51 protein-coding genes and 3 pseudogenes are annotated in these 57,671 nt (G+C 31.5%); 14 read left to right on the top strand and 40 right to left on the bottom strand.

Annotated features, from left to right (window positions below; translation table 11 throughout):
- Positions 1-273 precede the first annotated feature (273 nt).
- Entirely contained in the window at positions 274-1,308 is a 1,035-nt protein-coding gene (locus HMPREF3154_RS03920) for a M42 family metallopeptidase (RefSeq protein ID WP_023350313.1), read from the bottom strand.
- A 154-nt stretch (positions 1,309-1,462) separates the two neighbouring features.
- Here HMPREF3154_RS03920 and HMPREF3154_RS03915 point away from each other — a divergent pair, with 154 nt between their 5' ends.
- Positions 1,463-2,554 carry a prephenate dehydrogenase gene (locus HMPREF3154_RS03915; protein WP_049326460.1) on the top strand — a complete coding sequence of 364 codons (1,092 nt, stop codon included), beginning with the start codon at positions 1,463-1,465 and terminating at the stop codon, positions 2,552-2,554.
- A gap of 80 nt (positions 2,555-2,634) precedes the next feature.
- Here the strand turns inward: HMPREF3154_RS03915 and HMPREF3154_RS03910 are convergent, their stop codons facing one another.
- Positions 2,635-3,897, bottom strand: a complete 1,263-nt coding sequence (locus tag HMPREF3154_RS03910) for a Y-family DNA polymerase (protein ID WP_023350315.1) — start codon at positions 3,895-3,897, stop codon at positions 2,635-2,637.
- Between the two features lie 153 nt (positions 3,898-4,050).
- On the opposite strand from HMPREF3154_RS03910, the gene HMPREF3154_RS03905 reads away from it, so the two are divergent.
- Positions 4,051-4,236 (top strand): 2-hydroxymuconate tautomerase, encoded by a 186-nt coding sequence (locus HMPREF3154_RS03905; protein ID WP_023350316.1) that lies wholly within the window; start codon positions 4,051-4,053, stop codon positions 4,234-4,236.
- A 96-nt stretch (positions 4,237-4,332) separates the two neighbouring features.
- Here HMPREF3154_RS03905 and HMPREF3154_RS03900 read toward each other — a convergent pair whose 3' ends face one another.
- A complete protein-coding gene (locus HMPREF3154_RS03900) occupies positions 4,333-5,319 on the bottom strand; it encodes an LCP family protein (RefSeq protein WP_023350317.1) in 987 nt (328 codons plus the stop codon).
- Between the two features lie 136 nt (positions 5,320-5,455).
- Between HMPREF3154_RS03900 and msrA the strand changes: the two genes are divergently transcribed.
- Complete coding sequence (gene msrA, locus HMPREF3154_RS03895; protein WP_023350318.1) at positions 5,456-5,959, top strand: peptide-methionine (S)-S-oxide reductase MsrA; 504 nt, start codon at positions 5,456-5,458, stop codon at positions 5,957-5,959.
- A gap of 57 nt (positions 5,960-6,016) precedes the next feature.
- Here msrA and mprF read toward each other — a convergent pair whose 3' ends face one another.
- The 6 genes from mprF to parE all read right to left on the bottom strand — a co-directional run bounded on the left by mprF (position 6,017) and on the right by parE (position 17,261).
- Entirely contained in the window at positions 6,017-8,539 is a 2,523-nt protein-coding gene (gene mprF, locus HMPREF3154_RS03890) for a bifunctional lysylphosphatidylglycerol flippase/synthetase MprF (RefSeq protein ID WP_023350319.1), read from the bottom strand.
- 254 nt (positions 8,540-8,793) lie between these two features.
- Complete coding sequence (locus HMPREF3154_RS03885; RefSeq protein ID WP_002433701.1) at positions 8,794-10,008, bottom strand: AI-2E family transporter; 1,215 nt, start codon at positions 10,006-10,008, stop codon at positions 8,794-8,796.
- 161 nt (positions 10,009-10,169) lie between these two features.
- Positions 10,170-11,018, bottom strand: a complete 849-nt coding sequence (gene glcT / locus HMPREF3154_RS03880) for a glucose PTS transporter transcription antiterminator GlcT (protein WP_002433564.1) — start codon at positions 11,016-11,018, stop codon at positions 10,170-10,172.
- 171 nt (positions 11,019-11,189) lie between these two features.
- Positions 11,190-12,653 carry a glutamine transporter AlsT gene (locus HMPREF3154_RS03875; protein ID WP_023350321.1) on the bottom strand — a complete coding sequence of 488 codons (1,464 nt, stop codon included), beginning with the start codon at positions 12,651-12,653 and terminating at the stop codon, positions 11,190-11,192.
- A gap of 214 nt (positions 12,654-12,867) precedes the next feature.
- Positions 12,868-15,270, bottom strand: coding sequence for a DNA topoisomerase IV subunit A (gene parC / locus HMPREF3154_RS03870; protein WP_023350322.1), 2,403 nt, complete (start codon positions 15,268-15,270; stop codon positions 12,868-12,870).
- Positions 15,267-17,261 carry a DNA topoisomerase IV subunit B gene (gene parE, locus HMPREF3154_RS03865; RefSeq protein ID WP_161799207.1) on the bottom strand — a complete coding sequence of 665 codons (1,995 nt, stop codon included), beginning with the start codon at positions 17,259-17,261 and terminating at the stop codon, positions 15,267-15,269. Before parE ends, parC begins: the two co-directional genes overlap by 4 nt.
- A gap of 209 nt (positions 17,262-17,470) precedes the next feature.
- On the opposite strand from parE, the gene plsY reads away from it, so the two are divergent.
- A complete protein-coding gene (plsY, locus tag HMPREF3154_RS03860; RefSeq protein ID WP_002433567.1) occupies positions 17,471-18,079 on the top strand; it encodes a glycerol-3-phosphate 1-O-acyltransferase PlsY in 609 nt (202 codons plus the stop codon).
- 179 nt (positions 18,080-18,258) lie between these two features.
- Positions 18,259-18,555, top strand: coding sequence for a HesB/YadR/YfhF family protein (locus tag HMPREF3154_RS03855; protein WP_002433639.1), 297 nt, complete (start codon positions 18,259-18,261; stop codon positions 18,553-18,555).
- 46 nt (positions 18,556-18,601) lie between these two features.
- Here the strand turns inward: HMPREF3154_RS03855 and menI are convergent, their stop codons facing one another.
- The 3 genes from menI to HMPREF3154_RS03840 all read right to left on the bottom strand — a co-directional run bounded on the left by menI (position 18,602) and on the right by HMPREF3154_RS03840 (position 23,828).
- Positions 18,602-19,069, bottom strand: coding sequence for a 1,4-dihydroxy-2-naphthoyl-CoA hydrolase MenI (gene menI / locus HMPREF3154_RS03850; protein ID WP_023350324.1), 468 nt, complete (start codon positions 19,067-19,069; stop codon positions 18,602-18,604).
- A 135-nt stretch (positions 19,070-19,204) separates the two neighbouring features.
- A complete protein-coding gene (acnA, locus tag HMPREF3154_RS03845; protein ID WP_023350325.1) occupies positions 19,205-21,910 on the bottom strand; it encodes an aconitate hydratase AcnA in 2,706 nt (901 codons plus the stop codon).
- Positions 21,911-22,187: 277 nt separating this feature from the next.
- The gene (locus HMPREF3154_RS03840) at positions 22,188-23,828 is read right to left on the bottom strand and encodes a BCCT family transporter (RefSeq protein ID WP_002433960.1); all 1,641 of its coding nucleotides are present in this window, start codon (positions 23,826-23,828) and stop codon (positions 22,188-22,190) included.
- Between the two features lie 213 nt (positions 23,829-24,041).
- On the opposite strand from HMPREF3154_RS03840, the gene mscL reads away from it, so the two are divergent.
- Positions 24,042-24,398: a large conductance mechanosensitive channel protein MscL gene (gene mscL / locus HMPREF3154_RS03835; RefSeq protein ID WP_002433596.1), complete on the top strand. Its 357-nt coding sequence runs from the start codon at positions 24,042-24,044 to the stop codon at positions 24,396-24,398.
- A 55-nt stretch (positions 24,399-24,453) separates the two neighbouring features.
- On the opposite strand, the gene sbcC is transcribed toward mscL, so the two are convergent.
- The 7 genes from sbcC to sosA form a co-directional block, all read right to left on the bottom strand.
- Positions 24,454-27,483: an exonuclease subunit SbcC gene (gene sbcC / locus HMPREF3154_RS03830; RefSeq protein WP_037548949.1), complete on the bottom strand. Its 3,030-nt coding sequence runs from the start codon at positions 27,481-27,483 to the stop codon at positions 24,454-24,456.
- Positions 27,484-27,486: 3 nt separating this feature from the next.
- Entirely contained in the window at positions 27,487-28,611 is a 1,125-nt protein-coding gene (gene sbcD, locus HMPREF3154_RS03825; protein ID WP_023350327.1) for an exonuclease subunit SbcD, read from the bottom strand.
- Positions 28,612-28,722: 111 nt separating this feature from the next.
- Positions 28,723-29,190, bottom strand: coding sequence for a CcdC family protein (locus tag HMPREF3154_RS03820; RefSeq protein ID WP_002433613.1), 468 nt, complete (start codon positions 29,188-29,190; stop codon positions 28,723-28,725).
- Between the two features lie 570 nt (positions 29,191-29,760).
- On the bottom strand, positions 29,761-29,997 hold the full coding sequence (locus HMPREF3154_RS03815; protein WP_016898133.1) for a YneF family protein: 237 nt from the start codon (positions 29,995-29,997) through the stop codon (positions 29,761-29,763).
- Between the two features lie 210 nt (positions 29,998-30,207).
- Positions 30,208-32,196: a transketolase gene (gene tkt, locus HMPREF3154_RS03810; protein ID WP_023350328.1), complete on the bottom strand. Its 1,989-nt coding sequence runs from the start codon at positions 32,194-32,196 to the stop codon at positions 30,208-30,210.
- A gap of 131 nt (positions 32,197-32,327) precedes the next feature.
- Complete coding sequence (locus tag HMPREF3154_RS03805) at positions 32,328-32,564, bottom strand: DUF896 domain-containing protein (protein WP_002433819.1); 237 nt, start codon at positions 32,562-32,564, stop codon at positions 32,328-32,330.
- Between the two features lie 163 nt (positions 32,565-32,727).
- Complete coding sequence (gene sosA / locus HMPREF3154_RS03800; RefSeq protein ID WP_023350330.1) at positions 32,728-32,961, bottom strand: DNA damage-induced cell division inhibitor SosA; 234 nt, start codon at positions 32,959-32,961, stop codon at positions 32,728-32,730.
- 142 nt (positions 32,962-33,103) lie between these two features.
- On the opposite strand from sosA, the gene lexA reads away from it, so the two are divergent.
- Positions 33,104-33,724, top strand: a complete 621-nt coding sequence (lexA, locus tag HMPREF3154_RS03795; RefSeq protein ID WP_002433936.1) for a transcriptional repressor LexA — start codon at positions 33,104-33,106, stop codon at positions 33,722-33,724.
- A 232-nt stretch (positions 33,725-33,956) separates the two neighbouring features.
- Here the strand turns inward: lexA and HMPREF3154_RS03790 are convergent, their stop codons facing one another.
- From HMPREF3154_RS03790 to HMPREF3154_RS03770, 5 genes are all read right to left on the bottom strand, one after another.
- Positions 33,957-34,973: a CAP domain-containing protein gene (locus HMPREF3154_RS03790; RefSeq protein ID WP_171817091.1), complete on the bottom strand. Its 1,017-nt coding sequence runs from the start codon at positions 34,971-34,973 to the stop codon at positions 33,957-33,959.
- A gap of 22 nt (positions 34,974-34,995) precedes the next feature.
- Positions 34,996-35,973 (bottom strand): GMP reductase, encoded by a 978-nt coding sequence (gene guaC, locus HMPREF3154_RS03785; RefSeq protein ID WP_023350332.1) that lies wholly within the window; start codon positions 35,971-35,973, stop codon positions 34,996-34,998.
- 161 nt (positions 35,974-36,134) lie between these two features.
- Positions 36,135-36,404, bottom strand: coding sequence for a 30S ribosomal protein S14 (rpsN, locus tag HMPREF3154_RS03780; RefSeq protein ID WP_002433763.1), 270 nt, complete (start codon positions 36,402-36,404; stop codon positions 36,135-36,137).
- 187 nt (positions 36,405-36,591) lie between these two features.
- Positions 36,592-36,741, bottom strand: a complete 150-nt coding sequence (gene rpmG, locus HMPREF3154_RS03775; protein ID WP_001831295.1) for a 50S ribosomal protein L33 — start codon at positions 36,739-36,741, stop codon at positions 36,592-36,594.
- Between the two features lie 97 nt (positions 36,742-36,838).
- Positions 36,839-38,350 carry a catalase gene (locus HMPREF3154_RS03770; protein ID WP_023350334.1) on the bottom strand — a complete coding sequence of 504 codons (1,512 nt, stop codon included), beginning with the start codon at positions 38,348-38,350 and terminating at the stop codon, positions 36,839-36,841.
- A gap of 218 nt (positions 38,351-38,568) precedes the next feature.
- On the opposite strand from HMPREF3154_RS03770, the gene HMPREF3154_RS03765 reads away from it, so the two are divergent.
- Entirely contained in the window at positions 38,569-40,017 is a 1,449-nt protein-coding gene (locus HMPREF3154_RS03765) for an amino acid permease (RefSeq protein ID WP_023350335.1), read from the top strand.
- A 173-nt stretch (positions 40,018-40,190) separates the two neighbouring features.
- The gene (locus tag HMPREF3154_RS03760) at positions 40,191-40,505 is read left to right on the top strand and encodes a hypothetical protein (protein WP_002433981.1); all 315 of its coding nucleotides are present in this window, start codon (positions 40,191-40,193) and stop codon (positions 40,503-40,505) included.
- Positions 40,506-40,625: 120 nt separating this feature from the next.
- Here the strand turns inward: HMPREF3154_RS03760 and HMPREF3154_RS03755 are convergent, their stop codons facing one another.
- The 4 genes from HMPREF3154_RS03755 to HMPREF3154_RS03740 form a co-directional block, all read right to left on the bottom strand.
- Complete coding sequence (locus tag HMPREF3154_RS03755) at positions 40,626-41,429, bottom strand: Cof-type HAD-IIB family hydrolase (protein ID WP_023350336.1); 804 nt, start codon at positions 41,427-41,429, stop codon at positions 40,626-40,628.
- Positions 41,430-41,493: 64 nt separating this feature from the next.
- Positions 41,494-42,414 carry a homoserine kinase gene (thrB, locus tag HMPREF3154_RS03750; protein ID WP_049307157.1) on the bottom strand — a complete coding sequence of 307 codons (921 nt, stop codon included), beginning with the start codon at positions 42,412-42,414 and terminating at the stop codon, positions 41,494-41,496.
- A gap of 1 nt (position 42,415) precedes the next feature.
- Entirely contained in the window at positions 42,416-43,477 is a 1,062-nt protein-coding gene (gene thrC / locus HMPREF3154_RS03745) for a threonine synthase (protein ID WP_023350338.1), read from the bottom strand.
- A 5-nt stretch (positions 43,478-43,482) separates the two neighbouring features.
- Entirely contained in the window at positions 43,483-44,763 is a 1,281-nt protein-coding gene (locus HMPREF3154_RS03740; protein ID WP_049307158.1) for a homoserine dehydrogenase, read from the bottom strand.
- Positions 44,764-44,951: 188 nt separating this feature from the next.
- Here HMPREF3154_RS03740 and HMPREF3154_RS03735 point away from each other — a divergent pair, with 188 nt between their 5' ends.
- Positions 44,952-46,328 carry an aspartate kinase gene (locus tag HMPREF3154_RS03735; RefSeq protein WP_070474370.1) on the top strand — a complete coding sequence of 459 codons (1,377 nt, stop codon included), beginning with the start codon at positions 44,952-44,954 and terminating at the stop codon, positions 46,326-46,328.
- A 69-nt stretch (positions 46,329-46,397) separates the two neighbouring features.
- Here HMPREF3154_RS03735 and HMPREF3154_RS03730 read toward each other — a convergent pair whose 3' ends face one another.
- Positions 46,398-46,991, bottom strand: a complete 594-nt coding sequence (locus HMPREF3154_RS03730; RefSeq protein WP_002433636.1) for a hypothetical protein — start codon at positions 46,989-46,991, stop codon at positions 46,398-46,400.
- A gap of 334 nt (positions 46,992-47,325) precedes the next feature.
- Here HMPREF3154_RS03730 and HMPREF3154_RS03725 point away from each other — a divergent pair, with 334 nt between their 5' ends.
- A complete protein-coding gene (locus HMPREF3154_RS03725; protein WP_023350341.1) occupies positions 47,326-48,183 on the top strand; it encodes an NERD domain-containing protein in 858 nt (285 codons plus the stop codon).
- 61 nt (positions 48,184-48,244) lie between these two features.
- Here HMPREF3154_RS03725 and HMPREF3154_RS03720 read toward each other — a convergent pair whose 3' ends face one another.
- Entirely contained in the window at positions 48,245-48,781 is a 537-nt protein-coding gene (locus tag HMPREF3154_RS03720; protein WP_002433760.1) for a thermonuclease NucI, read from the bottom strand.
- 160 nt (positions 48,782-48,941) lie between these two features.
- Here HMPREF3154_RS03720 and HMPREF3154_RS03715 point away from each other — a divergent pair, with 160 nt between their 5' ends.
- Positions 48,942-49,130, top strand: coding sequence for a hypothetical protein (locus HMPREF3154_RS03715; RefSeq protein ID WP_023350343.1), 189 nt, complete (start codon positions 48,942-48,944; stop codon positions 49,128-49,130).
- A 430-nt stretch (positions 49,131-49,560) separates the two neighbouring features.
- Positions 49,561-49,746, top strand: coding sequence for a hypothetical protein (locus HMPREF3154_RS03710; RefSeq protein ID WP_023350344.1), 186 nt, complete (start codon positions 49,561-49,563; stop codon positions 49,744-49,746).
- Positions 49,747-49,762: 16 nt separating this feature from the next.
- On the opposite strand, the gene HMPREF3154_RS03705 is transcribed toward HMPREF3154_RS03710, so the two are convergent.
- The 6 genes from HMPREF3154_RS03705 to HMPREF3154_RS03680 form a co-directional block, all read right to left on the bottom strand.
- A complete protein-coding gene (locus tag HMPREF3154_RS03705) occupies positions 49,763-50,365 on the bottom strand; it encodes a response regulator transcription factor (protein ID WP_023350345.1) in 603 nt (200 codons plus the stop codon).
- On the bottom strand, positions 50,362-51,462 hold the full coding sequence (locus HMPREF3154_RS03700) for a sensor histidine kinase (protein WP_023350346.1): 1,101 nt from the start codon (positions 51,460-51,462) through the stop codon (positions 50,362-50,364). Before HMPREF3154_RS03700 ends, HMPREF3154_RS03705 begins: the two co-directional genes overlap by 4 nt.
- On the bottom strand, positions 51,463-52,194 hold the full coding sequence (locus HMPREF3154_RS03695; RefSeq protein ID WP_070474367.1) for an ABC transporter permease: 732 nt from the start codon (positions 52,192-52,194) through the stop codon (positions 51,463-51,465). It abuts the gene before it with no gap.
- The gene (locus HMPREF3154_RS03690; protein ID WP_023350347.1) at positions 52,194-53,069 is read right to left on the bottom strand and encodes an ABC transporter ATP-binding protein; all 876 of its coding nucleotides are present in this window, start codon (positions 53,067-53,069) and stop codon (positions 52,194-52,196) included. Before HMPREF3154_RS03690 ends, HMPREF3154_RS03695 begins: the two co-directional genes overlap by 1 nt.
- Positions 53,070-53,248: 179 nt before the next feature.
- A complete protein-coding gene (gene cls, locus HMPREF3154_RS03685; RefSeq protein WP_023350348.1) occupies positions 53,249-54,721 on the bottom strand; it encodes a cardiolipin synthase in 1,473 nt (490 codons plus the stop codon).
- 60 nt (positions 54,722-54,781) lie between these two features.
- Positions 54,782-54,979 carry a hypothetical protein gene (locus HMPREF3154_RS03680; RefSeq protein WP_023350349.1) on the bottom strand — a complete coding sequence of 66 codons (198 nt, stop codon included), beginning with the start codon at positions 54,977-54,979 and terminating at the stop codon, positions 54,782-54,784.
- 318 nt (positions 54,980-55,297) lie between these two features.
- Here HMPREF3154_RS03680 and HMPREF3154_RS03675 point away from each other — a divergent pair, with 318 nt between their 5' ends.
- Entirely contained in the window at positions 55,298-56,323 is a 1,026-nt protein-coding gene (locus HMPREF3154_RS03675; protein WP_023350350.1) for a threonine aldolase family protein, read from the top strand.
- A gap of 186 nt (positions 56,324-56,509) precedes the next feature.
- On the opposite strand, the pseudogene HMPREF3154_RS03670 reads toward HMPREF3154_RS03675, so the two are convergent.
- The 4 genes and pseudogenes from HMPREF3154_RS03670 to HMPREF3154_RS11785 all read right to left on the bottom strand — a co-directional run.
- Positions 56,510-56,689 (bottom strand): annotated as a pseudogene (locus HMPREF3154_RS03670) (hypothetical protein); the annotation flags it as partial.
- Positions 56,677-56,773, bottom strand: a pseudogene (locus HMPREF3154_RS11615) (hypothetical protein); the annotation flags it as partial. The pseudogenes HMPREF3154_RS03670 and HMPREF3154_RS11615, both read right to left, overlap by 13 nt.
- Before the next feature lie 69 nt (positions 56,774-56,842).
- Positions 56,843-57,091 (bottom strand): hypothetical protein, encoded by a 249-nt coding sequence (locus HMPREF3154_RS03665; RefSeq protein WP_023350352.1) that lies wholly within the window; start codon positions 57,089-57,091, stop codon positions 56,843-56,845.
- Positions 57,092-57,524: 433 nt separating this feature from the next.
- Positions 57,525-57,671, bottom strand: a pseudogene (locus HMPREF3154_RS11785) (minor capsid protein); the annotation flags it as partial.

The raw sequence follows: 57,671 nt of genomic DNA, 5'->3' as shown, positions 1-57,671 counted from the left end.
CTTAAAAAACACCACAATAACGCTTATCTCGCAATAAGGACGCGTTACCGTGGTGCCACCTTAGTTAACAATTTTATTTGTTCACTTTTAAATTATTTAATTGTAATTTGAAAGCCCAATTCGTTTATTGCATTGTGCTAATTTACATCAACCATTAGCTTTCTTAGTGCTACAACATGCAGTAACTACTTATTCATTCAAATTGTCTGATTTTTCTAATTATTCAGTATCATACATATTAATGTTAACTTTGTCAATATAAACTTGTTTTTTTTATTCATTGATTGGCGACAAACAATAAGCATAAAGTAATTCTTGAGTGGCATTAATCGAATCTAAGTGTGTTCTCTCCATTGCATGTGAGGATTCAATACCTGCTCCGAATAAACCATGACGAATATCAGATCCTGCTTTTAGAGCTGCTGAAGCATCTGAACTATAATATGGATAAATATCTACTTTGTATGGTATGTCATTAATTTTACAAAGGTTAATTAGATGATTTTTTAGTGCTTTATGGTATGGACCAGATCCATCTTTTGCGCAAATTGAAACAGTATATTCATTTGAAGATTGACCATCTCCTAGCGCTCCCATATCTAAAGCTATAAATTCGACAATATCTTCTGAAATGCTTGAATTTGCACCATACCCTATTTCTTCATTGTTAGAAATATAAAATTGTGTTGTATGTGGTAATTTTGTACCTTCGTTTTTGAGCTTTTTCAAAAGTTCTAGAATCATTCCGACACTCGCTTTATCATCTAGATGTCTAGACTTAATAAATCCTGATTGAGTGATAACTGTTCTAGGATCAAATGATATGAAATCACCTACTTCTATGCCTAAATCTTTTGTTTCTTGAGCATTATGAGTTATTTCATCAATTCTTACTTCCATATGCTCTTTATCTCTTGGAATATTGTGGTTATCTTTGTAAACATGTACGCTCGTTTCATGTAGACAAATTGTTCCTGAAAATGTTTGACCGTTTTGGGTTTGAATTTCACAATACTCACCTTCTATAGCATTAAAGTGAAATCCACCTATTAAGTCTAAAGCTAATCTGCCATTTTCTTTAATCTCTTTAACCATTGCCCCTAATGTATCAACATGTGCTGTTATACACCGCTGTTTATTTTCATTTGTACCATCAACAGTAATAAGGAGTCCGCCTTTATTAGTAACTTTTGTATGATAACCTAGATCTTCAACATAGTTTTTGACATAATTAATCGCTTCGTCAGCATTACCAGATGGGCTATTGATTTCAGTTAATGTTTTTATAGTTTCTAAAATTCCGCTCATATTATCCCCCTTTTTTCTTAAATCACTTTTTATTTTAAACTAAACCACCTTTATACTCTAACAATTATAGATTACTATTTTAGAGTATTGCTTACTTTTCTTCTCTCATTTACAATAATACTATTCTGAAAATTTCGAAATAAGGTGATTGTTTATGCAACACATATTATTTGTTGGCCTTGGTCTTATTGGTGGTAGTTTAGCTAGTAATTTAAAATATTATAATTCCGACGTACAAATTATGGCTTTTGACGCTAATGAAACACAGTTAGATAAAGCATTGTCCATTGGTATTATTGATAAAAAAATAACTGATTACAAAACCGCAGTTGAAAAAGCTGATGTCATTGTTTATGCAACGCCTGTAGAACAAACAATTAAGTATTTATCAGAACTTCCCAATTATAAAACCAAGCCTCATTTGATAGTGACCGATACCGGAAGCACTAAATCTACTATTCAAACTTTTGAACAACAACTACTAGATAACAATATTCATTTAGTCGGTGGTCATCCTATGGCAGGAAGTCATAAATCTGGAGTATTAAACTCTAAAAAGCATTTATTTGAAAACGCCTATTACATTCTTGTATTTAATGAAAAAGAAAATCAAGAAGCAGCTAAATATTTACAAAATTTATTCAAGCATACTTTAGCTAAGTTTATTACAACGAATGCTGATGAACATGATTTTGTAACTGGTGTAGTTAGTCATGTCCCTCATATTATCGCATCTAGCTTAGTACACTTGAGTGCCAATCATATAAATCACCATGAATTAGTAGAAAAATTAGCTGCTGGAGGTTTTAGAGATATTACGCGAATTGCCAGTAGTAATGCTCAAATGTGGAAAGATATCACTTTAAATAACCAAACGCATATTTTGTCTTTGTTAAATGAACTAAAAAATCAAATTACAGCATTTGAAAAGATGATAAATTCTAACAATGATGAAAACATTTACGAGTTCTTTGCTAAAGCTAAAAATTATCGTGATCGCCTACCCGCTAAACAACGAGGTGCCCTATCTGTGGCGTATGATCTATATGTAGACATTCCGGATAAACCGGGTATGATAAGCAAAGTTACACATATCTTAAGTTTACATAACATTTCTATAAGCAACCTTAAAATTTTAGAAGTCCGTGAAGATATCTATGGCGCATTGCAAATAAGCTTTAAAAATCCTGAAGATCGAGAACGTGGTATCAAAGCTTTAAAAAATTTCGATACCTATATTGAATAATATAAGTCCCCTAAAGTGTGATGAATAACATATCAATCATCGCTTTAGGGGATTATTTCTAAATTTTTAACGTTAATCACCTACATTTTGTGGCCAGCCATAAGTCCTAATCGACCATGCTTAGTCCCTGCTTCAGTATAAGATGTCGCTTTAGAAACGATACCTCTACCATATTTTAGGTGTAAATGGTCAATTGTTTTAGCTAGTTTTTCATCTCGTTTACGCTCATACTCATCAATAAATAAATTTAACTGTCGATCTTGTTCATCTACAAACTGTGTTAAAGATACACTTAGCGTCCTATACAAAGCATTTTTATCACATAATCGATTCGCAAAATAATTAATCACTTTAAAAATATCTCTTTCTAAATTTGTAGGATCTTCTAAAGTATACTGCTTGTGTACACCTCCATCATCGGCATAACCAAATGAAAAATGTATCGTACGCGCTAATTTTTTCTGTGCTCTTAATCTACTTGCTACATCTTCAATGAGTTCTTGCATGACTACTTTTGATTCCTCAAATCGATAATCTCTCATCAAAATTTGACTTTTACATATTGAAGGATTTGTTACTTTGTATTTTTCTCTTACTTTACTTTGATCAATACCGTTAGCATGTAAATGCATATCTACGCCTAAAATACCAAAATCTCTCTTTAAATAGCGATAAGGATATTGTGCTAAATCGCCAATTGTAAATATCCCTCTCTTATTTAATTTCGCTTCAGTACGTTTATTAATACCCCAGAAATCTCTTAACGGTTGAATAGGCCATAACTTATCAGGTATATCTTGATAACGCCATTCTGCAATTCCATCTTCTGTATGCTTTGCTTCTATATCCATTGCTATTTTGCTTAATAACATATTAGAACCTATACCAACAGTGCAATGGATACCTGTCTCTTCCAGTATCTCTTTTTTTAATCGTTCGCAAAACGCATAAACTGTAGAACTAAACCTATGATAACTATCTGTGACATCCATAAAAAATTCATCAATACTATATTGATGTAAGTCTTCAGGTGGTACATAACGTAGTGCAATTTTTGAAATAGCAACAGAAACATTTAAATACTTTCTCATACTTGGGTTAATGATATAAATATCATTTCGATGTGGTATTTCAAACAATCTAGATCCCGTTTTTATACCTATTTCTTTCAATTTCGGTGTAGCAGCCAACACTACTGACCCCTGCCTTTTCGTATCAGCTACTACTGCTAACTTGGTTTCTAAAGGATCCAAGCCCTTCTCCATACATGACACACTCGCAAAAAAGCTCTTCTGATCAATGCATAATACATCTCTATCCTCTAATAGATTATAGTCATACATAACTATGCCTCCCTTACGAAATCTATTATATACGAACACGTGTTCTTATTCAATGCAAACAAGAACGAATGTTCTATTTAATTTAAATCTCTATCGTTAATTTCGTGATATACTAAAGAAGACATTTCTAATTAATTAAGGAGGATGCATGATATGCCAATCGTAAATGTAAAGTTATTAGAAGGACGTACAGATGATCAATTAAAAGATTTAGTGAATGAGGTTACAGATGCAGTAGAAAAAACTACTGGAGCAAACAAAGAGGCCATCCACGTCGTAATCGAAGAAATGAAAAAGAGCCATTACGCCGTTGGTGGAGTAAGAAAATCAGATCAATAAAACGCAAAATCCCTGAAATGAAAGCTATTTACCATAGAAGCTATCATCTCAGGGATTCAATTATTTTATCACTTATTTTTTCTAATCATCTTAGTTTTAATCATCGAAAAAGTCTTGAATTGTTTTTTTATTTTTTTCTTTATCAATTTGAAGCGCACTACCATCATTATTAGTATTAATATCTTGATACGTGTTTTTAACAGGTACAGTTAGTGATTTAACATCTTTATCACCACGAATACCAAAGCTTAATCCAGTTTGGAAAATAGCTGAATTAGGCATATCAGTATTAACGTATCCTCTTAAAATACCTGCAACTTTCGGAAGTTTTGCAACGGTATTAAAATTTACTAACTCTTGTTTTAAAGTTTGCATAACTTGTTGTTGACGGCGAACACGCCCGAAATCTCCTTCAGCATCGTGACGGAATCTCGCATAACCTAATAGCTCTTTACCATTTAATCTATGATGACCTTTTTTCAATGAAACACCTATATTTTCAGACATGTCCTTCTCTACGTCTATAGGTACACCATTAGGTTCAAGTTCATCAACCATTTTCTCAAATCCAGTGAAATCTACTACCGCATAATATTCAGGATTGATACCTAAATTTTTATTAAGTGTCTTTCTTAGTAACTCAGGTCCACCAAGTGAATAAGCTGCATTAATTTTGTATTTATCATAACCAGGGATATCTGCGTAAATATCTCTCATTACAGACATCATTTTCATTTTTTTATTAATATAGTCGTATTGTACAACCATAATTGAGTCTGTACGAGATTTACCGCTTTGAGCTTTATCTGCTCCAAGTACTAATACAGATATTTTGCCATCATTTTTAACGGCTCCATTAAATTGATGCATCTTTACATCTTTAGCATGCTCTTTCGCATACTTCATACCACTATTATATTGATGAGTGATATAGACAATTATTGAAATAAGAATGATGAGAATGATTAAAATGATAAAAGGTAATTTGCGTAGTCTTTTTTTATTTCGTCGCCTAGAAGGTGTCGATGTTGTGCCAGTGTGACGTCGATACTCTGTTTCTCTATGTTCCTTCTGTTCTGTCATATTTACCTACCTTATATCTTCAAAATTACATATCTATATACTATAATTAATATGTATTAACGTTATATAAAAAGTATTCAAATTGCAAGAGTTTTTTTAATAAATGGTACTAAGGTCCAATGAAAGGATGTCATGAATGAATATTAATACGGCATACTTTGCCGGTGGTTGTTTTTGGTGTATGACCAAACCTTTTGATACATTTGACGGTATCGAAAAAGTAACTTCTGGTTACATGGGTGGACATACAGAGAATCCAACGTATGAAGATGTTAAAAGTGGTAACACTGGTCATTATGAAACAGTAAAAATTGAATATGATGTAGCACTTTTTTCATATCATAAACTATTGGAAATATTTTTTTCAGTAATCGACCCACTAGATGAAGATGGACAGTTTCAAGATAGAGGTTCCCAATATCAAACAGCCATTTTTTACTCTAATGAAGATCAAAAGAAATCTGCCGAATCATATATCGAAGCACTTCAAGATACTTTAAATGCAGACAAAGCAATAGCTACAAAAGTCTTACCCGCTTCAACTTTCTTTGAAGCTGAAGAATACCATCAAGATTTCTATAAAAAGAATCCCGAACGTTACGCTAAAGAACAACAAGATAGAGCGAATTATTATAAATAATGGACAAAAAATAGCGATAGTGCTGAATGTTACAATTCAGTACTATCGCTATTATTTTTATTTATGTCGAATGACTCTCATCACTTTCAACATACTTTCCCATAGAGAGCTATCTTTACGATAAACTAAAAATCTTGGTTCCCAGTTAGGACTATACTTTTCTTTATAACGTCTTAAACCTTGGAAACGATATAATCCATTAAAATGTTCAAAGACTCGCCCTGCTAAACGTTCTCTTAAATAAGAGTAATGTAAAGTACCAACATTAGAGAGGGTGGCCATTCCCATGTTAAAGGCTTTATATTCTTTTTCCTGACCCCATAACAACATGTGTAAATACAGTCCATCCATTAAAGGTAGATCGAGCTCTGGTAACCATCGAATTAAATCGACAGAAATTGCATCATTAAAGTGCGTAGGCATTAAACTACAGAATGCAATCATCTTACCATGTTCATCTCTCATTACACCTATAGGCGCTTTAGAAAGATATGGTTGTGTAAATTGACCTACAGAGAAGTGCATTTCATTTCTACCATCTAACCATCTATCACTAACATATTTGAGTTCGTTAAAGAAATCTTGTGAAAATGGTGGTTCAATAATTTCAAAAGAAATATTTAAATCATTAAATTTATTGAGTGTAGCTCTAAAGCCACGACGCTTTTTACCTGAGGTAGTGAATGATGTTAAATCAATAATAGCTTCCTCACCTAGTTTGAAAAATTGATTCCCGAAATGATGATATAAAGGCATATAATTATCACTAACTTGATAGAAAATAATGTCGTAACCTCTATATTCTGCATATTGATAAAATGATTCTAACAATGATTCAAACGTATTTGCATCGCCTATAGGATCTCCTAATACAACTAAGGCATTAGATTTATAACGATACATGAGGAATGATTTTTCATTTTCATGGATAAAACAATCTTTATCACCACTATAAACAAGATGGCTCAAGTAATTACCACCATATTCATGAATAATAGCTTCACATATTGATAAATCTGTAATTTGATGAGGACGGTCAAATTTGTAATCAAATAACCATGCAATGAGACCAACCAGAATAATCACAATTAAAATAGTAACCCAGAAGTAATATCTTAATAATGATGTATCTACTTCAATGTGATAAATATCTAATGCGTATAATGTTTCCGCAATTAAAATATGATTTAGATATAAAACAATCACGCTGAGTATAAGCATGAGAACTAATTTTCTAAAACGGAACGGACGCTTAAGCACTTGAGCACGACGATAAGCTAAAACTAATAAAATAAACATGACTACAAGCCAAGTTAATAATAAGAAAGATGCGTAAGTATAAATTGTAGCTCCCGCAATTAAAATAATAGAAATCATCGCATAAATAATCGCACGACGACTCTGTTTAAAAATACCTCTCACATTCAAAATTAATAATAAACAAGCACTAGTATGGATAGATAAAGTTAAATAATAAGCAAAGTGATTTCCATCATATAGTCCATCATAAACAATCGTTAAATTATTAATGAAGAAAATGATGCTAGTTAAAAATATTAATATTGCGAGTGAAAATGAAGGTATTTTAGCTAAAATGTCTTTTTGATAGGACATCAAGAATGACGTAAAGTCCTTAGCAGGAACATAATATTTCGAACCTTCAAGATATTTTTTAGCAGTTGTTCCAAACTCAAATGTAGATAGTATGAGTGCAATAATGACTGGAACAAAGTAATATGCAAATCGATATAGAAGTAATGCTAATAATATTTTTTCTTCTGAAACATCTAAAGATTTGAGTCCTAGTAAAACAACTAAATCGAAGGCACCAAAACCACCAGGAATAAAACTAACTAATCCTGATAACGCCGCGATCACGAAGATGCCGATAAATGTCATAAATGATACATGAATACCTACGATAAGTGCTGCAAAGTAAAGAACAGTAGCTGCTGCCATCCACTCGATACAAGATACAAGTGTACAATACACACCCATATAACGATTAGATTTATCCGCTGGTTTAGCGATAGTATAAATGATAAATACAGGTAAAAATAGTGCTACAACATATAAAATCCAGCGTACCCATGTAATTTTATCCATCATATGAGAAGCGTTAAAAACGTGTAGAACAACTAATATGGACAAGAGACTAAGTCCAGTGAGCATTGAAATCAAGATAATCGAAATATAATGTACGAGTTTCTTAATATCATCTGTATAGTTTTTATAAACGAAGGCTCTGACTCCTGCACCGATAAAGCCACCAAAACCTACGATAGCATTGAGAGCATTGATAATATAACTAACTCTTAATACTTTAGTCACTGACATGTTAAGCTTTAACGATTTCACTAAAATAATGTCATATAGTGACAAAAGAATGAGCGATGCTCCCCCACCTGCAAATAATAAAACAAGCCACAATCTATTTATTTTGCCAAATTGCATCAAAGTGTCTTTAAAATTAATATGAGCTAATTCACGATACAATGTGAAAATGACAAAAATAAATAACGCTGTGGCAAAGATAAATTTCAAAATAGATAATAATTTACTTTTCACTTCTTGCGTCATTTTTTCACTTCAATTCTAATTTAAATCTATTACATGACAAAAATATATCATAAAGAAAGGTTTTATAGAATATATATTGATAGATAAGTACCTAACATTATTGTAATGCTAAAATTATTTCTCTGACTTAGACACATAATTTTAGCTCTCATTTATGGGAAATGTAAGCATAAATGAGAGCTATTTATTGAATATTAACTTAAAATAAAAAATATTCATAAAAAAATCCCCTATTTAAGGGGATTCTATAAATATTAATCTGTAATTTCTTCTTCTTGTTTAATACTATAATCTCCAGCATCTTCACCATAGTAACGATTATATCTTCGTTTAAATAGTAAGAATATATGAGATACTAGTACTTTAAGTACCGCATATAATGGAATACCAATAATTACACCCACGACATTCATTAAATTACCAGCACATAGCAAAATGAAGATAATTGTTAATGGATGTATTTTGAGTGTTTTACCCATAACGTTTGGAGAAATAAAGTGCCCTTCAAAGAACTGAACAAGTGTCCAAACGATAACTAATTTAAGTAACATCCAAGGTGATGTGATAATCGCAATTACAATAGCTGGTGAAATTGCAATCGTTGGTCCTAAGTATGGAACAACACTTGTGACTGCTGCAATACTCGCTAATACTAAAGGATATTTAAGACCGATAATTGAATATCCAATTAATAGTAATACACCTATACAGAAAGAAACGATGATTTGACCTTGAATGTAAGAACCTACTTGAACACTCATTTTTTCAAGTAAATCATGAAAATCCTTTCTAAATTTAGGTGGCATAATTTTTGTTGTATAATCTTTAAAACGATGACCATCTTTTAGCATAAAGAATAATATGAATGGCGTCGTTACTATGACAACACCAACATTTGAAACGGCTTCAGCGAAAGATGCAAGCTTAGGCCCAAATCCATCAAAGTACTCTGATAACATTGAAGGAATTTTTTTCTGAGCTGATTCTAACCAGTCATTAACTTGACTCATATAACTAGATAGGAAAGAGTTAGTAGTTATCTTCTCAATTGATTGAGTAATTTTATTTAAATAATGCGGAGAGTTTTTAATTAATCCTTCAATTTGTGAACCAATGATAGGAATAAGTAAATTAACAATTAATGTAATGATTCCCACAACTGCTACATAAATAATTGTAATACCTAACAGTCTAGGAATTCGATAACGCTCCATTAAGTTAACTAATGGATTAAATAGATAGAATAAGATTAATGAAACAATAATAGGTGCAGCAATTGTATTAAATATAATAATAAATGGTTCAAATACATAGGAAACTTTATCGAAAATAAAGATTACAATACCTAATAAAACAAGTGCAACTAAACCATATATAAGATCATTGCCACCTAAAAATCTCATAAATCTTGTTTCAGAAAAACTAAATATATGTTTTTTCTTTTCACTAGATTTATTTTCGTTTGACATCAAGATCACCATACCTCACATTTATAAATCAAATAAAATTATGATTTAAAATAATTTAGACTCATAAACAAAATATTTAAAAATACAATATTTATGATAACACAAAATGAATAAAGTTAATCATTTTTACCCAAACACAATCGAATAATAAACGTTACATATTATTCGATTTTAATTTGAGCTTCAAAATGGTGTATATGTATCGCAAGATATACAATTTCGGACTCATTGATAATCACATCAAACTGACGTTGTATCATTTTTAAAATTTTATAAGCCGTATTAAAACATTGTGGATAAAGATTTTTAACCATTAAAATAAAATTGTCTTGCGCATCCACATTTTCCCCTTTAGTTAACCTATAAATTAAAAACTGTATATGTCTAATAAAACGTTGGTATTGCGTTGTCGTTTTATCAATTTCATGATCAAGATCTGTTTCAATAATCGTCATACTTTTATTAATTAATTTATTGATAACTGATATATCATGTATTGATAAATCTTCAGAATTAGAAGCAATATGTAAAGCTATAAAACCAATTTCATCTTCAGGGAATCGAACATCTAACGTCTGATTCAATTTATCAATGACACGCTTAGCAATTTGATATGCATCACTGTATAGATGTTGCGTCTCTATTGCAAATGGGTTAGAAATAACTTGATTCTGCTTAAGTCTTTTATATGCAAAGATAATATGATCTGTAAGAGCAACAACTAAGCTTTTATCATCAGTTCGAATCGAGGTCTCAGAAATCATATTGACCGATTCGATAACAGCTTGGACAACATGGTCTTCCCCCATCTCGACCAACGTTTTATAATGTTCTTTCTGCTGTTGCTGTTCTAATTTATATACTTTCTCAATTGAAGCATTCTCATCAAGCATCATTCCCACTTTTTTATTAAAACCAATACCCTTGCCAATTAACACAACTTCATGATTATTACTTTTACATATGAGGACGTTGTTATTTAGTGTTTTCGTTATTTCGTAATTCCCCATTATAATCACCTTTCTCTTATCATTAGTAAGATTATAATTCTATTTTTTTAAAATGAAAAGCGAGTTACTAAAGTGTTGATATTTACATTCATACTAACGAATATAAATCATGTAATTTAAAAAAAGACGACTTGAGAGGCATTCTTGCGTCAAGTCGTTACTCTAACTATATTATTTATCATTACGTGGTATTTTAGCTTGAGATCCCCAAGATTCAATACCAAATAAATTAATTTCTAGATTTTCAGGTTTAAATACAGGTTTCTTACCTTCTTTACGTTGCTGTTGATAATCTTTCATTACAGCGAAAGCGATATTGGACAATCCTATAATAGATATAATATTAACTATGGCCATTAGACCCATAAATAAGTCTGCAGTACTCCAAACTGTTTCAGTTTTTGCAACTGCTCCAATGAATACTAACACAACTACTAAACATCTAAATACAAACAAAATGGCTTTGTTTTTAGATAAGAACTCAATATTTGATTGTCCGTAATAATAGTTACCTACAACTGATGAAAAAGCAAATAAAGTTATAGCCACTGTTAAGAAAATACCACCTGCTGAACCTAAATGTTCATTTAAAGCTGATTGAGTTACAGCTACACCTTGAGGTGCACTTTCACCAAATTTTAATCCAGAGTATAGAAGAATCATGATAGCTGTTGCTGTACAAACTAACATAGTATCAAAGAATACTCCTAGTGACTGTATTAAACCTTGTTTAACAGGGTGTGGGACAGCAGCAGTGGCTGCAGCATTAGGTGCTGAACCCATTCCTGCTTCATTTGAGAATAATCCACGTTTAATACCTTGAAGTATCGCTGCACCAACAGCACCACCAGTCACTTGTTGTAAACCGAAAGCACTTTTAATGATAGTACCAATCATTGGAACTATTTGATCTATATTTAATAACAAGATAACTAAAACCATTCCTATGTAAATGATTGCCATAATAGGTACTATAAGTGAGGATAATGTTGCGATGCTTCTTACGCCACCAAAAATAATAATTGCAGTAATTACAGCTAATATAATACCAGTGATAACTGGGCTAACATGATATTGTGTGTTTAATGACTCTGCAATTGTATTAGATTGAACAGTATTAAATACAAATGCAAATGTGATGGTGATTAATGTTGCGAATACGATACCTAACCATTTCTGGTTGAGACCCTTAGTAATATAGTATGCTGGCCCCCCACGGAAACCACCTTCTTTATCATGCACTTTATATACTTGAGCTAATGTTGCTTCCATAAATGCACTAGCCGCACCAATAAAAGCTATAATCCACATCCAAAATACTGCACCAGGTCCACCTAATACAATAGCTGTAGCTACTCCGGCAATATTACCAGTACCTACACGAGATCCAGCACTAATAGCAAATGCTTGGAAAGGCGAAATACCTTTTTTACCACTACTTAGCGTTTCAGGTTTCTCAGTGAGCGCTCTAAACATTTCAGGTAACATTCTTAATTGAACAAATTTAGAACTTATAGTAAAGAAAAAGCCTGCAGTTAATAAAAGTCCAATTAGATATTGCGACCAAATCAAATCATTCCCGACCTGAACAAAAGATTTAAACCAGCCAGGAATCAAATTATCGAAATCTTGCAAATTGAATCCCTCTCATCTTAATAAATTTATTCTCTTTAACGCATCAAGAGATTTATGTTCCCATTTAGAATCTAAAAACTTAATAAATATACTAATTTAAATCATTAAGTCCTATTTTGATTCTTTTAAATAGACATAAATCCCTTGCGCTTACTTTAGTTAATATTATTAAACTTTATTTTATCATTTAATGCTATGGTTGCATATACTTAATTTACTCTAAGGTCATGCTTACTACTTGACCAAAATCATCGACATCTATAATAAATGAACCATTTGTGTATTGTTCTGAGAGATGCACTTCATTAATATTACCAGATTCTTCGTGATTGTTAGAGAAAACCGTATAAGTTTTTTGTCCTTCTTTAACCACTGCAGCATCAACAATACGATGTGGGTTTTTCTTAAGTTCTTTCAATAAGGTAATACCACGTTGTGCACGTTTAGCGACTTGTAAAACTTTATAACTAATACGTTTAATAGCACCACGTTGCGTTATCATTAAGATAGAATCTGAGTCAGAAACGCTCTCTGTCATTACAACATAATCTTCATCTTTAAGGTTAATTGATTTAACTCCTGCAGCTCTTAAACCTGTATCAGATAACTCACTAGTTGAGTAAGTAAGCGACATACCTTTATGTGTAAGTACTGTTATTAATTGATCAGATTCTAATCGTATCACGTTGACAATTTCATCATGGTCCTTCACTTTCATACCTACAAGTGGCTTATTGAATCTTGTAGTTTTAAATTGACTAACACTACTTTTCTTAATCATACCGTTTTTAGTTGCCATGACATAGAATGCATCATGGTTAAAGTCTTTTTCATTATAAACATCAACCACTTGTTCATCCTCATCTATAGGAACAATCTGTGAAACGTGTTGACCGAGTTCCTTCCAACGTATATCTGCTAACTTATGTACTGGAATAAACAGGTAGCGCCCTTTATTAGTAAACACTAAGACAGTATCTTGAGTATTCACTTCTTGATATTTTAATAAACGATCTCCATCTTTTAAGCCAATTTCAGTAACACCGCTTGCATTGAAACTACGCGTAGATGTGCGTTTGATATAGCCATGATGTGAAACACTTAAAATCACTTCCTCACTAGGAACCATGACTTCTTTATCAATTTTTATTTCAGAAATTTCAGCTTCAATTGTTGATAAACGATCCACTTTAAATTTTTTCTTAATTTCATTAAGTTCGTCTTTAATCACACTTAATAGTGCATCATGATCATCTAAAATATTTCTTAATTTTTTAATTAAAGCTTCTAATTCAGCGTGTTCTTCTTCTAATGCTACAATATCAGTATTTGTTAATCTATACAGTTGTAACATTACAATAGCTTCAGCTTGTGCTTCAGTGAAATCAAATTCAGCAACTAAGTTATCTTTTGCATCTTTTTTATTTTTTGAATTACGGATTAAAGTTATGACTTCATCTAAGATAGATAGTGCTTTCATTAAACCTTCAACAATATGCATACGTTTTTCCGCATGATCTAAATCATAACGTGTTCTATTAGTTACGACTTCAATTTGGTGGTTTAAATAGCTTTCAATAATTTCACGTAATCCCATTAATTTAGGTCGACCATCGCTAATAGCAACCATGTTAAAATTATAAGAAATTTGAAGATCAGAATTTTTGTATAAATAATTCTTAATTGATTCACTATTAACATCTTTCTTTAATTCAATTGCGATACGTAAGCCAGTTCTATCTGTCTCATCACGTACTTCCACGATGCCATCAACTTTTTTGTCAGCTCGTAATTCATCAATACGTTTAACTAAACTACTTTTATTCACTTCATATGGAATTTCTGTAATGATAAGTTGCTTACGACCACTTCTTAATTCTTCTTCATCCACTCTTGAACGTACGACTATTTTACCTTTACCAGTTTCGTAAGCTTTCTTTATACCATCGATACCTTGAATAATTCCCCCAGTAGGAAAATCAGGTCCTTTAATATGTTTCATTAACTGATTTACAGTAATATCAGGGTTATCGATGTATTTTAAAGTAGCTTGAATAACTTCTGCTAAGTTATGTGGTGGAATATCAGTCGCATACCCTGAAGATATACCTGTAGAACCATTTACTAAAAGATTAGGGAATCTTGACGGTAAAACCATTGGCTCTAAAGTAGTGTCATCATAGTTTGGTATGAAGGCTACTGTTTCCTTATTTATATCTCTTAATAACTCTTCAGACAATTGACTTAACTTAGCCTCTGTATAACGCATAGCAGCTGGTGGATCATTATCAATACTACCATTATTACCGTGCATCTCGATAAGTACGTGTCGAAGTTTCCAATCTTGACTTAGACGCACCATAGCATCATATACGGAAGAATCACCATGAGGATGATATTGTCCAATAACGTCACCGACTGTTTTAGCACTTTTACGGAAGTTCTTTTCAAATGTATTTCCGCTTGAATACATAGCGAATAAAATTCTTCGTTGTACTGGTTTTAATCCATCACGTACATCTGGTAATGCACGTTCTTGAATGATGTACTTACTATAACGTCCGAAGCGGTCACCGATAACATCTTCAAGGGATAGGTCTTGAATTATCTCACTCAATTCGTTTCCTCCTCAATATATTCTTCGTTTTCAAGAACTTGAACTTCTTTATTATCTAAAATGCTTTGATCTTCTTGCATACCAAATTCAACATGGCTTTCGATCCATTCACGACGTGGTGCAACTTTATCACCCATTAGTGTAGTTACACGTTTAGAAGAACGTACTTCATCTTCAACTTGAACACGAATTAATGTACGAGTCTCAGGATTCATCGTTGTCTCCCATAATTGCTCAGGATTCATTTCACCTAAACCTTTATAACGTTGCAACGTAAATCCTTTACCAAGTTGCTTTTGTAATTTTTCTAATTCATCATCTGTCCATGCATATTCAACTTTCTTAGTTTTACCTTTGCCTTTTTCTAATTTATAGAGGGGAGGTAATGCGATAAAGACACGACCAGCTTGTACTAATGGTTTCATATATTTAAAGAAGAACGTTAATAATAATACTTGAATGTGCGCACCATCAGTATCGGCATCGGTCATTATAATCACGCGATTATAGTTACTATCTTCTATTTTGAAGTCGTTACCAACACCTGCTCCAATAGTATGAATAATTGTGTTGATTTCCTCATTTTTGAAGATATCTTCTAGACGTGCTTTTTCAGTATTAATAACTTTACCTCGAAGTGGTAAGATTGCTTGGAATTTACGATCACGACCTAGTTTGGCAGATCCACCTGCTGAGTCACCCTCCACAAGATATAGTTCATTTTTATCTGTATTTTTACTTTGTGCAGGAGTTAATTTACCTGATAACAAAGTATCTTTACGTTTATTCTTTTTACCAGAGCGCGCATCTTCACGAGCTTTGCGTGCTGCTTCACGAGCTTGTTGTGCTTTAATTGCTTTTTTAACTAAAGATTTAGATAATTGGCCTTTTTCTTCTAAATAGAAAGGCAACTTTTCAGAAACTACTGAATCAACAGCACTTCTCGCTTCAGAAGTACCTAGTTTAGATTTAGTTTGCCCTTCAAATTGAAGTAACTCCTCTGGGATACGAACAGAAATAATTGCAGTGAGTCCTTCTCTAATATCATTACCATCTAAATTTTTGTCTTTATCTTTTAATTCATTAATTCTACGCGCATAATCGTTAAACACACGAGTCATAGCAGTTTTAAAACCTACTTCGTGTGTACCGCCATCTTTAGTACGAACGTTATTTACAAAACTTAAAATACTTTCAGAATATTGATCATTATATTGGAAAGCCACTTCAACTTCGATATTATTCGCTAACCCTGAAAATGTAGTAACATCATGAAGTACTTCCTTACCTTCGTTAACATAGCTTACAAATTCTTTAATACCTTCTTCATAATGGTAAACTTCTTCACGCTCTTTACCACTACGCAAATCATTAAGCGTAATTTTTAAATTCTTCAATAAGAAAGCCGATTCTTGTAAGCGTTCACTTAAAACATCAAAGTTAAAGGACGTTGTGGCCTTAAAAATTTCAGGGTCAGGTTTAAATGTAACTTTAGTACCTGTCTTTTTAGTTTTCCCTTTTTTATTAAGTCCTGTTGCTGGTATACCACCGTCTTTAAAACTTTGAGTGTAAATATTACCATCTCTATGTATCTCAACTTCTAACCATTCACTTAATGCATTAACTACAGATGCACCAACACCATGAAGTCCTCCAGAAGTTTTATAACCACCTTGACCAAATTTCCCACCGGCATGTAATACTGTGAAAATTACTTCAACAGTTGGTTTACCAGACGCATGGATACCCGTTGGCATACCTCGACCGTTATCTTCAATTGAAATACTGTCATCTTGATTAATTGTTACAGTGATTTCATCACCATAACCGTTTAAAACTTCATCGACGGAGTTATCGACAACTTCATATACGAGATGATGTAATCCGCGTTTATCAGTTGACCCTATGTACATCCCAGGTCTTTTTCTAACAGCTTCAAGGCCTTCAAGTACCTGAATAGAATCATCTGAATAAGTATTTTGTTTATTCACTGCCAATGATTTCGCCCTCCTACAAACGTACGTTCGTTTTTAAAACTATACAATAGTTATTCTTATATAAATTGACTTAAATTGCAAGTATCATTTATACAATCAAATTGTTTTGATTGCTTTATTCCAATAATTTGAATTATGAATGTTCTAATCGAATATGAATATGGTAGAATGAAGCTAAGTCACTAAAGGATGTGTAAGTTTTTATGATGATTGTCGTCATGTTAGTTTTAAGTTATCTTATTGGCGCATTTCCAAGTGGATTAGTCATTGGTAAATTATTTTTTAAAAAAGATATTAGACAGTATGGCAGTGGCAATACTGGAGCAACAAATAGCTTTCGTGTTTTAGGGAGGCCAGCTGGTTTCGTAGTTACATTTTTAGATATCTTTAAAGGATTTATAACGGTCTTTTTCCCGTTGTGGTTCCCTGTTCATGCTGATGGCATAATCAGTACATTCTTTACGAATGGATTGATAGTAGGATTATTTGCAATTTTGGGACATGTATATCCTATTTATCTTAAATTTAATGGTGGGAAGGCAGTTGCTACAAGTGCAGGTGTCGTATTAGGTGTAAATCCTTTACTACTACTCGTTTTAGCAATTATATTCTTTGGAATATTAAAGATATTTAAATATGTTTCTTTATCAAGTATTATTGCTGCAATTTGTTGCGTCATAGGCTCGGTCATTATTCATGACTATATATTATTGGGAATGAGTGCACTAGTATCAATCATACTAATCATTCGTCATAGAACTAACATTGTTAGAATTTTCAAAGGTGAAGAGCCTAAAATTAAATGGATGTAACTTAAAATTAATTTTTACGCTAGAAGTTAATGACTTCTAGTGTTTTTTTATAATCAATTTATCAACTCTGATTAAAGTGAATCAGTATAAATGTAGCGGTTATATTAATTGTGCTATAATGCGTATACCTTTAACATAGCAATAAACTTTAAATGCTAATTAAAATTGGAGGTATAAAAATGGATATCGAACTAACTAAAGAGGCAGTTGAATGGTTCAAAGATGAACTTGATTTACCTGAAGAAAATAAAGTACTTCAATTTTATGTAAGATATGGTGGCGAATTTCAACTTAAACAAGGCTTTAGCCCCGCTTTCAGTGTAGATAGAAGAGATGATGTAGAAATAGGCTTTGAACAAAGCTATGATGGTTTAAATATTGTCGTAGCGGAAAAGGATTTATGGTACTTCAAAGATGATGTAATACTAGTAGATGTCGTCGATCATGAAGATGAAATCTCATATACTAAAAAATAAAATAACCCGCTTTTGACTAAGTCAGAAGCGGGTTATTTTAAGTCATTTATAGGTTGTTAATGCCGTTTGTTACTTCAGCTTCTTTTCCTTCTTTATTCAGTTCAGCAACTCTGCTATAAGTAGCATGCCAATCAGGGAAGTAACGATCTAAACGTATAGGTCGAAAGTTATCAGCTTTCATACATATTAATTCTGTTGAACCAGTTGTAGCTAATTCTCCTTTTTCGTTATAAACCTCATAACAATATAAAGAACGCAATCTTGAGTATTTCTCAACCCAAGTTTTGATAGTTACTTTTTCAGGATAAAAAATTGACTTCTTATATTTAATATTTAAATCAGTAACTGGTGATATAATACCTGTCTTCTCCATATCAGCATAACTAAAACCAAGTTTTCTTATGTAATCAGTACGCGCGACTTCAAACCATGTGGCATAATTCCCATGATATATAACTCCCATTTTATCTGTTTCCTGATATCTTGCTTCTATTTCTGTCAAACTATAAATCATAAACTTTAGTCCTTCTTTCAACTCATCATTTCTGTTTTTAACTTAAGGATAACACAAAGAAGCCGTGCCAACACAAATGTTAGCACGGCAATTGTTTAACTTAATTTAACTTTAACGCTAGTTAGCATTAAATGATTATTGAGCTAATTTATTTCTTAATACCATTTGTAAGATACCACCATGACGATAGTAATCTAATTCAACTAATGAGTCGAAACGTACAATTACTTCAAATTCTACTACTTCGCCATTTTCTTTTTTAGCTTTAACTTTAACTAAATCATGTGGTTGAACATCTTCAGAAATTTCAACTGAGATTTCTTCTTTACCATCTAAACCTAATGACTCTGCAGAATCACCTTGTTGGAATTGTAATGGTAGTACACCCATCATTACTAAGTTAGAGCGGTGAATACGTTCATAACTTTGAGCGATAACAGTTTTAACTCCTAATAAGTTTGTACCTTTTGCTGCCCAGTCACGAGATGATCCCATACCATAGTCATTACCAGCTAAAACAGCTAATCCTGTGCCATCTTCTTTATATTTCATAGCAGCATCATAAATTGGCATGATTTCTTCAGTTGGCCAATAAGTAGTGAAGCCACCTTCAGTTCCTGGAGCTAATTGGTTTTTAATACGAATATTAGCAAATGTACCACGTACCATTACTTCATGGTTACCACGACGAGATCCATAAGAGTTAAAGTCACGGATTGGAACATTATGATCTAATAAATATTTACCTGCTGGTGTATCTTTACCAATAGCACCTGCTGGAGAGATATGGTCAGTTGTTACTGAATCACCGAATTTACCCATTACGCGTAAATCTTTAAGTGGTTCAATAGTTCCAGGCTCTTTAGATAAACCTTGGAAGAATGTTGGGTTTTGAATATATGTTGAGTTTGGATCGAAATCATATAAAGGTTCATCAGTAACATCGATTTCATTCCACATTTCATTATTGTTGTAAACATTTTTATATTCTTCTAAGAATAATTCTGGTGTAACAACACTATCAACAGTATCTGAAACTTCTTTAATTGAAGGCCAAATATCTTGTAGGTATACATCTTCACCATCTTTACCTTTTCCGATTGGTTCATTTTGTAAATCAATATCTACAGTACCAGCTAATGCATAAGCAACAACTAATTGTGGTGAAGCTAAGTAGTTAGCTTTAACTAATGGATGAATACGACCTTCAAAGTTACGGTTACCAGATAGAACTGAAGTAACTAATAAATCTTCATCAGCAACTGCTTTTTCAATTTCAGGTAATAATGGACCAGAGTTACCGATACAAGTTGTACAACCGTAACCTACTAAGTTAAATCCTAAGTCATCTAAGTATTCTTGCAATCCAGAGTCTCTTAAATAACCTGTTACAACTTTAGAACCCGGAGCTAATGAAGTTTTAACAAACTCAGGAACTTTAAGTCCTTTTTCAACCGCTTTCTTAGCAACTAAACCTGCACCTAACATAACGTAAGGGTTAGATGTGTTAGTACAAGATGTAATCGCAGCGATAGCAATGTCACCAGTTTTCATAGTTGATGTAGAGCCATCATTAAACTTAATTTCAGCTTTTTTATCAAATTCGCTCTTATCAAGACCGTGGCCTTGGTTACCAGCTGGTGCTGTAACTGATTTTTCAAATTCAGTTTTCATATCACTTAAGAAAATTAAGTCTTGAGGACGTTTTGGACCAGATAATGAAGCTTCAACTGTAGATAAATCTAAGTCAATAACATCAGTATATTCTGGATCTTCTTTTTCAACGTCGAAGAACATATTGTTTTGTTGTAAGTATTCTTTTACAAGTGCAATATGATCATCTTTACGTCCAGTTAATTTCATGTATTTAAGTGATTCTTCATCAACAGGGAAGAAACCACAAGTTGCACCATATTCTGGAGCCATATTCGCGATTGTAGCACGGTCAGCTAAAGGTAAGTGTTGAACACCTGGACCAAAGAATTCTACGAATTTACCAACAACACCTTTTTTACGTAATTCTTCAGTTACACGTAAAGCGAGGTCAGTTGCTGTTGAACCTTGAGGTAATGAGTTAGTTAAACGAACACCGATAACTTCTGGAATTGGGAAATAAGATGGTTGACCTAACATTCCAGCTTCAGCTTCGATACCACCTACACCCCAACCTAATACACCAATACCATTAATCATTGTAGTGTGAGAGTCGGTACCTACTAAAGTGTCTGGGAAAGCAGTTTGTTCACCATCAACGTCGCGTACATGTACAACATTTGCTAAGTACTCTAAGTTAACTTGGTGTACGATACCAGTTGCTGGAGGTACAGCGTTATAGTTGTCAAAAGCTTTAGTAGCCCAGTTTAAGAATTGGTAACGTTCATAGTTACGTTCAAATTCTAATTTCATATTTCGTTCTAATGCATCAGGATTCGCATAGCTATCTACTTGAACTGAGTGGTCAATGACTAAATCAACTGGCACTTCAGGGTTGATTTTATTGATGTCTCCGCCTACATCATTCATTGCTTTACGTAATGATGCTAAGTCTACGACTGCAGGTACACCTGTGAAGTCTTGTAAAATAACTCGTGACGGTTTGAATGGTACTTCACCTTCATTACCATCTTTACCAAATTCACTTAACGCTTTAATGTGATCATCAGTAATTACAAAATCATCTTCTTGTCGTAATACAGACTCTAGTAAAACACGAATTGAGTAAGGTAATTTAGAAATTTTAGTTAAACCTTGTTCTTCTAATGTCTTCAGATCATAGTAAGTGTATGATTGGCCATTTAATTGGAATTGTTTCTTTGCTTGTTCTTTAATATTAGAAGCCATTTGTTATCCCCCTTGATATTTCTATATATTTATATGCCGTTAATTAAATTGTATTATTATATGTTTATCAAAACAACTGTGTACCATTAGAAAACGCTTTATTTTCATTTCGCATTTTTAATCAGGTTATATAAGAAAAAGTTATCATTAGCTTATGGTGCAATAAGTAAATATTATTAATTGAGAATGGTTATCAATCCCATTTAAATTTATTAATAAAAAAGCCTATAAGTATGAAAGTCAATTCACACTTATAGGCTTTAAAGTTAATTACGAATTATTCTTCTTTTTCTTTATTTCTTCTAGATTCTCTTTTTTCAAGAATATCTGATTCATAATCTTCTTGTTGATATCTCACATAGTCTTGTAAACGATGTTTGTTAGGAGTTAATGTTAATCCTAAGAATTTACGTTCTTGGTTTGCATCTTTATAGAAACTAATCATCATCATTATGACGACAAACGAGAATGGGAAGGCACTAATAATTGCAGCACTTTGAATAGCGTTTAAGGCTTTAGAACCATCACCGCCACCTGCTAATAATAGAACAAATGCAATAAGTGCTTGAGCAACTCCCCATGTCACTTTAACCATACTACTTGGGTTAAGTGAACCAAATGTTGTTTGCATACCTAATACGAAAGTTGCTGAGTCTGCAGATGTAATAAAGAATGATGCGATTAGTAATAATGCAATAATTGATAATACTATACCCATAGGTATGTGATTGAATACACCGAATAATTGTGTTTCAGGTGACATTTTGAATAGTTCAGGATGTTTTTTTCCTGTTTCAATACCAAGCACACCAAATACACTGAACCAAACGAAACTTACAAGTGCTGGTACAAGTAAAACACCTGAAATGAATTCACGAATTGAACGCCCTTTTGAAACACGGGCAATGAATACACCTACGAATGGACTCCAACTTAACCACCAGCCCCAATAGTATAGTGTCCAAGTTGACATCCAATCTCGTTTTTGTCCATTAAGCGCTGCTGTATCAAAGCTATTAAATAAGAAAGTATTTAATAGACTACCTGTTGAACTAGTCATCATGTTTAAAATTAGAACTGTAGGGCCAATGATTAAAGTGATAATCATTAAAATAGCACCTAAGCTAATGTTTAAGTTACTTAAATATTGAATACCTTTACTTAAACCTGACCATGCACTTGCAATGAACAAGATTGTAACAATTACGATAATAATCCCTTGTACAAATGTGTTGTTAGGAACATTAAATAAATAGTTTAAACCACCATTAATTTGTAAGGCTCCCATACCTAGTGAAACTGCTACACCTACTAATGTAGCAAATACTGAAAGAACATCAATTAAAGTTCCTATAGGTCCCTCAACTTTATTACCTAAAATAGGTCTTAATGTTCTTGAAATTAAACCTGGCTCACCTTTACGGAATTGCGCATAAGCAAGAGCTAATGCTACTACACCATAGATAGCCCAAGCATGGAATCCCCAGTGGAAGAATGTTGATCTCAGAGCTTCTGTATAAGCTTCTGTAGTTTTAGGATCTGCTGTAGGTGGAGCGGCAAAGTCAGCCATTGGCTCTGCTGCACCATAGAACACTAATCCAATACCCATACCTGCACTAAATAACATTGCAAACCAAGAAATAGTATTAAATTCTGGTTTGTCATTAGGTTTACCTAGTTTGAGTTTCCCAATTGGACTGAAAATTAGGAAGATACAGAAGAAAACAATAATAGTAGTTAAAATTAAGTAATACCATCCAAGTTTATCAGTAATCCACATTTTAGCATTGTTAGTAATGTAGTCGAACTTATCAGGCCAAATGGCACCAATGATTACTACAATTGCAACAATGATTGAACTATAGATAAACACTGATGAAAACTTCTTGTTTCTCTTCTCTTGAGAAGAAGAATTCATAATTAATTACTCCCTTCATCCGAATATTAAATTTTCAAAGTAGTAAAATTAAAAAATTCTTTTTTTATCTTAAAAAATTTAATTTTACTAATGCACCTCTTTAGCATAACAAACGTCTTTTTCATAATCAAATTTACTTAAATATAGTATTTGCTAAAATATTTATATGTTGTATAATTGATTTTATATTTTAATTAGAAAGGAATTAAGTATATGTTAAAAGAATTTAAAGACTTTGCCCTTAAAGGAAATGTATTAGATTTAGCTATCGCTGTAGTAATGGGTGCGGCTTTTAATAAAATCGTTACATCATTAGTTCAATTCATCATTATGCCATTAATTGGCAAAATTTTCGGTTCAGTAGATTTCGCTAAAGATTGGTCTTTCTGGGGAATAAAGTATGGTCTTTTCATACAATCTATTATTGATTTTATAATTGTTGCTTTTGCCCTTTTCATTTTCGTAAAAATAGCTAACACTATTATGAAAAAAGAAGAAGAAGAGGAAGAAGTTGAAGAAAATACAGTTTTATTAACTGAAATTAGAGATTTACTTAGAGAGAAAAATTAATAATATTATAAAAACAGTCGTTATGATTATCTCATAACGGCTGTTTTGTATATTACTAATTTCTTTTAAATCTAGTTTGGCTTTGATACTGGTTAGTAGATACCTCTAAAATAAGTGGTATTCTCTGTTTTAGTTCACTTACATGTGAAATAATTCCCACCATTCTACCGGAAGATTTCAAGTTAATTAGAGTATCAAGGGCAGTTTCTAATGTTTCTTGATCCAAAGTACCAAATCCCTCATCAACAAACATTGATTCTAAATTAATGCCACCAGATTCTTGTTGAACAATCTCACTTAAACCTAATGCTAATGCAAGAGAAGCTTGGAATGTTTCCCCTCCAGAAAGAGAACTAATATGTCTAGACTTATTAGAATGAAAATCAAATACATCTATTTCAAGACCACTGAAGCCCTGAGAAATAGCTTCTCTTCTTATCAATTGATACCTATTTCCACTCATTGTTAATAGACGTTGATTAGCTTGAAAGATAATTTTTTCTAAGTAATAAATGAGCACATAATTTTCTAGTGTTAGTTTATGACTATTTTTGCCTGAGAGAATTTCCGTTAGTAAAAATATCTCTTTTTGCTCTTTTAATTCTTCATTTAATGTATTGATTAAGTCTTCAATTTTATCAATATTTTTTATATTTGCTTCTTGCTTATATGCTATTGTTGCAACTTCTGAATTAATTTGCTCTAATGCTTGTTTTTTTGTTTTTAGATGCGTTTCAATATCTTCTAAATTAGTAAGTTCTCTACCGTCAACAAGTTTTTCCAATTGGCTAATCTCAATCTCATAGGTTTGATACTGTTTGTTATAGTCATTAATTTTTTCTTCAATATTACTTTTATTTTCACTTAAACTTATTGCTTCTTCAATTTCTTCATAAGTTTCGAAACCATTTCGATTCATCTCATCTTTAATGTTAATAGTAAGCTGATTTTCTTCTTCAACTCTAGCTTCTAAATTTTGATTGTAATGCCTAACATTAGTTGACTCTATATTTAAGTTATTCTTAAGTTCATTTAGTTGGTCTTTTATAGTTTCTTTACGCTCATTAAAAGTTTGAGTCTCTTGCTTTTTATTCTCGTAGTACTGCTTAAATGATGTACACGATTCAAACTGTGTATTTCTCTTAAAATCATTTAATTTAATATCTAATTGTTCAAGTTGCGCTTTTTTATTATTTAGGTCTAGCTCAAATGTATGAAGATTTTGATTTAAATTCTTCTCTTCTTCATTAATTGACTCTAAAAATTTATTTTCTTTTTGTTGAAGCCTTTTAGCATTCTCTATCTCTTCTAACTTCGATTTAAGTTCATCTAAATCTTGAATTTCTTGATCTTTAAAATTGATGTCCTCTTTTCGTTTAGTCAATTCTTCATTTTTACTTTCTAACCTAATGATATTCTCATTGATGGAGATTTTACTATCCTCAAGCTCTTTTAAATGCTTTTTATTTTGAGCAATCAAATCAAAATTAATATGTTCTCCAAGTGAATGAATCTCGTTACCACAAACTGGACATGTATCTCCAATTGAAAGAGCCGTTTGAATTTCTTTAACAAATGTCTCCTTATTGTTTAAATCAATATTAGTTGCATCAACCTGTGAAATGATATGCTCTAAGTTTGCATATTTGTCTTTTAAATCTTTAATTTGTCTTACATTTTCAGATTGTTCTTGTTTAATTTTCCGAACTTGTTCTTCACTTTTCAAATACCTTTCAGTATCATCGATTAAAGTTTTGATTTTATTTATCTCATCTATATATTGATCAACTATTTCATAATTTCTTGATTTTCCTTTAGCTTGATTCAGAAGATTTTCTTTTTGCTCTTTTGAATCGGAATACTTTTTTTCTAACTTATTTAATTCCTCATGATAAATAGGCTTTTGCTCAAAGACTTTAATATAATCATCAAGATTATTGTAAAAATTATAAGTTTGTTCAAGATATTTGTTAGCTTTGTTAACTTCTGGTGCTTCTGATTCTAAAGATTTAAGAGTCTTTTCTACATTATTAATTTGAGTTTCGTATTCTTCTTCTTTAGATTTTGATTTAGTGATTTCAGTCTCTAATTCCTCAATCTCTTTATTAACAACTTTTTGCCTTTTGAAATAATTAATCAAAACATTAGATTCTCTTATTTTCTTTAGTTCAACCTTAAGATGATCAATACTATCTTGATTTTGTTTGAGGAGTTCGAATGATTTCTTTTTCTCTTCTAGAGAGTTTATATTTTGGTTCAACTCTTTACTAAATGTATATTCATTTGTAACTTTTTCAACTTCGTGGTCCAACATATCTTTTCGCTTTTTATAGTTAGATAATATTTTTTTACCGTGATTTATAAATTTTGGTAAACGTTCTAAAATTTTCTCGGTTTGCGAGCTCTCTATATTTTTTATTTTAAGTAAATAATCATCTTCAAACGTAGCAAGTTCATTCCATAAGTAATCTATTTCATTATATCTATTTTCTATTTGTAATTTTTCATTTTTAACGCTTTCTACTAAATACTTTTGTATTTCTTCAAATCTTTCACTATTAAATAACGTTCTTAAAATAGATTGTTTTTCTTTACTATTTGATTGTAGGAACTTTTTAAATTCACCTTGAGGCAAAATGAATAATTGTCTAAATTGTTCAGCGTTCACGCCCATAATTTGAGTGATAAATTGGTTACCTGCATTGACTCTACTTTCTCTTAGTTCATAAACATCATCAATTAACTCATAAATATCAAGTTTTGCTTGAGTTTTAGTAGTATTACCTTCTTTAATAAAAGGAGCTTCCCTGTGAATTTTAAATATTTGATTATTTAGTTTAAATTCATATGTCACACTCATAGGTTCTTTACCACTAGCAAAATGACTTCTTAAGTCACCCTCTTTTCTATTTTTAGTTGAAGCTTCTCCAAATAATGAATACACAATAGCATCAAAAATCATTGTCTTACCAGACCCGGTTTTACCACTTATTAGAAAGAGTTCATTATTTTCAATTTGACTAAAATTTATTGTCTCATTAAGAAAGGGTCCAAAATTGTTTAACTTCAAATTTAATGGTTTCATTTATTAGACTTCCTTTCTCATAATATTATTTAAAATTTCAGCTATCTTATTAGATTGAGTTTCGCTAATTTCCTCTTTAGTCATTGATTCATAAAACGACTTAATTATAGATTGATCATCTTGTTTCTTTATCTCTACATTATTAAACTCTTCAATATGTTCGAATGTATGATTAGTTAATGCTAATGTATTAGGATAAATTTGTTTAAGTTTCATCATTGGATCATTAATATGTGACATATTAGTGAGTTTAAAATGAAAATAATTATCTTTATTTTTCACAGAAACTCGTTCTTCAATAACATCATCATAATCCCCATCTATAACCTCTAATTCTCTTAAAGGTTCAATAGATTTAAATGTATCTTCTACATGATTAACTTCATCGATATTAACTATGCGATAACCTTTTGCTTGATTCACTTCAGAGAATGAATATTGTAGTAATGAGCCGCTATATTTAATGTTTTTTTCATTTACACTAAAAGGATGATGTAGATGCCCTAACATAACATACTCAAATTGATCAAATGACTGTCTTTCAACTGACTCTACAGTTCCTATAGTTAAAGGTCGCTCTGAATCAGATGTTTTACCACCTTTAATAGTTAAATGACCAATTAAAATACTCACTTTATTTTCATCTATATTTTGAGACATATATTCTATGCAGCGATTTAAAGCCTGTTGATGAGTGTTGATTTCTTTATCTTCGAAAAAGTGTTGTACTTCACTTATTGTCGCAAAAGGTAAAGCAAAAAATTGCACCCCGTTTATTTCTATAGGTTTATGTATATCCTTAAGTTTGGTTCTTATAAACAAATGATTATGTTCAAACCATGATGACCCATAATTCAATCTTTCTTTTCCATCATGATTCCCACTAATCATAATTACAGGTATTTGAAGTCTTATATTTAACTCTGCAATTGTATTTTCAAGTAAACTCATAGTTTCTTTACTCGGATAAGAGGTGTCATATAAGTCACCTGCTATAACTATGACATCAGGTTTTTCTTTTTCCATATGATTAATAAATTTAGTTAATACATATTTTTGATCATCTAATAACTGTTTACCATTCAAGATTCTACCAAGATGCCAATCAGCAGTATGTATAATTTTCATAATCATCCTCCTAAGAAGAACATTTGTTCGTATTTATATTTTAATATTCTTAATATCAACTTTCAAGTAAAAAATGCCACTCATCAAATAATATGACAAGTGGCCAATACACTACTTAACTAGTGATTTTTTTAACTTTTTATATTTATAAAACATTGCTAATCTCCAAGGTACAATCATACAAAACGCTAGTAAGAAAAACATACCAGCTATTTCACCTGGGTTAATTTCATTGCTAATAAAGATTTTAATAATAGTTCTAATAACTAATAACGAAATTAAAATTACTGGAAATGCCTTAGAACGCTTCATGTAAATTTCACTGCCTTTGACTTCAAATCTTGATGTGAAAATTAAAACAGTTGAGAATAGTACACCTAAAATTAGTGATTCTAACATTTCCATACCTGTTAATCTGAAATATGGAATAATATACATTAAAGCCCCAGTAGCCATAAAGAATGGAGGTAAAATGATTTTTTTCTCATTAACTGGAAACTTTTGTGCTTTCATTCTTATTACAATTACTACTGCGCCCATTAAAAAAGCAACGACAATAGAAAAAATTAAATAAGCCAATTTGACACCTTCTTATGACATAAACTTAATACTCTTAATTCATCATATGATAGTATATCACTATCCTTATATCAATGACTACTTTAAACTTTCTAAAATTCTAAAGATTTAAAAACCAGTTTTATCAATAACTAATTTAAGTTCCCATACAGTTTTAAAAATACCTTAGCAAATTATTTTTTGCTAAGGCATGTGTTATTGAAGGTTTGATCACTAATATATAAGTAACCCGTCTATAATTTAATTAATAAATAGATTAAAACGATATAGATAGTTAAGTTTACTATATTAAAACCTAATTTGAGTAATTCCTTATTACGACTTGTCATTATTTATCGCCCCCAATTAAATAGTAAACCAAACTTATTGCTGTGTAACTTAATAATTTTAACTTTTTTAATACTCTTTTGTTTTTAAGTTACGATTTACAATATATTTTAATCAATCATTAAAAAACTTGCCTTTAAAAATTACTAATTCATAAATAAAATTAATCATCATATCTTAATAAGTAATAAAAAAGCGTCACAGTGGTTATTGTAAACACTGAGACGCCTGAACTTATAGGCTTTATTTGCCTTTCATGTTTTGGTCCATATTTTTGTTCATCATTGTCATCATTTGATTGATTTTCTTTTGAGATGGTTTTTGGCCCATTTGCATCATCATCATACGTAGCATTTCTTCATTGATAGGTGGGTTTTTTTTGAGGTAATCCATCATATATTTTCTTGCTAAAAAGAAACCACCGATTAATCCTACGATAAGTGCTAAAATGATTAAAATTATTGCTAACCAAGTTGCCATTGTTTCACCCACTTTCTTTATCCTACTGAATTTTACTAAATTCACTTTGTTATTTCAAGAGGCACTTTAAAGTGATAACTGATACCTACCATTAGCAATGATAACAAATATTTGTTTTTCTTAACAAATTGACAATTAAATTTATGTAAAAATAAAAGGCTACTAGCTAATAAACTTGAGCTAGTAACCCTTCTCTAATTATTAAATTTATTAGAATGTGCGAATTTGATTTAATATATTTTCTTTAGTAAATCCATATTTTTCAACTACTAAATCACCAGGTGCGCTTGCGCCAAAGCCATCAATACCAATAACTTTGCCTTCTGTTCCAACATATTTATGCCAACCTAATGGAGATGCCATTTCAATTGCTACACGCTTTGTAATTGAGGATGGTAATACTGATTCTTTATAATCATCTGATTGTTTATCAAATGCAAACCAGTTTGGCATTGATACAACTCTAACACCTTTACCTTGTTTGTCTAAATCTTTGGCAGCTTCTACTGCTAAACTAACTTCTGAACCAGATGCTAATAATAAGTATTCAGGATTTTTCTCTGATTCAAATACTACGTAAGCTCCTTTACGAACTCCCGCTTCTACAGTTTCTTCAGCAATATCTAATGTTGGTAAGTTTTGACGTGTTAAAACTAGAGAAGTTGGTGTTTGTTCTGATTCTAATGCTACTTCCCATGCTACACGTGTTTCATTACCATCTGCAGGTCGAATAACATTCATATTCGGAATAGCACGTAAGCCCGCTAATTGTTCTATTGGTTCGTGTGTTGGACCATCTTCACCTACAGCTATTGAATCATGTGTAAAGATAAATGTTGAGTTAAGACCCATGATAGCTGATAAACGTAATGCAGGTTTTAAGTAATCACTAAATACGAAGAATGTCGCTGCATAAGGATGTAATCCACCATGAGCAGCCATTCCGTTCACTGCTGCACCCATCGCAAATTCACGTACACCAAACCATACATTTTTACCTTCTGGTGTTTCTTTATCATAATCTTTAGCTTCTTTGACATTAGATTTATTAGACCCTGCTAAATCAGCAGAACCCCCAAAGAATGATGGTACTGTTTGACTAAGTTTTTGAATAATTTCTCCAGAATCTGCTCTAGATGCTCCTTTATGATCTAAATCATATTTAGGTAACTCTTTTTCATAGTTTTGAGGTAATTTACCACTAATTGCTAACTTAAATTCTTCTGCTAATTCAGGATATTCTTTGCTATAATCTTCTAATTTAGCTTTCCAAGCATCTTCATTTTCGTTAGCACGTTTTAACATAGAAGTTTGGAAGATTTCATAAACCTCTTCAGGTACATTGAATCGTTGTTCAGGATCAAGTCCATAAGCTTCAAAAGTAAGTTTTCTTTCATCTTCACCTAGCGGAGCGCCATGTACTCCATTTGAACCAGCTTTATTTGGAGAACCAAAACCGATAACAGTTTTAACTTCAATAATAGTTGGGCCTTGTTGTGATTTAGCTTTATTAATAGCATTATCAATTTCTTCTAAATCATTGCCATCTTTAACTAAAATATAATTCCAACCATATGCTTCAAATCTAGATTGTGTATTTTCTGAGAATGATTTATTTAAATCACCGTCAAGTGAAATATCATTAGAGTCGTATAAAACGATTAACTTATCTAATTGATTATGGCCCGCAAATGAAGCAGCTTCATGTGAAATACCTTCCATTAAATCTCCATCTGAAGCTAAAACGTATGTGTAATGATCAACCATATTAAAATTATCTTTATTAAATTTACCAGCTAAGTGATCTTCAGCAAGTGCCATTCCCACTGACATTGCGAATCCTTGACCTAGTGGCCCAGTTGTTACTTCTACTCCATCTGTATGTCTAAACTCTGGATGACCTGGAGTTTTAGAACCCCACTGTCTAAATTGTTTTAGTTCTTCTAATTCTAAACTACCTGATACATGTAATAAACTATATAGTAAAGCAGAGCCATGTCCTGCTGAAAGAATGAATCTATCTCTATTAAAATAATCTTTAGATTGGGGGTTAAAATTAAGATGACGTGTCCATAATGTATACGCCATAGGGGCAGCTCCCATTGGTAAACCAGGGTGTCCAGAATTTGCTTTTTCGATAGCATCAATACTTAGTGCACGTATTGTATCGATAGCCAATTGGTCTTTTTCGTTAAACATCGTTGTGTCTTCCCTTCTTAAATAATATCTAAATATAATTATAACTTATTTTAAATTAAAATGATAAAGAAAAATCTGATAAATCAGCTCATACAAATTGTTCAAGAACTACCTTGAACAACCTACTTCCATTATTTATTGTTTTTCTCAGATTGAATTTTTTTAAGCTTTTCAGGTGTAACATCATTTCCTTCAGGATCTATTACTTTAGTATTTTCAAGCTGTTGCTTGAACCCTTTTCTAAATGAATCTAAATATTGCTTTCTTAATTTAGATTGTTCCTTAGCTTCCTCTTCTGTTAAACCTTTTTCTTTTTTCTTTTTAGCTAGCTCATTGATTCTATCTATATTTAAATCTTCCTTAGACATTATCGTCACGCTCCTTGTTAATTTTAAAACAAAATGTGTAAGACTCTTAAAATATATATGATTTCCTACTTTAAATTCTTGTGTAGAATATATCAAAAAAATGAACGTAACCAAATAGTTACGCTCATTAACAATACTTACTCATCATATTTTTAATAAATTACTAATTAACTAAAGCGAACACTGAAGTGTCATTTTGTTCGCTATTTTGTTTGTCTTCAACTTTATAGTTTGATTTATTATTATCCTGTTGATGAATTTCATGATCTGTCATTTCGTACGTTTGTTCTGAATGCGCACTTTGATTTACACTTAAAAAGAATGTTAGGAAAACCATGCAAGAGATGAGTACTACAGCTATATATATTAAAAACTTTTGTTTTGTCTTAATTAACATTAATCTCACTCCTAGAACGTTTGTTTGTATATTTAATTTATCAGAACGAATGTTCTGTGTCAACACTAAAACGAACAAACGTTTGTTTTCGAAGATAATTAATGCTATAATGTACTTAAATAAAATTAGGGAGTGCCTATATATGAGAGAATTAACTAAACGTCAAAGTGAGATTTATGATTACATTAAACACATTGTACAAACTAAGGGTTATCCACCTAGTGTTAGAGAAATTGGCGAAGCAGTGGGCTTAGCATCTAGTTCAACCGTACATGGACATTTATCAAGATTAGAAGAAAAAGGTTATATTCGAAGAGACCCTACTAAACCTAGAGCTATTGAAATTGTTAGTGAACAACTAGAGGAAGTTAATGTTGAAGAAACGATTCACGTACCAGTAATAGGTAAAGTTACTGCCGGTGTTCCTATTACAGCTGTTGAGAACATTGAAGAGTATTTCCCACTACCTGAACATTTAACTTCAACACATAATAGTGACATTTTCATATTAAATGTAGTAGGAGAAAGTATGATTGAAGCTGGTATTCTAGACGGTGACAAAGTGATTGTTAGAAGCCAAACGATAGCTGAAAACGGCGACATTATAGTAGCAATGACTGAAGACGAAGAAGCTACTGTTAAACGCTTCTATAAGGAGAAAAACCGTTACCGATTACAACCTGAAAATAGTACTATGGATCCTATTTATTTAGATAATGTTATTGTTGTTGGTAAAGTCATAGGGTTATACAGAGAAATGTAACTATCAATTTCTCTCTATTTAAGCCCTCCTATATCAAGACCTCTATAAAAATCTCATATAAATACTAAAAGACAAGGTAGTTCTTATTGAACTACCTTGTCTTCTGTTTAGAATCTTTGTTTAATACATCTTTTATTTTATCAAGTATATCGGGTTGTTTATCTTTATTCGTTTTCATGTTTATCTACATCCTTACGAATTTAATTTACCCTTATCTACTTAAGATAAACTCTTATTCTGTATAATTCTCAGTCCAAAATGGTTGCTTCTCTTTATTAAAATCTACACCTACGCCTAAATTTCGATAATGCGTATTTAGTATGTTCTTCCTATGACCTAGTGAATTCATTAATCCTTCATGAGCATAAATACTATTGATTTGACCATAAGCAAGATTTTCTCCTGCCGCATTGAAATCAATACGATCTTTTTTCAATCTATCAAAAGGAGAATCCCCTTTATTATCTGTATGATCGAAAAAGTTATTTTCAGACATATTTTTACTATGCTTTCTAGCAGTATTAGAAATTTTACTTGAATAATTTAGTGTATTTAAGCCATGTTGCTTTCTTTCCGAGTTAACTAAATCATAATTTTGTAATTCAAAGCTTTTTTCTAATTCTCTAGATGGCACGCCATATTGTTGACGCAAGCGATTTTCCATATTTTCACTTACTTGTAATAATGCAGTCACTCCATTTTTTTCATGTTTATCGTAAAAAACTGTTGTATAAATGTGATCTTTATGGAAAACATCATATTCATTATTTTTTACCTCAAAACGATATCGCCCTTTACTAATATATTCTATAGGATTACCTAACCGTTCTCTTACAGTATGTTTAGGAGTAGCGTACTTAATTTTAGATTTTGAAGATATAATATTTTGATTTGAGTACATGGCATTGACGTGGTTTTTAATATAACTAATCATAATAAAGTTATCATAATATTTATTATAATATGTGTACCACTTAGTTCCATATTCATTAGAAGTCATACGTTTCGGATGACCTAATTTACTTTCAACAGCTTGCTTAGACATATTCATTTGGATATTACTAAGTGCAAATTCTTGTTTTTTAGGAACAGATAATGATTTATCGTTTACATTTGAATCGTGGTTAATCCATGTATCAACTTGTTGTCGAACTTCTTTTTGAAAATCTACTAATGGCTTAGCTTCTTTAATGGGTGTGAAAATAATGATACATAATAAAACTACAAAGAATAATAGAAATCTTTTAATTTTTTACACCTACTATTTAAACTTAGTCTCTATCACCATTGAAAATTGAGTTTCTCACGATAACATAGTCTACAGTTCTTAGTGATTTTAGATCTTTTCCACCGGCATAAGATATTGAACTTTGTAAATCTTGTTGCATTTCAATTAAAGTATCTTTCAGTGAACCTTTATGTTCAACAAACATTTTTTTACCCTCAACATTTTTATGTTCACCTTTTTGAAATTCTGAGGCACTTCCAAAATATTCTTTATATTTTTTACCTTCAAGTTCAACAGTTTCTCCTGGTGACTCTTCATGTGCAGCGAATAACGAACCAATCATTACCATTGATGCACCAAAACGAATTGATTTAGCTATATCACCATGAGTTCTTAAACCACCATCAGCAATAATAGGTTTTCGAGCTGCTTTACTACAAATGTTAAGTGCAGCTAATTGCCAACCTCCAGTACCAAATCCTGTTTTAATTTTAGTTATACATACACGACCTGGACCAATACCAACTTTTGTTGCATCAGCACCAGCATTTTCAAGCTCTCTAACGCCTTCAGGTGTTCCAACATTTCCTGCAATAACAAAACTTTTAGGTATGTGGTTTTTAATATGTTTAATCATATTGATGACTGAGTCTGAATGGCCATGCGCAATATCAATTGTGATATATTCTGGAACTAAAGATTTTGAAGCAAGTTCTTCAATGAATTTAAATTCATTTTCTTTTACTCCAACAGAAATAGAAGCGAATAGCCCCTCATCTTGCATCTTTTTAATAAATGGAATTCTAGCTTCTTCATCAAAGCGATGCATAATATAAAAATAATCATTTTGTGCGAACCATTGTGCAAGCTCTTCATTCATTACTGTCTGCATGTTAGCCGGAACTACTGGTAATTTGAATGTGCGTGGTCCAAATTTAATTGAAGTATCACATTCAGAACGGCTGTTAACAATGCATTTATTAGGTATTAATTGTATATCTTCATAGTCAAAAATCTTCATTTTTGTAATTTGCCCCTTACAATTAAAAATTTTAATCGGATAACGCTTTAAAACCGAATAATTATATTAAATTTACACATATTATTCAGTTATTCTTTATCCTTATTAACTGTACATTGTTTTTTTACTAATGTAAATGGACAAAAGACATAAATTCATTTTTACCAACTTGATTTTTTCACACCAGGAATTTGACCTTTATGTGCATGTTCTCGGAAAGCAATTCGAGACATTTCAAATTTACGTAAAACGCCTCTTGGACGTCCTGTTACTTTACATCTTCTAGTTAATCTCGTAGGTGAAGAATCTCTAGGGAGTTTTCTAAGCGCTTCATAATCACCTTTTGCTTTTAGTTCTTTACGTAATTCATAATATTTATTTACAAGTTCTTCTCTTTTTTGTTCTTTAACTACTTTAGATTTTTTTGCCATTTAATTTAACCTCTTTTCATAAATCGTAATTATTACGTTTTATAGAATAACATAAATTTTAATTTATACAAGGAAAAATTTTAAAGCTACTAAACCTGATTTATATCTTTTCAATAAAAAAAGTCTCTCCTATTTCATTATAGGAGAGACTATAAATTTCAAATTGTCGTATTTGAAAGATAAGAAATTATTTAGTTTCACGATGTAACGTATATTTGTTTAATCTAGGACAATATTTTTTCATTTCAATACGTTCTGGATTGTTACGTTTATTTTTAGTTGTAATATAGTTACGATCGCCACATTCTGTGCAAGCTAAAGTAATATTTACGCGCACGTTAAACACCCTTTCTAATGTTGTTAGGAATTCTTACGATTTAAAATTTTATCATAATTGATGTCAACGTGCAATCTCATCTTTTACACTTATATTATTAAAAGTTTTCGTATGTTTCATCTTCTTCAGTTTCTAAATCAATTTGATTAATATCGATACCTAAAGCTTTTGCTACTCCTTTACCATAATCAGGATCAGCTTTATAACAATGACGAATGTGGCGTACTTTGACGTCTTCAGTCACCCCGTCCATTGCATTAGCTGTGTTAGTAAAGATACGTTCTTTAGCATCATCTGATTGTAGTCTGAATAACTTACCAGGTTGTTCGAAGTAATTATCATCATCTTGACGGAAGTTATATTCATATCCATCACCATCTACAGGGAATGATGGTTTTTTAAACTCAGGTTGTGAATCATATACACCTTGGTTATTTGGATAATAGTGCGGACCGCCACCTTGGTTGTTATCTAAGAAACGCATTTGCCCATCGCGACTAAATGGACATAAGTTTTCAACGCCAACACCTTTAGGTTGATTGACAGGGATTTGCCAATGATTGACACCTAAACGATATCTCTGAGCATCTCCATAAGAGAATAATCTCCCTTGTAGCACTTTATCCGGAGAAAAATCTAACCCTGGTACTATATTAGTTGGTGCAAATGCAGCCTGTTCTACATCTAAGAAATAGTTTTCAGGATTGCGATTTAATTCAAATTCGCCTACTTCAATTAATGGATAATCATCTTTATACCATACTTTAGTTAAATCAAATGGATTATGTGGATGATTTTTTGCTTGTTCTTCTGTCATCACTTGGATATACATTTTCCATTTAGGATAATCCCCTCGTTCGATGGCATTGTATAAATCCCTTTGAGATGAATCTCTATCTCCACCTACGATTTCAGCAGCTTCTTCATCAGTATAATTTTCGATACCTTGTTGCGTTCTAAAATGATATTTCACCCATACACGTTCACCTGCGTCATTATACATTGAATAAGTATGTGAGCCGAAACCGTGCATATTACGGAAACCTTTAGGCATACCACGATCTGACATTAAAATTGTTACTTGATGTAAAGATTCTGGAATGCCAGTCCAAAAATCCCAGTTGTTTTGAGGACTTCTCATGTTAGTACGTGGATCTCTTTTAACAGCGCGATTTAAACTAATAAATAATTTAGGATCTCTGAAGAAGAACACTGGTGTATTATTACCAACTAAATCCCAGTTACCGTCCTCAGTATAAAATTTCAACGCAAATCCACGTATATCTCTTTCTAAGTCAGCCGCACCACGTTCACCTGAAACTGTTGAGAAACGTGCAAACATTTCTGTTTGTTTACCAACTTCAGAGAAAATTTTAGCATTTGTGTATTGAGTAATGTCATTTGTGACAGTAAAAGTACCAAATGCGCCAGAACCTTTAGCGTGCATACGTCGCTCTGGAATTACTTCTCTGTCAAAATGTGACATTTGTTCTAAATAATAAACATCTTGCATTAATAATGGACCTCGTGGCCCTGCTGTCATACTATTTTCTCTATCTGATACTGGTGCACCAAATAGACCAGTTAATCTACCATCTTGTTTAGACATGGCTAGCTCCCCCTCACAAATTCTAATTTGTAATAATTATAATCTAATATATATTTTAAATAAACCCGTTTTAAGTAGTAATTAAACCCAATTCCTAATTAAATTTAAATTTCAGAAAATTTTTAAATATTTCCGATTTAAAGTGCTAAAAAGTTATTGAATACTATACCTAAAAAGATTAAAATGGTGGATATATTTAAATAGATGGGAGACACCTTATGGAAGATAACAATATGAAACGTGGACTCAAATCGAGACACATATCCATGATTGCAATTGGTGGCGCTATCGGAACAGGTTTATTCGTTGCAACTGCTAGTGTGATTTCGCAAGCAGGTCCCGGTGGCGCTATATTAGCTTATATTCTAATAGGAATTATGCTTTACTTTTTAATGTCATCTATTGGAGAACTAGCAACTTTTTACCCAGTATCAGGATCATTCAGTTCTTATTCAACTCGCTTTGTAGATCCATCTCTAGGTTTCACGATGGGATGGTTATATTGGGGAATGTGGTCACTTGTAACAAGTGTAGACATTATTGTGGCATCGAATGTCCTCCAATTTTGGGATATATTTAAAGTACTTAGTCCCCTAGCATGGAGTTTAATATTTTTAACTTTTATTTTCTTGATTAATATATTTTCAGTAAAAGCTTTTGGAGAAACTGAATTTTGGTTATCACTCATCAAGGTAATAACAATCATTGTTTTCATCATTGTTGGCATATTAATGATATTTGGTATATTAGGTGGTCATTCTTACGGCTTTGATAATTATACTAAAGGTCAAGCACCATTTGTTGGGGGTATATCAGGATTATTAAGCGTATTACTTGTAGCTGGTTTCTCTGTAGGCGGTACTGAAGTCGTCGCTGTTACTGCAGGTGAATCAAATAATCCTCAAAAATCAATGCCAAAAGCTATAAAACAAGTATTCTGGAGAATTTTATTATTCTATGTGTTATCTATCGCAGTTATAGCTGCAATTATACCTTATACTGATCCATTATTATTAAATGAGCATAAATCGGTCTCACAAAGTCCATTTACTATTGTATTCGATAGAATTGGAATCGCATTTGCTGCATCAGTTATTAATGCAGTTATTTTGACTTCATTGTTATCAGCAGCAAATTCAGGTATTTATACAACGAGTAGAATGCTATTTTCTCTAAGTGCCGATGGTCAGGCTCCTAAATTTTTCGGCAAATTAAACAAACAAACTAAATTACCTATGCGTGCTTTAGTTACAACTTACATCCTTATTACACTTGTTATAATATATGCAAATTTCAATGCAAATGCTGTGTTTAATCTATTAAACATCATTGGTTCAATGGTTATTGTAGTATGGGGATCTAGTATATGGTCTCAGATTAGATTGCGTAGGGCAATTAAAAGACAAGGTAAAAATCCTGATGAATTACTCCCTTATAAAGCACCATTTTATCCAGTAGGTCCAATAATTGTAATTATTACGTTATTGTTTTTATTATTAGGTAATTCTTACAGTAGTATTATTACTGGAGATTTATTAAGCGTTTTAAGAAACTTTGCACCTATCATTATCCTTTCAATTATTTATTTCGTGCATAAATTAATTAAACGCACTCATTTTGTTAAATTAGAAGAAATGGATTTAACTCCACATAATTATAAAAATTAATTACAAAGACGATGATTCCTAATAAGAATTGTCGTCTTTTTATTTTATTACTTTCATTAATTTACTTTATTCTTTTTTTAAAAATAAACTTCTTTTACGACAGCTTTGAATATTTTATGTTGAAAAGTAATCATGTATAATATAAGTAATAAAAAGGTTTAGAGGTGGATAACATGGTTGGACAAACTAACTTATTCGATGATGTTATAAAACAAGATGAACGTTTTGTCATTGTGGTTCAAGCCCTTGAAGAAAAAAATGGCAACTTATTAAAGCACACGCTAAGGGAATACCCTAGTTTAAAACATGATCAAATGAATGATTTATTTACACATCTCAAAGATGTATTTTTAGAAGAACCCTTCGAAGACAATCAATCAGCTTTTACTATTACTGTATATACTAATCTTGATTATGCTGCTGACCAAGTCTATGCACACATAAAAAGATATAAAGGGAAACATGATTGGACACATACTGCTAAATAAAATAAACACTCAAGCTATTGTCAAAATGGAATAACGCAAAAATGGACTGGTATGAATAACTCTTCTTCCCAGTCCATTTAAATATGTTAAAACCTGTATTTTTAGTAATTTTATTTTAAGTTAGATTAATTTCTTCAACATATGAGGAATCCCCTCTGAATTGTTATCTAAGGTAACTACATCAGCGCTTTCTTTAAGTTCTTCACTAGCATTACCCATCGCAACTGAATAACCAGCTACGTCAAACATAGATTGATCGTTTAAACTATCTCCAAACACTACTACTTCTTCTAAATTAATATTTTCTTTCTTACATAATGCTTTGATTGCATTTCCTTTAGAGACATCTTTAGCCATAAATTCTAAGAAAAATGGTTTACTTGTCGTTACATCTATGTCCTCATTGAAGAAACCATTAAGATCTACACGTGCTTCAGTAATATTACCTACATAATCTACACCCATAACTTTAGGTACATCATGATTAATATATGATTTAATATCTTCGACTCTTTTCATTGGTAAACCAGTCAATTCAGATTCAATATTCATATATTCGTGATCACTATCATGAATGATATAACCGTTATCATACGTTAAAACTAGAAATCCTCTTTCTCTACAATAATCTACAATTAAATCAAAATTGTCTTTAGAAACTGGTTTACTTACTTCAACTTCTTCATTGGACATTTTAATTGTTTTGCCACCGTTGTAGCTAATTATAAAACTCTCATTGTGATTTAACTGTAATTCTCTAGCTACGGGTATCATCCCTTCCGTAGGTCTACCAGATGCTAGAACTACGCTATATCCTTTATCTTGAATATCTATCAAATAGGATTTAGTTTCGGCTGACACTTCATTGTCACTGTTCATTAAAGTATCATCCATATCCAAAACTATCATTTTAAATTTACTCATATAGTAAAAGAACTCCTTCCGTGACTTAATCAAAAAATCATTCTTATCTATATTTTACAATAGTTTAGGACTTTAGGTACACAACTTCTTCTATAACGCCCTTCTCATTAATTGTAGCAAGCTCAGAGGTACAATGAGTGATTCGATCTCTTAATGCTCTTACTAATTCGCCACTACGTTCTCTAGGACACAAAGTTAAAATTGTAGGACCTGCACCACTGATGACAGTTGCGTATGCTTGGTGTTCTCGCGATAATTGGCGTACTTCCTCAAACTCTGGAATAAGATGTTGTCTAAACGGTTCATGAAACCCATCTTGTTCCATCATTTTACCAGCTAAGCCGTATTTATGTTGAATTAAGGCACATATCATAGTATTACTAATCGCACTATTTTGTACTGCTTTTTTATGTGAAAAGGTTTCAGGCAAAACATTTCTAGAGTCCTCTGTACGTAATTCATACGGTGGAATCGTTAGAATAATATCAACCTTAGGAACATCTATACGTGCGACATCTGTAACTTTTGTCTCTGGGTTATAATAGCCAGAAATTAATCCCCCATATATAGTTGGAGCAACATTATCAGGGTGACCTTCAATTTCAGTAGCTAATTGCAATAACTCATATTGTGATAATTGAATATTACCAAAATAGTTTGCAATATATAAAGCGCCCACTAGCGCTGAAGCAGAGGAACCTAATCCTCTAGCTAGTGGGATATCACTTCTCATTTCAATTTGTAAACATGGTAATGTTACTTTATATTTTTCTGCAACCTCTTGTGCAACTTTATATATATAATTACTTTCATCTTTGGGTAACGTTTCTAATTCAGGACTATAATATAAGAATTCCCAAGCATGTCCTTTAATTTCTTTAATAGACATGTATAAATATTTATCTAATGCCATTCCTATAGAATCAAAACCTACGCCTAAATTAGCAGTTGAAGCTGGAATCTTAAGTTTTAAAACTTCTTCCATATCAAATTGCCCCTTTAATGTATTTTATGATACTGTCCTTGTCATTAGGTAAAGGTTGAATTGGGTTGTCCAATAAGGAGATTGCTGTATCTGGATCTTTTAAGCCATTACCAGTTAAAACTGCCACTACTTTTTTACCTTTTGGAAGTTTACCTGCTCTATGAAGTTTAATTAAACCTGCGATTGATGCGTTACTTGCTGGTTCACTAAACACACCTTCATTTGTAGTCATTAATTGATAAGCTTCAAGTATTTCATCATCTGTTACGCTATCTATTAATCCGTTAGATTCCTCTAATGCTTTAACTGCTTTCTGCCAACTTGCTGGGTTACCGATACGGATGGCTGTAGCAACTGTTTCTGGATTTTTTATGACTTTATTTTGAACAATTGGCGCTGCACCTGCTGCTTGGAAACCAAACAATTGAGGTAATTGACTACCTTTTTTCTCATTATATTCTTTAAAACCTTTCCAATAAGCAGTAATATTTCCGGCATTACCAACAGGAATTGCCAATACGTCTGGAGCTTGTTCTAATTGTTCAACGATTTCGAATGCCCCAGTTTTCTGTCCTTCAATTCTAAAAGGATTCACTGAGTTCACTAATTCAATATCGCTGTTCTCTTTAGCAATTTCTTTAACAATCTCTAGTGCTTCATCAAAGTTGCCTTCAATTGAGACAATTTCTGCACCATACATTACAGCTTGTGATAATTTTCCGAGTGCAATCTTACCTTCAGGTATAACTACTATTGCTTTTAAACCTGCTCGCGCTGCATAAGCCGCTGCTGAAGCTGATGTATTTCCTGTAGATGCACATATCACTATCTTTTTACCCTGTTCTTTAGCTTTAGTGACCGCCATAACCATGCCACGATCTTTAAATGATCCTGTAGGGTTGGCACCTTCATATTTCACATACAATTCTATATCAAGTTTTTCAGATAACTTTTCACAATAAATAAGTGGTGTACTACCCTCGTTTAGAGTAATTTGTGGTGTTTCTTCATTAACTGGTAAATACTCTTTAAATTCTTGTACTAATCCTTGCCATCTTTTCATATTTATTAAACTCCTTCTACAGGATAAATCTTTTCGACTTCGTATCCTGATTTATTAAGAACATACTCTGGAGATTGATCCAATCCTATAATTATCACTGCTACTGTATTCTCATCTCTTTCAGCAATTTGAAGTGACTTATGGAATGGCAACAGTGCTTTGATATCATTTTCAATCTTATCAACTGTTAAATGATTATTTTGTAAAACAATGTAGTAATTTAACTTTTCTTGGATTACAACAGGTTCTTCCCCATCCATCATCTCTCTCGTTTCATCAGTTTTTAATTCAAAATGAGGTGGCAACGTGTGAAGGTTCGATTCAAAGAATAATGCTACATTGAGTAAATCACTTACAACAGCGCTTCCCGTGGCTAAACTACCAGCGCCTTTACCATAAAACATTGTGTCTCCTACAGCATCACCTATAACATAAATAGCGTTATATTCATTCTCAACAGCTGCAAGTTGATGTGACTTATGAATAAGCGTTGGCTCAACTGAAGCGTGAACATGGCCATTTTCATATGTACCTTTACCAATTAGTTTTATTTTAAAGCCTAATTGATCAGCAGCATTTATATCTGATAATGTTGTTCCACTAATACCCGTTAACTTCACATCATTAAGTTTAATTACTTGGTTAAATGATAGATAAGATGTAATGACAACTTTACGCGCAGCATCGACACCTTCCACATCATCTGTAGGATCCGCTTCGGCGAATCCTAATCTTTGAGCTTCATCAAGAGCATCCTCGAAACTTGTCTGTTCTCGGGTCATTTTTGTAAGAATAAAATTAGAAGTTCCGTTCAAAATACCCATAAATTTTGAAATATTATTAGCGTTTAAACCATTATTAATCGCATTAACAATTGGAATACCGCCCGCAACACTTGCTTCAAATTTTAAGGCTACGCCATTACTCTCTGCTAAATCTTCCAATAATTTTAAATGAACTGCTAATAAATCTTTGTTAGCAGTTATCACATGTTTTTTATTTTTAAGTGCAGTTCTTAACCAATCGACTGTAGGTTCTATACCTCCCATTACCTCAACAACAATATCAATTGATTCATCCCCTAATATCTCATCAATATCTTCAGTTAAATGATATTGGCTAATATTTAATGGACGCTTTTTTGATTTATCACGTACTAAAATATGCTTAATGACAATATCTTTATTGATGGTATCTTTAATTTGTTGCCTATTCTCCTCAATAATTTTGACAACACCTGATCCAACAGTTCCTAGACCAAGTAATGCAATATTTAATTCTTTCATGTATCATACCTCCTATTGTGCTTTTGAGAAAAACAATTGTACAGTTGAAAAATACTAAATAATGGTTTAGTATAAAATTATTCTTAATTTTTGTAAAGTTCTTAATATTGAAAATATAAATCTATAGTACCATGCTTAATCAGAAAACTGAATAGAATTTTCTGATTTTTTAGAAAGGTTGATAACTCATGAAAGTTGCTAAATTCGGAGGTAGTTCTGTCTCCAATGCTAAACAAATTAAAAAGGTATTAGATATTGTAAATGGAGACCCTGAGCGCAAGATAATTATTGTTTCTGCCCCAGGTAAAAGGAGTAATAATGATACCAAAACAACTGATTTACTCATTCGTTTATATGAAAAAGTACTCAATGGTTTAGATTATCAAAATAAGAAAAAAGAAATTATTCAGCGCTATGCTGACATTGTAAAAGAGTTAGATATGGATGATGAAATATTAACTACCATTGATGAAACGTTAGAACTTTACATTAACCAACTTTATGATAAACCTTCACGTTTATACGACGCTTTATTATCATGTGGAGAAGATTTCAATGCGCAATTGATTGCAAGCTACAATAATAGTCAAGGTATCCCTACACGGTATGTTTCTCCTAAAGAAGCTGGACTCACTGTGATGGATTTGCCACAACAAGCTCAAATTATAGATTCTTCATATGAAAAGATTTATAAATTACGTAATTATAAAGAAAAGCTTATTATCCCTGGTTTCTTTGGAATTTCTAAACAAAATTATATTGTAACCTTCCCCCGAGGCGGTTCAGATATTACCGGTGCTATAATTGCTAGAGGTGTAAGAGCATCTCTTTATGAAAACTTCACTGATGTGTCAGGTATTTTCAAAGCAAATCCAACAATTATAGATAAGCCGGAGTTAATTGAAGAGATTACTTATAGAGAAATGCGAGAACTTTCATATGCAGGGTTTGGAGTTTTTCATGATGAAGCGCTACAACCTTTATATAAGGATCGGATACCTGTTGTAATAAAAAATACGAATCGCCCAAATGATAAAGGTACTTATATTCGACATGATAGAGAAGTAAATTCGGACAATGTAATTAGTGGTATAAGTTGCGACAAAGGCTTTACAGTTATCAATATTAAGAAATATTTGATGAATAGACAGGTAGGATTTACACGAAAGATTCTAGCCGTATTAGAGGAGTTTAATATCTCATTTGATCATATGCCATCTGGTATTGATAATATCAGTATTATTATGCGTACGAATCAAATCAAAGGTAAAGAAAGTCAAGTTTTAAATGAAATCAGAAAACGGTGTGAAGTAGATGAACTTAGCGTTGACCACGACCTAGCAATTTTAATGATTGTTGGAGAAGGAATGAATCAAGTAGTTGGTACAGCAAGTAAAATCACTCATGCACTTTCAGAATCTAATATTAACTTAAAAATGATTAACCAAGGGGCTTCTGAAATATCAATGATGTTCGGTATACGAGTTGAAGATGCAGAAAAAGCTGTCCTATCAACTTATGAATTTTGTTACCACGGTATTTGTTTAAAAAATTTATGTTCATAAAAGATAAAAAGATTTCTACAATACATATACTACTTTAGTCTATATTAAGTGTATGTCGTAGAAATCTTTTTATGATATTTTTCTATTATTTATTACCGCTTCTTCAATACGTTTTTTCCCTACTACTAATTTTAAAATATAAAATTGATAATAACTTAGTGAATCAATCACAGCCTTATAATTTGAAAATTGATGATAATTTTGATTATCCATTAAATCATACATTAAAACTATTTCAGGTTTTATATAATCTACATTCCAGTTTAATGAGTGAAAATAAATATTATTTTTTGGTAAACGGATTTTATTATCTAATCTGAATATCCACTGATCATTTACTACATCATAAACGAAAATATTGAGAACCATATTTCCATCTTTGAATACTTCTACATGGGCAACTTCAGATAATGAAAGTTTTTTATTCTTCGAAACCCCATTTGCCTTACCATAATATTCTATAGTGAAATCCTTAGGTATAACTTTGACGATTTCAATTAATTTTTTGCGTTCAACGCAAATATCCACTTTATTAGGTAACTTAAACTCATCATTCAAAAACAACTGCATCGCAACTTCACCATGAAATTTAAAAATATGAGTAGATGTATCCATTAATATCTTAACTATTTGGTCGACTGGTTTTTGTGCTTCAAGTTTCATTCGTACACCTCCTTAAGCAAGCGCTTTCATAAATTTAATTATACATTCGAAATATACAATTATCAAACGCAGAATTGTGAACATTTAGTAAATTAAAATTAATATATTTATAAAGTATAGCCTTTTCATATATACATAAAAACAAAAAGAGTTATATTACGTTCTTTTAGATATTGAGTAAAGATTTCGATTTCTTAAAATTTTGTAAACATTAAATATAGCGCAAGAAAGTTTAATCATTATTTGTACTCATAATGATTGAACTCAAATTTTAAGACGTATATAATTTGTTTTGAAATTAGAATTTAAAATCTTAAGATTTGGGTGAATATTTATGTCTGTAACGGTCATTTTATCTGTAATTATTATTATTTTGATTATAGCTATTGTCTTAAATCAAAGATATATGAAAGATAGAGTTGAGACTGAAGAATACGCTAGAAATCAATTAATTGCTAAAAATTCAACTTTAAGCGAAGAAAATTTAGCTTTAAAGAATCAAATGTTAAGTTCTAATAACGATGTAGGACACCATGCTTTTAAAAATGCTAAGCGTGAGTTACAAAAGATTTTGGATCGCTTTAAAAACAACGGTCGATTAAAAACATATTCAATTGTTTCTACAAATAATTTAGCTGTGAAACACCCATTATTTGAATATGCAAGATCATTTGATTTTATTATTGTCACTGATGTAGGACTCATCAATGTCGACGTAAAAAATTGGAATCAAAAAACTTTCTACCATTTCGACGTTCCAGATAAACATTTTGAAGAAAAGAATCAACCCTATGATACTGATCAAATAGTAGGTCATTATGTAAGTAGTAGATATCATAGCCAATTCAATACGACACGTACAGGTGTCTATACATTTACAGAAATCTTACAAGATAATCGTGTGATATACGAGTTTTATGATCAAGATCCATACCAACAAGCTGCAAACAATGCTAAAGCACTTAAAGATCAAATTGAATCAGATTATCGATTTAAGATACAAAGTATCGGCGTTGTTTATTTCAGTGATGGTAGCGTAAATATTATTGAAGGTTCAGATGAAAGTGATAAATATGTGGATACAGTATCTACTCAATCTTCTCTTGAAAAGGTCATAGAAGATGCTATACAACTTTCTAAGCACCCTCTCAATGATGAACAAGTCCAAGATATATCTGAGAGTTTTAAATAACATTTCATAGATTAAAAAGGCCAAGAAGATTGCTAATAAATCCTCTTGGCCTTTAAATATATTAACTCCATAAGTTCACTTTATTTTGTTTCGCCTCTTCTTGTGCTTTTTTAAGAATTTGTCTGTACTTACCATTTGGAGAATAGTATTTCTCTCTAGCTAACCCCTTCTCAACTAGCTCTCTATTAAACATCCTATTTTTACTTAGCCAAACGTAAGCTAAAGTTCGACCATATCTATCATTTTTTTCTTTATCATACTCTAAATAAACATATTTATGTGTTAACTCTTTCTTACTATAATTTGACGCTTCTTTACCATAGGGTTGAACAGGAGTATTAGGTTTAACCGTTTCAGGCGTGTCCATACCAATCATTCTAACTTTAATGCGCTCACCATCTTTCTTAGCAAGAAAAGTATCTCCATCCACTACACGCTCAACGTAGACTTTGTCCTTCCCTTTCAAATCTGCGCTTTGATTTTCTTCCGTTGATTGATGAGCACCGAATGGCCCATCATGGTTAATAAATTGAAATAGTATTACTATTATTGCGATTAATGCAACAACAATTAGCGATAATCCTTTTTTTGATTTCATAGATGTCACCTTACTTCACGTTATATTCTGATTTATGTTAAATAAAATTCACTTTGTAGTCAACATGAAATTTAAACTGATGAATCAAAAGCTTCTTCTAATAGTTATTTTTTCAAAATGTAAGCTCATGCTATAATATGTAATGTTAGGAGTGAAATAGATGGATTCATCTAATGAAAGTAAAATATCTTTAATCGCAATTATTGTAGCAATAATCATAGGCGTAGTATTACAAATAGTATTTAAATTACCTATTATAGTAAGTGTTGTAGTAGCCATATTATTAGGCATTTTAGTTGGTTTCATTGTATACATTATTCAATCAACACTAAATAAAAGGAAAAAGTGAAGGTAAAATGGTCTAAGGAAACTTTAAACTTCAAAGGGAAAGTTCAAATGGCTTCTCTTAAGTTAGACTATCCTTAGGAAGAGAAGTCGTTATAAATTAAAAAATACAATTAATGATAATAGAATTTTTACGAACCATACGCATAGCGTATGGTTTTTTATATTAATAAGGCTTTTGCAAAAATATATTTAGCTAAAATCAAATTTAAAATATTTCACAAATTAGGAGTAATAATTATCTAAAGTGGTATAGTTACAGAAATAATATAATATCTATTTTTACAACTAAACTATTCAGCTTTATTTTATAGAAGAATAATTTTTATAAATGTATCTCCGACATTAAAGTTGTAAGTAGATAAAGTCTAAATTTATTAACAATTTATTAAGACTAACATATTTACAACACTTATGATTGGAGGTACGAAACGATGGAAATTTTAGATTGTATCATCGACACAAACTCTGTGACGTATAAAGTAAAAACAGCTAAAGGAAAAATATTTCAACACACCTTGAGTATTGAAACACCCACACACAAAGTTGTAGAAATTTTATCACTATTATCTAATTATGTAGATAAAACTGACCGCCCGAAATTAATAATTAAAAAGTAATATATTCTATCAAAGTTTATATCCATCCTTTAGCAATTGCTTTTTTCCATGCATCAAAGCGATTTTCAGAGCACATTTTATCAATAATCGTACTTGTATAATTCCTAACAGTACCATTAGACAAGTACAATTTTTCAGCAATTTCTTTACTACTTAAACCGTTGCCTATTTCTTTTAATACAACTTGTTCCTTATGCGTTAATGGATTTGACTCACTAAATAAAGTAGTCATCAATGAGGTACTATATTCTTTTTCACCATTCATAACTTTATAAATAGTATTGACTAAATCTTCTACAGAACGTTCTTTCAACACATAGGCATCTACATCGTTAGCTACAGCTTTCTCAAAATAACCAGGTCGCTTAAATGTTGTCACTATAATTACACGAGTATTTATCCCTTTAGCTCGAATTTGAGCTAAAATTTCTAACCCAGTCATACTAGGAATCTCTATATCTAAGATGGCTACATCGGGTTCTTTATTTTCAATTAATTGAAGTGCTTCTTCACCATTCTCGACATCATTTAAAACTTTCATATCCTCATGCATTTCAATAAGTTGTACCATGGCTTGTCTTAACATTAATTGATCTTCAGCTATTATTAGTGATATCACATTAATTCACTCCTAGGAATTCTGACTATTATTGTAGTGCCTTCATTTGATTGAACTTTAACTTCTCCATTTAAATATGCGGTACGTTCTCTAATACTTTTAAGTGAACTCGCGTCATCGTCATCGATACCTACCCCGTTATCACTCACAATCAATGTGATTTCGTGTTGCTTTTCTTTAATTTTCCCTACAACTTCTGTGGCATGTGCATGTTTAATTACATTATTAATCGCTTCTCTTAATATCATCGATAGTATGGATTGCTTGGCCGGGTTTAATGACCTCGCAGCACTTTTATTTTTGAAAATAAAATTCAAATTTGCATCATGAAGAATAGATTCTACTGATAAAACTTCCTCTTCAAATGATTGGACTTTCAAGTCATCTATAATAGTGCGTACTTTATTAAGTGTCTCTCTAGATAACTCATTAATTGCTCGCATTTCATTTCTAGCCGCCTCTTTGTCGGTATCAAGGAGTTTAGTGGCAAGTTCAGATTTTAACGTTAAACTTGCAAACACATGACCCAAAGTATCATGAAGATCTTGACCAATACGATTTCGTTCTTGTTCTGCTATAAGTACGTTAATATATTTATTCTTCTCTTCGAGTTCTTTACGCACCCTACGATCTTTACGCACTTGAAAATTACCAAACGCAATCATCAAGATGACGATGTAGTAAATTATCATCGTATACACATATTCATGATGCGTAATATAGGTTAAAAAGGCACATATAATCATTGTAGTAATAAAACTTATAAATTCTTTTGATTTCACTCCCACATCGAAAATGAAGGGTAAAGCAAATGCACTATAAAAAAAGAACATACTCAATAATGGTTCATAAGCATAAACAAAATACATGATGCAGAGATAATGGATAAGCAAAAAGATATATAAGTGATTTTTATTTATCTTAGTGTGAAAGAGGACAAGGATTAGATACGAGATAGTAAAGATAGATAAAATAATACTATACACCAAAATATTATATTGATGTTCACTATAAAATAATCCAAATATCGGAAATATTAAATATATAAGTGAAGAAATTTCACCCATTCTTACTCCAAAACCACGCTTTGATCTCATTTAAGACACATCTTTCTTTTTATTAATCAGTAAAGCAATACTTAGGAAAATTATACTATACACAAGTAAAAAGCCAAGTGACTCATAATTGATACCTTTATCTTTACCTAAATCTAACGACATTTGCTTTAAGTGATAGGTAGGCATTTTTTTAGAAATGGTCTTTAACCAATCTGGAAAAGTATTAATCGGAAACCATAAACCACCTACTATAGCCATAGCCATATTAAGTAAATTTGCTACACTACTCGCCTTTTGACTATCACTAAATTGTGCAATAATCAGTCCTAAAGTTAAGAATAAACTTGCTCCCACCCATAAAGTAACTCCAGATAGTAACCAATCTGATAAATTCATACTTACATCTTTATAAAAGTGTGCCACTGTGAAAATAACTATAATCGCACCTAAAAATTGGCACATGGTTTTTAAGACTTTTACTAAATAATATTGTGATGGCTTTAAAGGAGTAGACATCAAATGTTTATACCAACCATTGTTTCTCTCCTCAATCATGTCTAGAGGAAATGACAACATACAAAAATTTAATAAACTAAATACAGTCATACTGTACATATACTCCTTATAAAACGGTTCTTTAGCTTCTTCAGGTAAATCCAACAACGAAGTAAATAAAAGATAGAATGCTAATGGTAGAAATATAGACATGAATAAATATAGCTTCTTTCTAAACATCACTTTAAATTCAGTTTTAAAAAATGTGGCTACCATTATAAAGTCACTCCTTCTTGATCACTATTATTCGAAAACATAATATCTAATAATGAAGTTTTATGAATTTCAATTTGGTTTAAATCAATGTGACGATCAATTAACTTTTGTATAACTGTATCAACGTGATTCGTTCTCACTTCATAATTATTTTTATACTTTGCAATTTCAAACTCATTCTCTAACTCTTCAACCATATCTTTACAAATTGGTGGTAAAACTACTGTGGAATAAGTCTGTTGATTTTTAATCTGTTCAGGAGAATCACTTAATTGAATTCGACCTTCATCTAGTAAAACTACATGATCAGCCATTCGCTCAACCTCCTCAATGTAATGAGATGTATAAAGAATCGTGACATTCTTTGATTTGAGATCCTCAATCATTCTCCAGAAATGTTCTCTTGTTTCAATATCCATAGCAGTTGTAGGCTCGTCTAGTATTAAAAATTCAGGTTGACCAACGAGTGTTAATGCAAAATCAAGAATACGTTTTTGTCCTCCAGATAACTGATTTGCCATCTGATTCATTTGGGTTTCACTAAATTGAGTAATATCTAAAAAACGTGATGTTGATATCGAATTTGCGTAAAAAGACTGATGAAGTTTAAATAATTCTTTTACTTTGAAAAATTTAGGAAAATTAGTTTTTTGAAATAAGATTGCCATTTTATGATGATTGATCATTCTAGACTTATCGATAATCTCCCCCTTATCACCTTGCATATTACCAATTAATATATCTATAAGCGTTGACTTTCCTGCACCATTTTTACCAATTAAAGCTGTACAAGAATGTTCCTTAATTTCTAAATTAATATCATTGAGTACCCTAGTCTTCTTGAATGACTTAGATAAATTGTTAATCTTTATCATGATAATCACGCCTTTTCTTTAGGATATATACAATTTATCAATTACTAGGTACATAATTTAGTTCATTTTGTCATTATTAGTACGTGACATTTGTCATTTATTTTTTAGTTTACATAATAAAGTTATTAGCAACTAAAAATCCTCGCTCTTTCGAACGAGGATTCTACTTAATTATTAGTTTATAAAATTGGTGAAATTAACTTAGCTAAATCTTCTCTAAACTTAATTGAAAGTGGACGTTGCTCATATTTTTCTTTGGTAAGAAGTTTTGATTTCTTCACGTCTTCTTCGAAAGCATGACGCAATTGTTGTGCAATTTCTTTGTCGTACACAAAGGCATTAATTTCAAAGTTTAACTCGAAACTTCTAAAGTCCATGTTCGCACTACCTACAGATGAAACTTCATCATCGATCATCAATATTTTAGAATGTATAAATCCATTCTGATAAGTATAAATTTTTACACCACTATCTAACAAATCAGCTGCATTTGAAAATGTAGCCCAATATACAAATGGATGATCAGGTTTACATGGAATCATCAAATTGACGTCTACCCCACTATTTGCAGCCATTTTCAGCGCGTTAATATAAGATTGATCTGGTATAAAGTAAGGGCTTTGAAGATAAATTGATTTTCTTGCACTCATTATCATTTTTGTATAACCATATTCAATTTGGTGAAGATCGAAAGCTGGTCCACTCGATGCAATTTGTAATGCTTTATCTCCTTTTTCCCCAGTCTTTTTAGGGAAATATTTTTGGTCATATTCGAACTGTGGTCGATGTGCTTGTGAGTTCCAATCTAGAATAAATCTTAGTTGCAGTGCGTCAATACTATCACCTTGAACACGTAGGTGTGTATCTCTCCAATAACCTAATTTACCTAGACCTAAATAGTCATCACCTATATTAAAACCACCGACATAGCCAACTTGACCATCTATGATAATAATTTTTCTGTGATTTCGGTTATTCATTCTAAAGTTGATGATAGGTAATTTAGAGGCAAAAAAGGCTTCAACCTCTCCACCTAGAGACTTAAATTTTTTAAATTTAGCCATATTCACTTTTTTCGAACCTACATCATCATATAATAATTTGACTTCTAAGCCTTCTTTAAGTTTAGTTTCTAATGCATCGATAATACGATTTCCAAGGCCATCAAGTTCAAATGTATAATACTCCAGATGAATATAATCTTTAGCGTTATAGATATCCTCTATAACTTTATCAAATAGTTGATGACCGTCCGTAAATAATTCAATTTTATTATTCTCTGTTAAAAAAGCATCTTGTTTCATCAATAACATTCGGATTAAATCATGATGTTTTGTAACTTGGTCGTTTGGAGAATTAAAATTTAATTTTTCAAAGCTATTTGCTTGTGCTTTAACTAAATCTTGGAAAGCATCCAACTCTTTCCCATTATTTTTCTCTAGCTTTTTCTTAGAAACAGTTCGACCTAGGAATAAGTAAAGAATGAAACCTACTATTGGTAATAAGAAAAGTACAAATAGCCATGCCCATGTGGAACTTGCACTTCGTCGGTCCTTTTCCAAGAAAATGATAATAAAAGCAAGTATCAAATTAATGATAAATCCTAGGACTAATAAAATCGCTAAAATAGTACCAAAATATCCTAAATTCATGAATGTTAACTCCTATATGTATTTCCACCTGAATCATATCAAGTGGATATTTCTCTTATATTATTCTTTAGTAACTAAAGTTACTATTGCGTTATAATCTTCTTCTATATTTGGAAACTTTCGCTCCTCAATTTGTTTAATAGTGATATTTAATAAGCTATATGCACTACCTTCATCTGACTTAAGAAAATCATTAACGCTTTTTTCCAAACTTTCAATAGAATCTTCTGTAAATGTTTTGAATTTAATTTGTTGCATAAGGTACATTCCCCTTTCTTTATGTTGATTAAATGATAGAACTTTTCATATAAAAATTCAATTATTACAGAAACAATTTGTTTAATTGCCACTTATTTAAATAGGTTGTTCGGAATATATTTTAATTTTAGTTATCATGATGTATAATAACAACATTCGATTGAATATTCAGAATTATCTATCTTTTGATATTTTTATTAGTTAATCATTTCTTGTTTACTACCCCTAAAAATGAGAATTTATTTTTCTAATAAAAGTGAATCATCAAGATGTATTGAATAATATTGAAGATTGGATTTAACTTAGGAGGGAAAGTTAATGATTTCATTTGAAAATGATTACTTAGAAGGTGCACATGAGAAAGTACTCAAACGACTTATTGATACAAACATGGTTCAAGCTGCTGGATACGGCTTTGATGACTTCTCATCACAAGCAGCTGATAAAATTAGAGAAACTATCAAGTGTCCTGAGGCAACTGTAAGATTTTTAGTTGGCGGAACTCAAACAAACCAAGTAGTTATCAATTCTATGTTGAAAAGTTACGAAGGTGTTATATCAGCAGATACGGGACATGTGGCGGTTCATGAAGGTGGCGCGATTGAATTTAGTGGCCATAAAGTTTTAGCCATCCCATCAGAAGAAGGAAAAATATCCGCTAAAGGTGTTGAAGCTTACTTAGAAACTTTTTATAGTGACTTCAAAAAAGAACATATGGTATTTCCTGGGATGGTTTATATTTCTCATCCTACAGAATATGGCACACTATATACAAAAGAGGAATTAAATAGTTTAGCCAAAGTTTGTCGTCAACATGAGATACCATTATTTATGGATGGTGCTAGACTCGGTTACGGGTTGATGAGTGAAAATACCGACGTCACTATTGAAGATGTAGCTAAATATTGTGACATCTTTTATATTGGTGGTACTAAAATAGGTGCACTATGTGGTGAGGCAATTGTATTCACTAAGAATAATGAGCCAAAAAACTTTACAACCATTATTAAACACCATGGCGCTTTACTAGCTAAAGGTCGATTAACTGGTATCCAATTCTTAGAGTTATTTACAGATGATTTATATTTTAAAATTAGTAAACATGCGATTGATATGGCTAAGAAAGTCAAAAACGGATTTTTAGAAAATGGATATCAAGTCTATTTTGACTCACCCACGAACCAACAATTCTTTGTACTCAGTAACGATAAAATAAAAGAATTAGAGAAGAAAGTTAAATTCGCAGTGTGGGAAAAATATGATGATAATCACCGTGTTGTAAGATTTGCGACTAGTTGGGCAACTACTGAAGAAAATGTAGAACAGTTGTTGAAGTTAATTTAATATACTGCTATTTAAATTTGAAGAGATTTCGTCTATTCTTAATTTACTTTGGAAATAAAAGGTTAATGATTGATTATTGTGAGAATGCGACGAGATCTTTTTATTATGGTTAATTTATTAAAATTTGAACACCGGACTCATTGAGCATTGAACTGGTTTCATTTTTGCCAGTTTCTTAGCTTCTTTAATTGCATTTCTAATACATTCATCAGATTTTCTTTTTTCTCTAGCTAGACGGTCTTTAATCATTTGAGATACTTCTTCTTGGGAGAATGTTTTCTCCTTTTGCTGTGATTATTCATGAGTTGTTTCTAATTTCTCATTATGCTTCGTTTCTTCAATAATATTACTTTGATTGTTCTCCATGAGATATACCTCCGTTTATAGTCTGTCGACTGCGTATTCCATACTTGCTTTTATAACGTCATCAGCACGTTTTGGACATAAAAAATAACCTTCCGTAAAAGGTTAAAAAAGTTTATAAAAATAGCACCTTAATCTATATCTTTGTTAGGTGCTCTATCCCCAAGCTACAAGTTCAGATTTGGGAAACATTTTTTTACTGGTATTCAATTCTATTCTTTCGATAGCATGTATAAAATAATTATCTTTTTCTTTATCTTCTATCTCAGATTTTTCAGCATTGATAATTTGAAGACTGTCTATATTCACATGAATAACACCTGGCTTAATATTTTCATTATCATTAGGATAATATTTATATATAACAGTCTGGTTATTTTTTTCTTGAAGTTTTAAAATTAGCAAATAATCTCACCTCTATTTAATTAATGCGCTGTAATTGTATTTTTTTCAGATAGTATATGTGCTTCTTTATAACTTAAATTATACTTATTCATTAAAAAGTGTTCAAGTGCTTCGTGCTTTAGCATTATTACATCCATAGATTTAATATTTTTCCCTTTTCTCAATCTTTACCAACTTTGAGCCATATAAAAATCAGGGTCAAATTGTTTAATGCCATTGTCTAGTAGATACTTGTTCTCAAATAGGTGTTCATAAACTCTTTTAATCGCTTTTTCATTCATATTCACATTGTTTGCAATAGTTTTTATCTCTGCCAGTTTATCACGATTTTTTACTGAATTATAATACGTTTGTGCGTGCTTTCTTCTTTTAACACCGTGTTTATCATTTTTGTTACTAAGTGCACCTGACTCGCTAAGGTAATCTTTAATCTGATACTTATCTTTACGTTCATTAAAGAATTTATCCCGCCAGTTTCCCAAATGCGGTACTGTAGTACTTCTACACCATGGATGCATTGGTGGAGCATTGATGCCTGGAACCATGTCTTTAACTTTAAATACTTTGCCATTTAATGTGT

Origin of the sequence: Staphylococcus sp. HMSC06C11 (assembly GCF_001808345.1) — a bacterium.
Lineage (GTDB): Bacteria > Bacillota > Bacilli > Staphylococcales > Staphylococcaceae > Staphylococcus > Staphylococcus capitis.
This window is presented reverse-complemented; position numbering and strand designations above follow the sequence as displayed.

What these genes read in the sequence shown, in the direction of transcription:
- sbcD (WP_023350327.1), bottom strand. Translation starts at nt 28,611, where the DNA reads ATGAAAATTATACATACTGCTGATTGGCATCTTGGTAGAATCTTGAAT.
- HMPREF3154_RS03760 (WP_002433981.1), top strand. Translation starts at nt 40,191, where the DNA reads ATGGTTGGACAAACTAACTTATTCGATGATGTTATAAAACAAGATGAA.
- HMPREF3154_RS03715 (WP_023350343.1), top strand. Translation starts at nt 48,942, where the DNA reads ATGGATTCATCTAATGAAAGTAAAATATCTTTAATCGCAATTATTGTA.
- HMPREF3154_RS03920 (WP_023350313.1), bottom strand. Translation starts at nt 1,308, where the DNA reads ATGAGCGGAATTTTAGAAACTATAAAAACATTAACTGAAATCAATAGC.
- glcT (WP_002433564.1), bottom strand. Translation starts at nt 11,018, where the DNA reads ATGGGGAATTACGAAATAACGAAAACACTAAATAACAACGTCCTCATA.
- guaC (WP_023350332.1), bottom strand. Translation starts at nt 35,973, where the DNA reads ATGAAGATTTTTGACTATGAAGATATACAATTAATACCTAATAAATGC.
- HMPREF3154_RS03700 (WP_023350346.1), bottom strand. Translation starts at nt 51,462, where the DNA reads ATGAGATCAAAGCGTGGTTTTGGAGTAAGAATGGGTGAAATTTCTTCA.
- HMPREF3154_RS03840 (WP_002433960.1), bottom strand. Translation starts at nt 23,828, where the DNA reads ATGAATTCTTCTTCTCAAGAGAAGAGAAACAAGAAGTTTTCATCAGTG.
- msrA (WP_023350318.1), top strand. Translation starts at nt 5,456, where the DNA reads ATGAATATTAATACGGCATACTTTGCCGGTGGTTGTTTTTGGTGTATG.
- HMPREF3154_RS03765 (WP_023350335.1), top strand. Translation starts at nt 38,569, where the DNA reads ATGGAAGATAACAATATGAAACGTGGACTCAAATCGAGACACATATCC.
- HMPREF3154_RS03740 (WP_049307158.1), bottom strand. Translation starts at nt 44,763, where the DNA reads ATGAAAGAATTAAATATTGCATTACTTGGTCTAGGAACTGTTGGATCA.
- rpsN (WP_002433763.1), bottom strand. Translation starts at nt 36,404, where the DNA reads ATGGCAAAAAAATCTAAAGTAGTTAAAGAACAAAAAAGAGAAGAACTT.
- thrB (WP_049307157.1), bottom strand. Translation starts at nt 42,414, where the DNA reads ATGGAAGAAGTTTTAAAACTTAAGATTCCAGCTTCAACTGCTAATTTA.
- sosA (WP_023350330.1), bottom strand. Translation starts at nt 32,961, where the DNA reads ATGTTAATTAAGACAAAACAAAAGTTTTTAATATATATAGCTGTAGTA.
- acnA (WP_023350325.1), bottom strand. Translation starts at nt 21,910, where the DNA reads ATGGCTTCTAATATTAAAGAACAAGCAAAGAAACAATTCCAATTAAAT.
- HMPREF3154_RS03690 (WP_023350347.1), bottom strand. Translation starts at nt 53,069, where the DNA reads ATGATAAAGATTAACAATTTATCTAAGTCATTCAAGAAGACTAGGGTA.
- HMPREF3154_RS03805 (WP_002433819.1), bottom strand. Translation starts at nt 32,564, where the DNA reads ATGTCTAAGGAAGATTTAAATATAGATAGAATCAATGAGCTAGCTAAA.
- HMPREF3154_RS03755 (WP_023350336.1), bottom strand. Translation starts at nt 41,429, where the DNA reads ATGAGTAAATTTAAAATGATAGTTTTGGATATGGATGATACTTTAATG.
- HMPREF3154_RS03710 (WP_023350344.1), top strand. Translation starts at nt 49,561, where the DNA reads ATGGAAATTTTAGATTGTATCATCGACACAAACTCTGTGACGTATAAA.
- HMPREF3154_RS03730 (WP_002433636.1), bottom strand. Translation starts at nt 46,991, where the DNA reads ATGAAACTTGAAGCACAAAAACCAGTCGACCAAATAGTTAAGATATTA.
- mprF (WP_023350319.1), bottom strand. Translation starts at nt 8,539, where the DNA reads ATGACGCAAGAAGTGAAAAGTAAATTATTATCTATTTTGAAATTTATC.
- HMPREF3154_RS03720 (WP_002433760.1), bottom strand. Translation starts at nt 48,781, where the DNA reads ATGAAATCAAAAAAAGGATTATCGCTAATTGTTGTTGCATTAATCGCA.
- mscL (WP_002433596.1), top strand. Translation starts at nt 24,042, where the DNA reads ATGTTAAAAGAATTTAAAGACTTTGCCCTTAAAGGAAATGTATTAGAT.
- tkt (WP_023350328.1), bottom strand. Translation starts at nt 32,196, where the DNA reads ATGTTTAACGAAAAAGACCAATTGGCTATCGATACAATACGTGCACTA.
- HMPREF3154_RS03905 (WP_023350316.1), top strand. Translation starts at nt 4,051, where the DNA reads ATGCCAATCGTAAATGTAAAGTTATTAGAAGGACGTACAGATGATCAA.
- HMPREF3154_RS03900 (WP_023350317.1), bottom strand. Translation starts at nt 5,319, where the DNA reads ATGACAGAACAGAAGGAACATAGAGAAACAGAGTATCGACGTCACACT.
- HMPREF3154_RS03675 (WP_023350350.1), top strand. Translation starts at nt 55,298, where the DNA reads ATGATTTCATTTGAAAATGATTACTTAGAAGGTGCACATGAGAAAGTA.
- HMPREF3154_RS03915 (WP_049326460.1), top strand. Translation starts at nt 1,463, where the DNA reads ATGCAACACATATTATTTGTTGGCCTTGGTCTTATTGGTGGTAGTTTA.
- sbcC (WP_037548949.1), bottom strand. Translation starts at nt 27,483, where the DNA reads ATGAAACCATTAAATTTGAAGTTAAACAATTTTGGACCCTTTCTTAAT.
- cls (WP_023350348.1), bottom strand. Translation starts at nt 54,721, where the DNA reads ATGAATTTAGGATATTTTGGTACTATTTTAGCGATTTTATTAGTCCTA.
- HMPREF3154_RS03815 (WP_016898133.1), bottom strand. Translation starts at nt 29,997, where the DNA reads ATGGCAACTTGGTTAGCAATAATTTTAATCATTTTAGCACTTATCGTA.
- HMPREF3154_RS03855 (WP_002433639.1), top strand. Translation starts at nt 18,259, where the DNA reads ATGGATATCGAACTAACTAAAGAGGCAGTTGAATGGTTCAAAGATGAA.
- HMPREF3154_RS03735 (WP_070474370.1), top strand. Translation starts at nt 44,952, where the DNA reads ATGAAAGTTGCTAAATTCGGAGGTAGTTCTGTCTCCAATGCTAAACAA.
- menI (WP_023350324.1), bottom strand. Translation starts at nt 19,069, where the DNA reads ATGATTTATAGTTTGACAGAAATAGAAGCAAGATATCAGGAAACAGAT.
- HMPREF3154_RS03770 (WP_023350334.1), bottom strand. Translation starts at nt 38,350, where the DNA reads ATGTCTAAACAAGATGGTAGATTAACTGGTCTATTTGGTGCACCAGTA.
- HMPREF3154_RS03885 (WP_002433701.1), bottom strand. Translation starts at nt 10,008, where the DNA reads ATGTCAAACGAAAATAAATCTAGTGAAAAGAAAAAACATATATTTAGT.
- thrC (WP_023350338.1), bottom strand. Translation starts at nt 43,477, where the DNA reads ATGAAAAGATGGCAAGGATTAGTACAAGAATTTAAAGAGTATTTACCA.
- HMPREF3154_RS03695 (WP_070474367.1), bottom strand. Translation starts at nt 52,194, where the DNA reads ATGGTAGCCACATTTTTTAAAACTGAATTTAAAGTGATGTTTAGAAAG.
- lexA (WP_002433936.1), top strand. Translation starts at nt 33,104, where the DNA reads ATGAGAGAATTAACTAAACGTCAAAGTGAGATTTATGATTACATTAAA.
- HMPREF3154_RS03725 (WP_023350341.1), top strand. Translation starts at nt 47,326, where the DNA reads ATGTCTGTAACGGTCATTTTATCTGTAATTATTATTATTTTGATTATA.
- HMPREF3154_RS03680 (WP_023350349.1), bottom strand. Translation starts at nt 54,979, where the DNA reads ATGCAACAAATTAAATTCAAAACATTTACAGAAGATTCTATTGAAAGT.
- HMPREF3154_RS03910 (WP_023350315.1), bottom strand. Translation starts at nt 3,897, where the DNA reads ATGTATGACTATAATCTATTAGAGGATAGAGATGTATTATGCATTGAT.
- plsY (WP_002433567.1), top strand. Translation starts at nt 17,471, where the DNA reads ATGATGATTGTCGTCATGTTAGTTTTAAGTTATCTTATTGGCGCATTT.